This window comes from Pseudomonas sp. B7(2017) (genome assembly GCF_002112745.1).
Classification (GTDB): Bacteria; Pseudomonadota; Gammaproteobacteria; order Pseudomonadales; family Pseudomonadaceae; genus Aquipseudomonas; species Aquipseudomonas ekonensis.
The window spans coordinates 115,344-167,942 of the sequence record NZ_NEIP01000005.1 but is presented as its reverse complement, the minus strand read 5'-3'; the positions used below and the strand labels follow the sequence as shown (position 1 = coordinate 167,942).

The following is a 52,599-nucleotide window of genomic DNA, read 5'->3' as shown; positions in this document are numbered from 1 at the left end:
TGATGCTCGACCGGCTGATCGGCGCGGGGCTGCCGGTGAACCTGCGCAACGGCAAGGGCGACACGCTGCTGATGCTGGCCAGCTATTACGGGCACCTGGACGCGGTGCAGGTGCTGCTCAAGCACAAGGCCGACCCGGAGCAACGCAACGGCAACGGTCAGAGCCCGATCGCCGGCGCGGCGTTCAAGGGTGACCTGGCGGTGGTCAAGGCCTTGGTCGACGGCGGCGCCGACATCGACGGCGCCTCGTTCGACGGCCGTACGGCGCTGATGATGGCGGCCATGTTCAACCGGGTGGAAATCGTCGAGTACCTGATCGGCAAGGGCGCCGACCCGAAAGCCAAGGACGCCAACGGCGTCACCGCCCTCGACGCGGCCCGCACCATGGGCGCGGCCGACACCACGGCGCTGCTGGAAAAGCTTCTGGGCTGAAACCGGCCTCAGGTCGGAACCGGGCCTGTGGCGCAGGCGAGAATGCGCTATCCTGCGCGCCCTCGAAAAACCTTCGCCACAGGATCCGCCCCCCATGAAAGCCGCACTCGCCGAACTCATCAGCAAAATCAGCTCCGGCTGCATGGCCGAGGACGAAATCCTGAAGGTCGCCGATGAAGCGGCGCAGGCCTACGCCGATGCTGACGCCTTCCTGGCCGCCAACACCGACATCAACTACGACGACACCTTCCCGATCCCCCTGGGCGAGTGGGTGGTGGTCGGCAGCCTGCCGGACACCGTGCTGTTCCAGGCCGACACCTATGCGGACCTGTTCGCGCAGATCGTCGCGTCGTTCGGCCCCGGCGTGGAATTCAACCTCAAGCCCAAGCAACTGGCCAAGACCGAAGCCCTGACCGCGCTCAACCGCATCCAGATCCAGATGAGCAGCCTGAACAAGGAAAACGGCGGCTACACGCTGATGAACTTCAGCCAGCTGCTCGATGACGAACTGCAAGTGGTGCTGGTGTACGGCAACGACGTGCCGCGGGTGCTGGAACTGTGCGCCGAAACCGGCATCGCCGCCGCGCCGGCGCTGGAGGCCCTGAAGGTCGCGGTGCACGTCTGAGGCAATAAAAAGGAACCCCGGCCGGCGCCGTCTATCCTAAGGGTGCATGCCACCACTTCGGAGCGACGCCATGGGTTCCACGTTCAACGGCCTGGTCGGGCTGATCATCCTTGCCCTGGACATCTGGGCGATCATCAATGTGCTGAAAAGCGGCGCCGAGACCGGGATGAAGATCCTCTGGGTGCTGCTGATCATCCTCCTGCCGGTGCTGGGCCTGATCATCTGGGCGATCGCGGGCCCCAGGGGCAATGTGCGGCTTTGACCCGAACCTGCGGGAGCGTTTGACTGATCCGGCCCTCAAGTGCCTGGGCGGACGCCATCGCCAGCAGGCTGGCTCCCACAATGGACTGCAGTGACCGCAGATTCGGCATTCGACCGCGATCCCGGTGGGAGCCAGCCTGCTGGCGATGGCGTCAGCCGGGGCGCCGCCCGGCCGGATCGATGCCGTCTCTCGCGCAAGGATCGCGCCCGGCCGATGAACCGGGGTTCGACCTGTCATCTTGCGCAACGTAGAATGCGCGCCTTTCCCGGGCAGTCGTCACTGCGACCGTCGCCCCAGCATTCACCGGAGCACGTCCCATGAGCACCACCAAGACCAGCGAGTACCTGGAAACCCTCTACGAAGGCTACGGCCAGCGTTTTCGCATGGAAAAAATGCTGCACGAAGTGCGCACCGAACATCAGCACCTGGTGATCTTCCAGAACCCGCGCATGGGCCGGGTGATGGCGCTGGACGGCGTGATCCAGACCACCGAGGCGGATGAGTTCATCTACCACGAGATGCTCACCCACGTGCCGATCCTCGCCCACGGCACCGCCAAGCGCGTGCTGATCATCGGCGGCGGCGACGGCGGCATGCTGCGCGAAGTGACCAAGCACGCCAGCGTCGAGCACATCACCATGGTCGAGATCGACGGCACCGTGGTTGACATGTGCAAGGAATTTTTGCCGAACCACTCCAAGGGCGCCTACGATGACCCGCGCCTGAACCTGGTGATCGACGACGGCATGCGTTTCGTCGCCACCACCACCGAGAAGTTCGACGTGATCATTTCCGACTCCACCGACCCGATCGGCCCGGGCGAGGTGCTGTTCTCGGAAAATTTCTACCAGGCCTGCCACCGTTGCCTGAACGAGGGCGGCATCCTCGTGACCCAGAACGGCACGCCGTTCATGCAGATCGACGAAGTGAAGACCACCGCCGGCCGCCTGCGCAGCCTGTTCCCGGACTGGCACTTCTATCAGGCGGCCGTGCCGACCTACATCGGCGGCTCGATGACCTTCGCCTGGGGTTCGACCGACCCGGCCTACCGCAAGCTGAGCCGCGAGACCCTGCAGCAGCGCTTCATCGGCAGCGGCATCGTCACCCGCTACTACAACCCGGAAATCCACATCGGCGCCTTCGCCCTGCCGCAATACGTGCTGCAGGCGGTGAACAAGCCGGCCAACGACTGAGCCTGTGCGCAAGCGGCGGGCCGCACCGCCGCTTGCGCATGCCAGACCGCCCTCCGAACCTGTAGGAGCCAGCCTGCTGGCGATGGCGCCCGCCAAGGCGCCGCCTACCGGCCCCCGCATGAAAGGTTTTTCATCTGCGTCGGCGACAATCCTCGGGAACGATCAAATCGGCTAAAAGTCGAGATAGGTGTAGGCCCATTTGCGGGCTTGACCGAGGAGGCTCCGATGTCAAAGTGGAAAGTCACTTTCGTGGATGATCATGGCGAAACCGTCGACGAAGTCTTCGAGTGCGAGGAGTGCCCGAGCCACGAGCACGCCGCCCGTCTCATCAAGGAACGATTCCTTCCCGTGGCCGCCGAGCTGGATCTGAACGATCTGGAGGGGCGCACCGCCGATGCCGGCGTCAAGAGCCTCAAGGCTCAGCACAGCATCGAAATCCGCAGCATCACCCTAGTCTGAATCTTTCTGACAGCTGACCGCCAGGCCTTGGCAGCGGGTCTGTCATGGGGCTAATCTGCAGGCGAGATCAGCGAACGGATCGCTAAGGTCTGGTCTTGTCAGCTCCATGCTTGTTTCCCGTGGGCAACCCGGTTGCCGCAACGCTTGAGTGCAGGGAATACGGAAAGTCTATCCATCTGTCAGAGGGGGACGTTTCATGAGCACAGCCTATCAAGAAGACATCAGCAGCAACGTGCTGCGCCGCATGAAAGAAGGCGGTTTCGATTTCTCCAGGATCCATCCCATCGAGTTCTACGCCATTTTCCCGAACGAGGAGCGGGCGCGCAGGGCGGCAGGTCATTTTCGCGGTGAATCCTTCAATGCCCAGGTCAGCGTGCGCGACGACGGCGCGTGGTACCTGGAACTGAGCAAGGTCATGCACGCGACCTACGGTGGCATCGGCGATTTCGAGCAGCGTTTCTCCGCCGTGGTGGAGCCGTTGGGCGGCGTCATCGAAGGCTGGGGTGTGAAGCACGAGCTGCGCAACCGGCGGCGCCTGCACTGATCTTTCGCAAGAGCGTCGGGCAACGGCTGACCTTCGGGTCGGCCGTTGTCGTTTCCGGAGCCCGGAAACGCCGTGGCAAAACCCTGAAACAAGAATCCGAGGCAAAAAAAAGCCACCGTCGAAGGTGGCTCAAAGGGAAGACCGGAAGGAGAGGGAACCGGTCAGGGTTACGGCTGGGCGGGCTGCGGTCGCGGCCATCGATCGGTTGGGCTGCACACTTGGCGGGGGAACTCGTGCAGCGGATGCGCGGATTATCCGCAGCCGCTCCCGGGCAGTGAAATCAACTCTGACTATGCTGGTGATAGGCGACGGCGTTGCGTCGCCATGGAGCGGGGGCGATCGGGTAGGGGCGTTTGTCGCACAGCAATGGTGCGGTGTTCGCGGCGCGATTATCCAACCGATTGAAATCAAAGCGTTTCTGCCGATGGCACGGGCCTTGCGAAGGTTCGGATGTCCGGAGCGACAAGGAGTACGGCATGAACCGCACCAGTTTTGACGAGATGTACGATGCCGGCGGCCAGGTCCGCCCGCATTACCGGGAATTCGCCCGCTGGCTGGCCGAGACGCCCGACGAACTGCTGGCCCAGCGGCGACGCGAGGCCGATCTGCTGTTCCACCGTGCCGGCATCACCTTCACCCTCTACGGGGACGAGCAGGGCACCGAGCGCCTGATCCCCTTCGACACCATTCCGCGCAGCATCCCCGCCAGCGAATGGCGGACCGTCGAGCGCGGCTGCATCCAGCGGGTCAAGGCGCTGAACCTGTTCCTCGCCGACCTCTACCACGGCCAGCGCATCATCAAGGCCGGGATCATTCCCGCCGAGCAGGTGCTGGCCAACGAGCAGTACCAGTTGGCGATGCAGGGGCTGGACCTGCACCGCGACATCTATTCGCACATCTCCGGCGTCGACCTGGTGCGCGACGGCGACGGCACCTACTACGTGCTGGAGGACAACCTGCGCACCCCCAGCGGCGTGAGCTACATGCTCGAAGACCGCAAGATGATGATGCGCCTGTTCCCCGAACTGTTCGCCGCCCAGCGCATCGCCCCCATCGACCATTACCCGAACCTGTTGCTCGACACGCTCAAGAGCTCCAGCCCCCTGGACGACCCGAGCGTAGTGGTACTGACGCCGGGGCGGTTCAACAGCGCGTTTTTCGAGCATGCGTTCCTCGCCCGGGAAATGGGCGTCGAGCTGGTGGAGGGCGCGGATCTTTTCGTGCGCGACGACAAGGTCTACATGCGCACCACCGACGGCCCGAAGGCCGTGGACGTGATCTACCGCCGTCTCGACGACGCCTTCCTCGACCCGCTGGCGTTCCGCCCGGACTCGATGCTGGGCGTGCCGGGGCTGCTGTCGTCGTACCGCTCCGGCAACGTGGTGCTCGCCAATGCGATCGGCACCGGCGTGGCCGACGACAAGTCGGTGTATCCGTACGTCACCGAAATGATCCGCTTCTACCTCGACGAGGAGCCGATCCTCAAGAACGTGCCGACGTGGCAATGCCGCAATCCGTCGGAACTGTCCCACGTGCTGGCCCATCTGCCGGATCTGGTGGTCAAGGAGACCCAGGGCTCCGGCGGCTACGGCATGCTGGTGGGGCCGGCGGCGACGGGCGCGGAGATCGACGCGTTCCGCGAGCGGATCAAGGCCAGGCCGCATGCATACATCGCGCAGCCGACGCTGTCGCTGTCGACTTGTCCGACCTTTGTCGAGAACGGCATCGCGCCGCGCCACATCGACCTGCGCCCGTTCGTGCTGTCCGGCCGGGAAACCCGGGTGGTGCCCGGTGGCCTGACCCGTGTCGCCCTGCGTGAAGGCTCCCTGGTGGTGAATTCCTCCCAGGGCGGCGGCACCAAGGACACCTGGGTGGTCGAGGATTGAAGGAAACCTGCCATGTTAAGTAGAACTGCCTCGGATCTGTACTGGATGTCGCGTTACCTGGAGCGTGCGGAAAACCTCGCGCGGATGCTCGACGTCAGCTATTCGCTGTCGCTGATGCCGCAGGACGGCCGCGGCGACGGCCTGCACGAACTCGCCATGCCGCTGATGATCACCGGCACCTTGGACGACTACCTGGAGCGCCACGGCGAGCTGCACGCCGAGCGGCTGCTGCACTTCTTCGCCCTCGATGCGGCCAACCCGGCCAGCATCTACAGCTGCCTCGGCGCGGCCCGGGCCAGCGCCCATGCGGTGCGCGGGCGGATCACCGCCGACATGTGGGAAAACATCAACGCCACGTGGCTTGAGATCCGCGGGATCGCCGACCAGGGCCTGAGCCGCTACGGCATGAGCCGGTTCTGCGAATGGATCAAGGAGCGCTCGCACCTGTTCCGCGGCGCCTCCTACGGCACCATCATGCGCAACGACGCGTTCCGCTTCATCCGCCTGGGCACGTTCATCGAACGGGCGGACAACACCCTGCGCCTGCTCGACGCCCGCTACGAGATGGCCGGCGACCAGGCCGAAGCGGTCAGCGACGGCACCGCGCACGCCTATTACCAGTGGAGCGCGCTGCTGCGGGCCTTGTCGTCGTTCGAGGCCTACACCGAAATCTACCGCGATGCGCCCGGCGCCCGGCATGTCGCCGAGCTTTTGCTGTTGCGCGCCGACGTGCCGCGTTCGCTGCGGGCCTGCACCGAGGAGATCGACCAGATCCTCGCCCAGTTGCCGGGGGCCAACGGCCGGCCGGCGCAACGGCTGGCGGCGGAAATGGACGCCCGCCTGCGCTACACCGGCATCCACGAAATCCTCGAGGAGGGCCTGCACGCCTGGCTCACCGAATTCATCCCGCTGGTGCGCCAGTTGGGCAACGCCATTCACAGTTCCTACCTGGAGGCCGCATGAGACTTTCCGTCAGCCACGAGACCACCTATCACTACGACGATCAGGTGCGGGCGAGCATTCAGTACCTGCGCCTGACCCCGCACGACAGCGAGCGCCAGCAAGTGCTGAACTGGCAACTGAACATGCCGCGCCCGGTGCGCGCGCAGCTCGATCCGTTCGGCAACATCCTGCATGTGCTGACCCTCGACGAACCCCACGAAGCGATCGTCATCGGCGCCCGGGGGGTAGTGGACATCGACGAACGGCGCGAGGCGGAACACGAGAGCCAGTCGGCGTTGCCGTTCCTGCGCTTCACCCGCCTGACCGAGGCCGACGAAGCGTTGCGCGCATTCGCCGGCCAAGCCTGCAAGCAGCGCCGCGACCGCACCGCGCTGATCGACCTGATGCACGGCCTGAACCAGCACATGGCCTACCTGCCGGGCTCGACCGAAGTCGACACCTGCGCCGCCGAGGCGTTCGCGGCACGGACCGGCGTCTGTCAGGACCACACCCACGCGTTTCTCGCCTGCGCGCGCAGCCTGGGGGTGCCGGCGCGTTATGTGTCGGGTTACCTGTACAGCGAGGACTGCGAGCACCTGGCCAGCCACGCCTGGGCCGAGGCCTGGCTGGATGACGCCTGGTACAGCTTCGACGTGACCAACCGGCTGGCCCGTCCGGAGCGTCACCTGAAGCTGGCGGTGGGCCTGGACTACCTCGACGCCTGCCCGGTGCGCGGCATGCGCCGGGGCGGCGGGTACGAGCAGATGCACGCCAAGGTGGTGGTGGCGCCGACGCCGGTGATCTCCGTCCAGCAACAGTGATGAGGCCCCCTGTAGGAGCGAGCCTGCTCGCGAAGGCGGATCGGCCACCTTTGCAGTGGCTGACGGATCGCTTCGCGAGCAGGCTCGCTCCTACAGGGATGGTGTGGTCTCAGGGCTTAACTTTGCGTCCGGCCATGTGCTTGAGGTAGCCCACCAGGTTCTGCAGCTCCGCGTCCGGCAGCACCTGGGCGGAGAAACCCGGCATCTTCGCCTGCGGCCATTGGCGCAGGCTCTGCGGGTCGCGAATGTAGCGCTTGAGGAAGTCCGCACCGAAGTACTCGGTCGGGTTGTACGGAATGTTCAGGTCCGGCCCGAACTGCGCATCCCCGGCACCGTTAAGGCGGTGGCAGGCCAGGCAGTTCTTCTGGAACAGCGCGAAGCCCTTGTTCACCGGGTCATCGGCCTTCAGCGCGGGATCCGGCAGCAGGGCGGGGAAGCGCTCGGCCACCGGCGCCATGCGCTTGATGCTGGCGACTTCGAACGGCCACTGCTCGGGGCTGATGTGGCCGGCCTCGGGGTCGGTCCAAACCAGATAGAACGGCCCGGCGCTGGGCTTGCCTTCCGACAGTGGCGGCCACGGCTGCGCCGGATCCTCGATGGCCAGCCAGGCCCGTGCGCCTTGGGTCTGGAGCAACGGCGCGGCGGCCAGTTCCGCGGCGAAGCCGTCCAGCGCCACCGCTTGCAGGTGGTCGCCCGGCTGGATGCCCGTCAACAGAGCAGCCACCGGCACGGCGCGGTAGGTCATGTCGCGCTTGTAGGAAACATCGTTCTTGATCGTGAGGGTCTGCACCTGAGGATGCTTGAGCAGTTCCTCGGTCTGCCAGGTGCGGCCGTTCGCGCCCAGCTCCAGGTTCAGCTGTGCGGCGTAGAGGGGCGTGCTCAGCAGCAGGGCCCCGAACAGTGTGAGCGCTTTCAAATGATCGCCGTCCATGTCGTGGAAGTGCGCAAAGAGTGGCACAGCCACGCTGGCCCGGATAGCGGGCCAGTCACAGGATAAGTGGCGATGAGCGAAACCTGCCGCTTGAGTCAGCCGAGCACCTTGGTCAGGTTGGGCAGAATCAACAACAGCGTCGTGGCAAAAAGAATGAGCCCCGCTTGACGAACTTTCGGTTGTTTGAACATGGCTTGACCGCCTTTTTTGTTATTTCCTGAGGCTTGCCTGATCTCCATGACGGCAAGCGTTGCACTTCCTGTAACGAACGGGTGCCTCGGCAAAACCCGACGACAACGACGTACTTGTTCACATTAGGGCCCGCGTCACGCTTGGCTTAGATCCATTTCGTATGGATTTGCTGCCAGTCGCGATAAAAACGGCATGAGGCCCATTGCCAGCTTCTTTGCCGCCCTTTTGCTAGACAGCTCGGTGGCCTGAACCGGTTAACCTGGCCGGGGATGACCGTCCGTCTGAGCGTGCGCGTCAACGCCATTGAGCGCTGCGGTCATTGAATCCGGGGCGGCGCGAGCCAACAGTGAGCGCACGAAATTCACTCACCGCACAGGTTCGAGACGTCATGACCCAAGCTTTGATTTTCGACGCGTTACGCACGCCCCGCGGCAAGGGCAAGGCCGATGGATCGCTGCACAGCGTCAAGCCGGTGAACCTGGTGGCCGGGCTGCTCACCGCACTGCAGCAGCGCACGGCGCTGGACACCAGCCAGGTCGATGACGTGGTGCTCGGTTGCGTCACGCCCATCGGCGATCAAGGCTCGGACATCGCCAAGACCGCCGTGCAGGTGGCCGACTGGGACATCAGTGTGGCGGGCGTGCAGATCAACCGCTTCTGCGCCTCGGGCCTGGAGGCGGTGAACCTCGGGGCCATGAAGGTGCGCTCGGGGTTCGAAGAGTTGGTGGTGGTCGGCGGCGTCGAATCCATGTCGCGGGTGCCGATGGGCAGCGACGGCGGTGCCTGGGCACTGGATCCGCAGACCAACCTGCACAGCCATTTCACGCCGCAGGGCGTGGGCGCCGACCTGATCGCCACCCTTGAGGGGTTCAGCCGCCAGGACGTCGACGCCTACGCTTTGCATTCGCAGCAAAAGGCCGCGCGGGCGCGGGCCGACGGATCGTTCAGCAAATCCCTGGTGCCGGTGCAGGACCAGAACGGCATCGTCCTGCTGGATCACGATGAATTCATCCGCGCCGAGTCCACCCTCGAAGGCCTGGGCAAGCTCAAGCCGAGCTTCGAAATGATCGGCCAGATGGGCTTCGACGCGACGGCGCTGCGGGTCTACAGCCATGTCGAGCGGATCAACCATGTGCACACGCCGGGCAACAGCTCCGGCATCGTCGATGGCGCGGCGCTGATGCTGATCGGCTCCGAAGCCCGCGGCAAGGCGCTGGGCCTCACGCCCCGGGCGCGGATCGTCGCCACGGCGGTCACCAGCACCGACCCGACCATCATGCTCACCGGCCCCGCGCCGGCCACCCGCAAGGCACTGGCCAAGGCCGGGCTGCGGGTCGAGGACATCGACCTGTTCGAAGTCAACGAAGCCTTCGCTTCCGTGGTGCTGAAGTTCATCAAGGACATGGCCGTCGACCCGGACAAGGTCAACGTCAACGGCGGCTCCATCGCCATGGGCCATCCGTTGGGCGCCACCGGCTGCGCGATCCTCGGCACCCTGCTCGATGAACTGGAAGCCCGGCGCCTGCGCTATGGCCTGGCGACGCTGTGCGTCGGCGGCGGCATGGGCATCGCCACCATCATCGAACGCCTCTGAGCCCGGACTTCAAGGAATCCACCCCCATGAACCAAGCCATCCGTTACGAACTGGGCCAGGACAACATCGTCACCCTGACCATCGACATGCCGGGCCAGAGCGCCAACACCATGAACGCGGTGTACCGCGAGGCCATGGCCGATTGCGTCGCCCGCCTGGCGGCGGAAAAGGACACGATCGCCGGCGTCATCGTCACCTCCGCCAAGAAGACCTTCTTCGCCGGCGGCGACCTCAACGAGCTGATCAAAGTCGGCAAGCCCGAAGCCCGGGCCTTCTACGACATGGTGCTGACCCTCAAGGGCCAGTTGCGCACCCTGGAGACCCTCGGCAAACCGGTGGTCGCCGCCATCAACGGCGCGGCGCTGGGGGGCGGCTGGGAAATCTGCCTGGCCTGCCATCACCGGGTGGCGCTGGACGACGCGTCGGTGCAGCTCGGTCTGCCCGAAGTGACCTTGGGCCTGTTGCCGGGCGGCGGCGGGGTGGTGCGCATGGTGCGCATGCTCGGCCTGGAAAAGGCGCTGCCATATCTGCTTGAAGGCAAGAAAGTCCGCCCGCAGCAAGCCTTGCAGGCCGGCCTGGTCGACGAACTGGCGGCCGACCGCGACGAACTGCTGGCCAAGTCCCGGGCCTGGATCCTGGCCAACCCGAACGCGGTGCAGCGTTGGGACGTGAAGGGCTACCAGATCCCCGGCGGCACGCCGTCGAACCCGAAGGTCGCGCAGATGCTGGCCATCGCCCCGTCGATCCTGCGCGCGAAAACCCAAGGCACCTTGCCTGCCCCGGAGAAGATCCTCTGCGCGGCGGTGGAAGGCGCGCAGGTGGATTTCGACACGGCGCACCTGATCGAGACCCGCTACTTCACCGAACTGACCACCGGCCAGGTCGCGAAGAACCTGATCGGCACGTTCTGGTTCCAGCTCAACGAAATCAATGCCGGCGGCTCGCGGCCGCAGGGGCATGCGCCTTACGTGACACGCCGGGTGGGCGTGCTCGGGGCCGGGATGATGGGGGCGGGGATCGCCTACGTCAGCGCGGCGGCTGGCATCGAGGTGGTGCTCAAGGACGTGAACCTGGCCGCCGCCGAGAAGGGCAAGGCCCATTCGGCGGCGTTGCTGGACAAGAAAGTCGCCCGCGGCCACATGAGCGCCGAGCAGCGCGATACGGTGCTGGCGCGGATCCGTCCCACCGAAAGCGATGCCGACCTGGATGGCTGCGACCTGATCATCGAGGCGGTGTTCGAGGACCGCGAACTCAAGGCCAAGGTATCGGCGGCCGCGCAACAGGTGGTCGGCGCCGACGCGGTGATCGCGTCCAACACCTCGACCCTGCCGATCACCGGCCTGGCGACGGCGGTGCCGGATCCGGGCAAGTTCATCGGGCTGCATTTCTTCAGCCCTGTGGACAAGATGCCGCTGGTGGAGATCATCAGGGGCGCGCAAACCCGCGACGAGACCCTGGCCCGTGGTTTCGACTTCGTCCTGCAGATCAAGAAGACCCCGATTGTCGTCAACGACAGCCGTGGCTTCTTCACCTCGCGGGTGTTCGGCACGTTCACCAACGAAGGCATCGCCATGCTCGGCGAAGGCGTCAGCGCGCCGATGATCGAGACCGAAGCGCGCAAGGCCGGGATGCCGGTGGGGCCGCTGGCGATCTCCGACGAAGTTTCCCTCAGCCTGATGAGCCATATCCGTCTGCAAACGGCCAAAGACCTGCAAGCGGAAGGGAAACCGCTGATTGAGCACCCGGCGTTCGCCGTGATTGACTTGCTGCTCAACGAATTCAAGCGGCCGGGCAAGGCCGCGGGAGGCGGTTTCTATGACTATCCGGCCGGCGGCCAGAAACACCTCTGGCCCGAGCTAAAGACCCGTTTCGAAAGGCCAGACGGGCAGATTCCGCCGAAGGACGTACGTGATCGCCTGCTGTTCGTGCAGGCCCTGGAAACCGTCCGTTGCGTGGAGGAGGGCGTGTTGATGTCCACGGCCGACGCCAACGTCGGCTCGGTCTTCGGCATCGGTTTCGCGGCGTGGACGGGCGGTGCCTTGCAGTTCATCAACCAGTACGGCGTGCAGGACTTCGTCGCCCGCGCGCAATACCTGGCCGAACAGTACGGCGAGCGTTTCGCGCCACCGGCCCTGCTGCTCGAAAAGGCGGCGAAGGGGGAACTGTTCTGACGGTGTCCTGACGGGGATCGGGCGCATTTCGGGGCTTGCCTTGCCGGGTGGTTTCAAGGCAGGCTCTGGGGTGTGCATTATTCCCATCACGTGTCAGGAATTTTTTATGTCGCTACGCATCTGCATTCTGGAAACCGACATCCTGCGTCCGGAACTGGTCGATCAGTATCAGGGTTACGGGCAGATGTTCCAGCGCCTGTTCTCGCAGCAGCCGATCGCCGCCGAGTTCACCGTCTACAACGTGATGCAGGGCGATTATCCGAGCGATGACCTGACCTTCGATGCTTACCTGGTCACCGGCAGCAAAGCCGATTCGTTCGGCACCGACCCGTGGATCCAGACCCTCAAGCAATACCTGCTGACCCGCTACGAGCGCGGCGACAAGCTGCTGGGCGTGTGCTTCGGCCATCAGTTGCTGGCGCTGCTGCTGGGCGGCAAGAGCGAGCGCGCCACCCAAGGCTGGGGCGTCGGCATCCACAATTACAAGATGGCCGCCAAGGCCCCGTGGATGAACCCGGTGCGTGAAGAGCTGACGCTTTTGATCAGCCACCAGGACCAGGTCACTGCACTGCCGGAGAACGCCACGGTGATCGCCTCCAGCGATTTCTGCCCGTTCGCGGCGTACCACATCAACGATCAGGTGCTGTGCTTCCAGGGCCATCCGGAATTCATTCACGACTATTCGCGTGCGCTGCTGGACCTGCGCCAGGAAGCCCTGGGCGAACAGGTCTACAGCAAAGGCGTGGCCAGCCTTGAGCATCAGCACCATGGCACCACGGTGGCGGAGTGGATGATGCGTTTCGTGGCACACAAACCGGCAACCGCCTGACCCGCGCCTGTAGCGAGGGAGTTTGCGTCCACCGGGCCGCGAAGCGGCCCCAGCCCTGGGTTCCCTACAGCCACCCCGACTTCTTGAAGCTCGCCCACAGCCCCACGCAGCCCACGGTGATGAACCCCAGCACGCCGAAATAGCCGTAGTGCCAACTCAGCTCAGGCATGTTCTGGAAGTTCATCCCGTAGATCCCGGCCACCGCCGTGGGGAACGCCAGGATCGCCGCCCACGCGGCGAACTTGCGCTGCACCACGCTCTGGCGTGACGCCTCCAGCAACACACCGATCTCGATGGTCTGGCTGGCGATGTCCGCCAGGGTCGTCAGATCCTCCATCTGCCGCGTCACGTGGATCTGCACATCCCGGAAGTAGGGGCGCATGTTCTTGTCGATGAACGGGAAGCTCAGCTTCTGCAGTTCCTCGCCGATCTCCACCATGGGCGCCGCATAACGCCGCAGGCGCAGGACGTCCCGGCGCAGGCCGTGAAGCTTCTGGATGTCATGTTCGTTCAAGGCGCTGCACAGCACGTTGCGCTCCAGCTCGTCGATTTCGGCATGGATCGCTTCGCCCACCGGCTGATAGTTCTCGATCACGAAATCCAGGATTGCATACAGTACGAAATCTTCCCCGTGCTCAAGCAGCAGCGGACGCGCCTCACAACGTTGGCGGACGTGGGCGTAGGACGCCGAGTGGCCGTTGCGGGCGGTGATGATGTAGCCCTTGCCGGCGAAGATATGGGTTTCGATAAATTGCAGGATGCCGTGCTGGCGCACCGGCGAGTAGGTGACGATGAACAGCGCGTCGCCGAAGGTTTCCAGCTTCGGTCGGCTGTGCTTTTCCAGGGCGTCTTCGATGGCCAGTTCGTGCAGGTTGAACTGGCGTTGCAGGTTGGCCAGCTCCTGGGCGTTCGGCTCTTCCAGGCCGATCCAAACGAAGTGCCCGGTTTTCGCGGCCCAGGCCGCGCCTTCGTCGAGGGTGATGTTGGTGACTTTCTTACCGGCACTGTAAACCGCAGCAGCGACAACTCGACCCATGGTGGTGATTCACTTCTTCTTGGCAGATGACAGGGGTTTCAGGCTTCAGCTTAGCCGTGTGGCTGCTTCAGAGTGCGTGCAATCTGCATCGTTCACCGGCAAAAGAAAACCCGCACGGGGCGGGTTTCATCTTCAGGCGGCCTGCAGCTGCCGATCCATGGCATCGATGCATTCGCGCATCTGCTCCTGGCACTGGGCCATGAGCCGAGGCATGTCGTCCATCGTCAGTCCTGCTGTAGGAATCGCCGGCAACGAACGGATGAGCACGTTGCCGCTGCGCCAGCGGTTCAGGCGCATATGGTTGATGTAGTTGCTGACGCACACCGGAACGATCGGCACGCCGGCGGCGATCGCCATCTGGAACGCGCCTTTCTTGAACGGCAGCAGTTCCTTGCCCAGGTTGCGGGTGCCTTCCGGAAACACCCAGATCGAGGTGTCCTCATGCTGCAGGGTATGGGTGGTGGTCAGCATCGACTTGCGCGCCTTGTGTGCGTTCCCACGGTCGATCAACACGTTGCCGGCCAGCCAGAACAGCTGGCCGAACAGCGGCACCCACTTCAGGCTCTTCTTGCCGATGCACACGGTGCGGTAAGGCACCACGTTGCCGAACACGAACAGGTCGTAGTTGGACTGATGGTTGGCGATGATCACGCAACTGGCAGGCTTGTTCATCAACCCGCTGACCTCGGCCTTGATTTTCAGCCGCAGGATGCACATGGCCGGCAGCGCATAGAGGCGGGCACACAGACGGCTGTTGTCCGGATTGAACGGACGGCACAGGCCGAGGATCACACCCAGCACACCGGCAAGAATAAAGTGCAGCCCCATCAACAACATACGTAACGCAAACAGCATTTTCACGCCCACCGGGACAAAAAGGTGGCGCAGTGTACGGATGTGCACTGTTTTCGGCAATTGCCGCTCAAGTGTCCGGAGATGGGCGATGTTTAAGCGCATGTTTCCGACTCGGTGGTCAGATGCGACCTAGAGCGTTGTCGGAGGATTCAAATGCCCGCGTAAGAAAAAGCCCGACACGACGGCCGGGCTCTCGGTTTGCTGCGCGATGGCGGGGGCAGGGGGTTATCCCAGATGCTCCTGATCCTGAATGATCGCGTTGTCCAGGGTTTCCAGCAGGGCCTTGCGCACCTTGAGCTTGGTGTTCTTGTGCGCGGTCATGTTGATCTTCTTCAACTGACGTGCAGCGGCGAGGGCGGCGCCCTGCAGTTCTTCGGCCGACACCACCTTATCCAGGAAGCCGGCGTCCACGGCGGATTGCGGATCGAACATCTCACCGTTGATCACCGAACGGTGGAAAGCCGAGCGGCGCAGGCGGTCACGGGCCAGCTCGATGCCGGCGTGGTGCATGGTCATGCCGATCTGCACTTCGTTCAAACCGATGCTGAACGGGCCGTCGACGCCGATGCGGTAGTCGGCGGACAACAGAATGAACGCCCCTTTGGCGACCGCATGGCCCGGGCAGGCCACGATCACCGGGAACGGGTGCGACAGCAGGCGACGGGCCAGGGTCGAACCGGCGGTCACCAGCGACACCGCCTCTTTAGGGCCGGCCGTCATTACCTTGAGGTCATAGCCGCCCGACAGGATGCCCGGCTGACCGGTGATGATCACCACGGCGCGATCGGTCACGGCCCGGTCCAGCGCTGCGTTGAACGCGGCGATCACGTCCGGGGAAATGGCATTGACCTTGCCGTTGCTCAGGGTCAGGGTCGCGATGCCGTCTTCGAGGTGATAGGCAACCAGGTCGCTCATGACGCTATTCCTTATAAGAAAGTTGAGGCAGACGTTACCCAGCGATGCAGGTCAGGTAAAGCACTGTGACTGACCCGCCGGTCACCGCATTCCGTTTGCCGATCCCTATGGAAGGCATTCCCGGTGCCGAAGATGGCCTGGCGCCGACCGGAGAATGGCCGGTTTGCCATGGGCCGGAACCCGCAGAAAAGGGTAAATGCCTTAACCGCATGAAAATTCTGAAAAAAACCTTTGCCATCGGAAAAGCTTTCGACTACATTAGCGCGCCTCGACAGACGCAACGCGAATGACGAGATACGGTGAAGTGTCCGAGTGGCTTAAGGAGCACGCCTGGAAAGTGTGTATACAGGAAACTGTATCGAGAGTTCGAATCTCTCCTTCACCGCCAAATTCTGAGAACGCAAACCCCTGATTTTCCTAGAGAAAGTCGGGGGTTTGTGGTTTTTGGCGTCCGAAAAATGGCCATATGGGACTGAGATGGGACTGGCGCGCTATTTTGGTGCAAAAAATGACGACTACCGCATGGGTGAATGACGTCGCCAGCGATTCGATGAGCTAGGATTCTGCGAACCAAACTCGATGGAAGCCTGCTATGCCAAATAACTCAGATTCCAACATTGCCACTGCAGATGCACTTACGCTGCTGCTGCACAACCAGCATGCGCTTGGGGCGGCGGTAGAAGAGGTCACCAAGTGGCTTTCAGAGAATGGCGTAGAGACTGTTGCGGAAAGCGCGGTTGGAGCTATGGAAACTCTGGATAAGAACGCGAAAGCGATCGAAGATGCGATTCTGCGACTTCGACAATCCTAGGTGGGATGCCATGCATTACGAACAAGCGTTGAATTACATGGAGCGCATCGTCAGTGTGTTTGCAGAGCGCGTCCCCGCTCCCCAAAAAGTTGAATTTAGAGATTCGTTTGTCTATCGACATGTTGAGAAAACGATCTATCAGGCGTTGGTGCAGAAGCTGGCGCGCATGGTGAGTAGCCTCCACGCGGCAAAGTTGTTGCTTGAAGCGGGGTTTATTCAAGAACAGGCCTCTCTACAACGTATCCTCGATGAAATTACCGAAGATATTTCGTTCTTGGCATACTCAGTAATCAACGGAGATTCGACTCCTATACTTGAGCAATACTTGGAGAATTTCTTTCAAGAGGAATTTCACTCCCACGCAGAGTCTGTCTCTTCGATAAACAAGGGAATGGTGCCAAGGAAAAAAATTCGTGCGTATTTGGATCGGTGCGTGAGCGGTCCAAAAGGTTGTAGCAAGCACTTGGATAGTGCCAGAACGCTTAGCAAGGCATATTCGGGTTACGTCCATGCAGCTTCACCCCAGATCATGGATATGTATGGGGGAGCACCACCCGGTTTTTTTATGCGAGGCATGCACGGGACTACGAGGCAAGCTGAGCATCGTGCGGATTTTTGGAATTATATGTATAGAGGCCTCATGGCCTGCTGTATGGCGGCGTTGGCATTCAGGGATAACGAGTTATTTACTTCGATTCGCGATTATGAGGCTAGCTTTCTGAAAGCAACGAGCACCGGCTTCCAGTCCAATGATTGGTCAGCACTGGAGTAGACAGCTACACATAATTACGTCCTATGTTCAGTCGGCCCCCACACCTTGCCTAGGTGCGGGGGCCTTTTCTTGGCATCCTGGAAACGAGACTCCCCCAGGCTGGTCTACCGCTGCGCCTCAGCGGATTCAGTGTAGAACTGTGACCGGTGACAACTTCAGGGCAAGTTGCAGCATCCCTACCACGTCCGGTCCGTCCTCGTTGATCCAGGTTCCATAGTGCTGACGGATCATATTGCCGTTGGTATGACCCATCTGCTCGGCGATCCAGTCGATCGATGCCACGCCAGTAGTGAGTAATTGACTGGCGTAGGTGTGCCGGCACTGCCCAGGCCCGCGGTAGCGTACCCCGGCCGCAAGCAGATGTGCCTTGAAAAAGCGGTCTCGCACGACAAAGTCGTTGGCATGCGGCAGACCGCTTTTCGTGTTGAGGAAGACGAAGTGCAGGGAGTGTCGGCGGATTGTCTTGTTGTCGCGCTCGACGACCTCGACGGTTTCCGCCTTGCGCCGGCGGGTCAGCGCATCAATCTTGCGTAGCGCCTCCCACGCCGGGGCCAGCAGACGCACCCGGCGCGTCGATCGGCGGGTCTTTGTGACCCGGTAGGCGCCGCGCACCTTGGAGCGGCGAAAGGTCACGGTGCCTTGTGCCAGGTCGACGTCTTCCCAGGCCAGGGCGATGGTTTCCGAGACCCGTGGCCCGGCCCACAGCATGAACTGCACCATCAGCAGCTCCAGTGTGCGGTCGGTTGGCGTGGTGAGGATCTGTTTGATTTCGGCACGGGTAAAAGGATCGGGCGCCTCCGGATCAGGTAGGCGGACCATCAGCCCTTCGGTCGGGTCATGGGCGACCTTCATCCGCGTGCGGTACAGGCGAAACACCTGGCGCACGTTGCTGATGATGTCGCGAATGGTCTTGTTCTTCAGGGTTTTCGACAGCGTGCCCTGAATCCATTCCTGCAGATCCAGGTGATCGATCTGGTTGATCTGGTGCTTGCCCCAGCGCGGGCGCACATGCACTTCGGCCTTGTTCGCATACCCGCGATAGCTGGACGCCGCCACGCTGTTGGCCTTGATCTTCAACCACAGGTCCAGGTAATGGCCGAAGGTGTTTTCCACCAGCCTTGAGGAGTGGGGAAAGTGCCGGGCGTAATCGAAGGTGCCGGTCTGGATCTCGTAATCGATGATGTCGAGCAGGCGCCTGGCCTGGGCGACGGTTGCCGGCGTGTTGCCCCCGGGGACGGATTCCCGGCATTTCTCCCCGTTGTATTGAAAGTAGATTCTCACGGAATTGCCGCGAGCTTCGACGCCACTCATGTAAACCCCTAACGCTGTACTCGTGTATCGACAGTCTGACGATCGGAAACAAAAAGGCCCGTTTCCGGGCCAAGTATCTGGATGCGCGTTTTCTAGTGGACGCAGCTATCGCTTCGGCGGCTGCTTGCGCCGGTGGGCATTGAGCAACTGCCGCGTGCGGCTGCACTGCGCGTGGCTGCCTTGTACGCGCCATTTACCGCACTGGTCGCACAGGCTGCTGGCGTCGAGGTCCCAGGGAAAGCGCGGTATGCCGTGGGCGCTGGATCGGTCAGACATGGGGCTCGCTCCCGGCGACCGCCGCTTCCCGCCGGCGGGGAGGGTGGGCGAGCAGGTCGGCCACGACGGCGGCGTCCCGATCGCTGAGCTGGCCCAAGGTGCCGGCGATCTGGCTCAGGTTTTCGAGGCGCGTGCGCGACTCCGGGGTTTTCTGAATCAGGTAACCGATCATGGCCGCGCCGATGATCGCGGTGGCCACCAGGTGCCGTGCCGGTGTGTTAGCCTTCGCGGCGCTGCTGCTGTGGTGCTGTGCTTGCATGGTATTGCCCTCGGTGGTGGTTGGGTGTCGGGGAGCTGCAACTCCTCGGCACTGTTTTTTCAGGTCAGTCCTTGCGCGCCAGGTGTATCACCAGGTCGTCAAAAACAGGCTCATGCTCCACGCATGATTGCCATTCCAAGACCCTCAAAATCTGTTGCCGGCTGCAGTCGTTGACCAGGATGTCGCGCTGGCCACCGGCGGCCCGCACCTCAAGAATCTGCAGCAGACCTTCTTCGCCGTAGGCGCCGGCCTGGATCACCGGTTGGGTGTGCCCCAACGCCTGCAACTGGTCGAAGACTGCCTGCAGCTTGTTCGTGTTGCCGTCGCCGGCATTGCCCATAAACACTTGGATTTGCATCGGTGTTGCCTCCTTCTCAGGCTTTGAAGATCCAGCACTTGACCGTCGTCGGACGGCCTGGAGCCAGTGGGGTTTTGGCGTTTAACGCTGCCCGAACGGCGCTATGGACGGCCTTGTTGGCCTCCACAAACTTGTGCGAGCGGGACTCTTTCAGCAGGTCGCGCAGGGTCGCCACGTCGGCCAGCTTCTGTTTGTGTTCGGCGGCGCGCTCGCTGAATTCGTTGAGGTTGATCGCAATCACATTCGGATCGCTGCTGTGGTCGACCACGGGGTCTTCGCTGAGCGATTGGAGGTAGTCGTATACCTCCCAAAACTCGGCGACCGCCGGGTGGTCGGAGCTGATCGAGGCCTGGCGCTCAATGGCCATGCGCACTATCTGGCGCTGGGTGGCGGCGACCTGGGGATCTTCCAGTTTCACAACAAAGCGCAAAGCATCGAGCAGCGAGAGCAGTTGCGCGTGGTTCTTGCTGATCCGCTCCACCCGGATGTACCCGCGCAGGTCATACCCGCAACTGCTGCAGCTGCCTTGCTCGCTGGGGTACTCCGTGCCGCAAGCGAAACAGTGGGTATGCAGGCGGCGCAGCCTGGCTTCGTGCTCGGGCATGCGCTGGGTGAAGAGCTCAAGCACGGCGGACTCCTTGCTGACCGCTCGAATCAGAAAGTGGCTCAAGGTTTTGCCGTCCAGGGCGTTGAGCCTGTCTGCCGCCACGCGGCTTTGCGGGGTGACGGTGGGACGGATGAAGTGCAGTTTGACGATCCGGGTCATGATCGCTTCGTGGGCGACCACGGGGGCGTTCTGGCTGATGGCGATCGTTCCGCGAAACGGAGGCTCGTAGGTCTCGTTGCCGGCAGTCTTCACCCCCTTGGTGGCCAGGGTGCCGCCGCCGTAGTAGTCCTTGAGTTCGTCCCACTCGAACGTCTTGGCATGCGATCGATCATCGCCGTGGCGGTCGGCCTCCAGGAACACGACGGGCATGCCGGACACCTGGCCCATCAAGCGTGAGCGACCGGCCTTTGTCGACTTCATGGGGTCGAAGCCTTCGTAACCCTCGCGGCCGAGCAGCTTCCACAGCAGATTGAGCAAGGTGGTCTTGCCGGCGCCGGCCTCGCCTGTGGCTTCCAAGAAGGGAAACGACTGGCAACGATTGCGGATCTGTTCGCAGAACAGCGAGCCGAAGAAGAACACCAGGGCGACCAGACCTTGGGCGCCGAAGCATGTCCAGAGCAATTTCAGCCAGGCTTCGTCGAAGTCCTTGCCATCTCGCTGCAGCGTGATGGACACACCTTTTTGCAGCGTCTTCAGACGCAGTTTTCCGAACTCGAAATAGTCCTCGCTGTTGACCTTGTAGGTAACGCCTTCCTTGATCGCGATATCGCCATAGACGTAGCAGCCGTATTCCTTGCTGTAGCCCACGTAGTCGATCGTCGAAACGGTTTTGATGCCGAACAATTGATCCTTCATAAGCTTGTCCAGCTGCTGCCCGCTGCCGGTGTACATGGCGCCGGCGGCCATGCCGAGCAGACGTTTCTTGAATTCGCTGGCGGCCGACAACTGACCGCTGGTGAAGGTGTTCTTCACGCTTTCGGCGTCATGCGGGAAGTCCACACGCAGGTAGTACCAGGACTCGTCGGTGACTTCGTTGCGCTGGAAATACAGGGCTTGCGGGTAGCAGTTAGCTATCTCGACGACGCTGCCTGACTGCTGCAGGGCCTTTTCGCGTTGCTGCGACTGGTTCAGCAACTGGTCGTCGTGGTTCTCGCTGTCCTCGATGTCCTGCATTGCCCGGTTAAATTTCTCCATGTCCAACTTGAACCAGTACAAGCGGCTACCGAAGCCCAGGTGGAATTCGCCGCGCTTGTTCCAGTCGTACATGAGCAGGGCTTTTTCTGCGGCGCTCTCGGCGAGCAGCAGGGCGCCCAGATGGCGGGCCTGTTTCAGATCTGCCGCCACCTGGTTGGCGCGATCGCTTTCGTCTTCGATGAAACCCCAGCGCTGGTGCAGATCGTTCCAGTCGGTCTTGCGGCCGTCACGAAGAGGGATCTGTGCCGCCTCACAGACGAACCCCAAGGCTCGCGCCTGCTTTGCCCAGCGTTTGGTGTAGGTGTGCGCGCCTGGTTCGTTATCCAGCGCCCACACCAGCTTCGGCAGCTTGCCTTCACGGTCACGGGCGAGCGCCCGTAGCGATTCCTCCGGAAATGCATTCGAAGACATGGCTGATACGGCTGCGATGTCGTTGTGCACCAGGGCGATCGCGTCGAATATGCCTTCCACAATCCAGAGTTCTTTGGCTTCCAGCAGATCCACGCAGGGCGGGCACCACCAGACGCCGCGGTAACTGTCCTTGGACTTGAAGCGCGCTTTCATCTTGCCGAAGCGGTGCGGGCGGTCGATCAGGCGTTCCCACCAGCCGCCTTTCTCCAATGCAAAGCGAACGGTGGCGCTGCCGGCGTTGTGTTCGACGGAGTAGAAACTTTCCTGGGTGAACCAGCCCTGGATCAGCTCAATGCGGAAGCCCCGGGCGAACTCCAGATAGGCGCGAGCCGTCGCGTTGGGGTGCTGATCGGTCGCCGGCGCACGCTTGCTCCAGTCTTCAAACAGATCCTCGTACAGCTCTTTCACATGCATCGTGTGAGCGCACTTCTCGGGTCTGCCGCAGATCACCAACCACGGAGCATCAAAACGGGTGTACAGCGTCTTCTGCCGGCACTTCGGGCAAGTGCCCCCGCGCATGTAGTGGGCGCCTGACCGTTGCTTAAGCCCATATTCTTTTTTCAGGCGCTCGATCACGTCGTCGCGCAATTGCTCTTTCATGGTTACTTCACTTTCTTGAGGCAGAGGGAGAGGGCGCCGATCAGATGTTTCTGAGCGGCCATCACGGGGGAATTGGCGAGAATCGAACCGTGACGCAGGCCTTCGGGGATAAAGCGGTATTGGTCTGCGTACCAAAGGTCATTGAGGCTGAGACGGTACTGTTCACGCAGGTTGGCCAGGAGCGCTTGAGCCTGATTCGGCGGCAGCTTTGCGTGGATATTCAGGGTGTTTTCCATCGTCAAACCTCAATTTCGGGCGCAGCTCACCCAAACCCACGGCGGTGGGGTAGGGGGACTTAGGGGTTGGTTGTTACGAAGCGGTAATGCGGAAGCGCCCGTTATCGGGAGCAACGAGGATGCGCTCGTAGATCAGGCTGACCGGGATTGCCCAGGTGTTGCCGGTGGAGGTGTCGAAAATTACGGTGTGTGTGGAGGTGCTGTTTACGACGTCCAATCGCTGCCGATCGCTCACCGCTGACAGTTCGCTATTGGCCAAATGCACCAGTCGTTCGGCATGCTGCGTCGTGGCGTTGTAATCAGTCACAAGGTGCTGGACGGCCCGCTTGAACAATTGCTGATCGTCGCCCAGGTGTTCGCACTGGTGCCGCTCAAGAAACGCGAGCGCTGCGGCTTTCAGCATGTCCTGATATTCCTGTACTGCCGGCAAGTTGTTCATTGGCTTTTCCCCGGTTTGGCGCGATACAGGTCGATAGCGGCAAGCACCTCAGCGTGACGCGCTGCCATGTGGAGGTTGTGGGCGGCTAGGATGTGTTCGGCTTCTTCAACGCTGATTGAGCCGTCCTCAAGCGCTTGGGCGATAGCCTGGTCAACACAGCCGCGCTTTGCCGATGCCTGAACCGATCGGGCATACAACTCGACGTTGTCCAGTTTCTCCGGAGCGGCGACGGCCACAAACAGACCGCCGTATAACTGCGCCACGTAACTCGGGAAATAGCTGGTGCCGCTGGCTTGCTCCAGCGTATGAATCTGAGCGTCTGTCAGTGGACTGCAGCCCGCATTTTCATAGGCGTGGTTGTCGAATTTTTTGACCTTCATTCCCAAACGAGCGGCAGCACCTTCGCGCCCATCCGGATGACTTCGAATAATCTCGCGCATGGCTTCCTTGCGCGTCTCTAGAACGGAGCTTTTCATCTTCTACTGTTCCCTGTTGAGTGATGCCATTACTGTTCGATAACACCGTCTTTGATGCCGAGTAACACTGCAGCTCGGTGTGCCTCCCCACGGCGACATTGGCTCTGGCCGCTCAGTACCGCGTATACGGTGCTGGGACTCAAGTGATGTAGAAGTGCAAAATCTTTCGCGGATTGCCCGCGCTTTTCCAAAGCTTTCCGCGCTTTCTGGCGGGCTTGCTCGCTGATACTCATCTTCGGCATAGTGCAAATCCATGCAATTTCATGTGGTGTGAAATGCAGAATGGTGCATCACAATGCATTTGTAAATATTTTGGATGAATAATTTTGCATCTTTCTGAAGAAATTGGTTCCCGCCTGCAGGAAGAACGGAAGCGCTGCGGTATGACCCAAGCTGAGATTGCGGACGCAATTGGCGTGGTAAAGCGTACTCAAGCGAACTATGAGGCAGGAACGAGCGATGCACCTGCGCCCTACCTGAGTAAGGTCGCTTTGCAGTTCGGCTTTGACGTTCCCTACATCCTTACTGGCGTTCGTACGAACCTGGCTGAAAGCACGTTGAACGAAATCGAGGACTGCTTGATTAAGCAGTTCCGCAGCATCACTACGGACGATCAAAAAGCGATCCGTCGTTTCCTTGAAGCCATGGCTGACGATGCGGCTCGCCATCGGTTGTAACTTGAAGCAAAGCTCATGACTCATTAGTCGTGCTCCCGTTCCAATGCGGTTGGCCGCTCCGATAACGTCGAATCAGCAATGCACGTTATGGAGTAGTAAGCATGTTGGATCGCAAGAAGAACGATCAGACCGCGTTCGAAAATATCGAGTCGGAAGCCATTGGACTCACCAAAATCGAATGTCGCCTGATCGATCTCTATCGTCGGCTCACCGAAGTGGAACAACAGCAAGTTCGCCGGTTAGCCGAGATAATGGCAATCAACCCAAAGGAGTCTGTAGGGGGCTGAAAGTCATTCGTTGAATGATCCCGATCGCCGGCCATGTGTCGGCGATTTGTCGCTATGCCACCGCCTGCGTTCCCAACTGCTCGAATAGCTCCCGCTGTTTCGCCCTGGGCATTTCGCGCAGGCGATCGATGAGTAACCGTTCGAACGTCTGCGATGACGGACTGAGCGTGTGCGAAAACGTCAGGTTCGCCACCCAGGTATGCCCGCACTTTGCGTCCAGGCATTGGCAGTAAAGCTTCACGAACTCCGTTGTTACCTCTTCCCGCGAGGCAATCCGGCCCTTGTGGCCGCACTTGCATACAACTCTCATGGTGTCCCTCCCCAGGGGCAACTGATCGCCACCATAGTGCCATACTTTGTAGTGGTACTCGCTGCAAGGTGTCTTTCATGCAGTCGATTCCACTGTTTTTGGCGCAGGTATCCAGCTAAATCGCCTGTCATCTCGCAGTCGATCATTCAGCTGGTTGAACAGCTGGCAGATCGGCCTGATCTCGTTGCTGGTGTACACCCGATCGATCTTCTCGATGTCGCCGAAGCCGCCGGTGTTCTCCGGAATGATGCCGGCCAGCGCGGGGTTCATTCGCCAGGCCGCAATGACGTCGTTCCGGGTGATGTTCTTCACCTTCTCCAGTTCGTCTTTCGCCTGGAAGTCACCCACCGGGATGATCTGGATTGCGTTCTCCTTGCCGTTGGGGATGTTGACGAACATCGAACGGAAGTTGCCCACACCCTTGCTCGCGCTGATCTGGGCGCGCAGCTCGTCTTCGTCCTCTTCGGTCAGGTCGGGGTCGTTGGTGTAGAAGATGTAGCCGGCGTGCGCGCCGTTGCTGTAGTACCGCCGGCGGAAGAGGGTGGCGGCCTCGTTCAGCAGCAGCGCCTGCAGGCCGCCCAGGTAGTCGGGAATCCCATAGATGTTCTGTTCCACGTCGTAGTCCAGGACGTGGGAGACCTCGTGCGCCTCGAACTCCATTTCCTTGTTGTCGGGCAGCAGCATCACGAAGCCGCCGTCGACCTTCACCCGCATGTTGATCGCGGGCAGGTGCTGCAGCTCCAGCACCTGCCCGAACGCGTTGGTGTCGTTGTAGAGGTACGCTTCGCCGAACACCATGTAGTCCAGGCCGGCTCGCCCCATCGTCTCCGTGCTGCAGCCGGCCGAGGGAATGAACTCACGCAGCAGCAGGTTGCGCTTGAACTTCGGGATGGCGCCGTGGTGCGCGTTGGCGCGCAGCAGCTTGGCCAGGCCGACCCGCGACACCGGCGGCTTGTAGATCTTGCCGTCGTCGCTGGGAAACACGCCTACGTACTCGCCGATGTTGCCGGACAACACCTGCTCCGGTTCCCCGAACGTAAACGTGCGCATCGGCTGCTGCTTCGGTTTGGCTTCGTGTTGCATTCTGCGTTTGCGGTTGGCCATGGCTGTTCTGGTTACTCGTTACGTAGCGGCTGCGGCGCCGCTTGTTGGTGTTCAAAGGCTCGTTGGAAAGGGCGTGCATCACCGCCCAGGCGATGTCGGCGTGGCCGGTGGCATCGGTGCGCGAGGCGCTGTAGGTGATCTGGCCGCTGTTGGTGGCGCCGCGCTTGATGGTCAGGAAGGCCTGGGCGATGTCGTTCCAGCCTGCGTCCCATTCGATGCGGCTCCCCTGGATCGTGTCCTGGGCTTTCAGCACCAGGGCGTTTTTCGCCTCCAGGCTGTAGTGAATAGGCGTCGCCTTGGCATAGAAGTCGCGCACCAGGTCGAAAACGCCGTAACCCACGCCGGTGACATCGATGCCGATGTGCTGGACGTTGAAGCGCTCGGTCAGCTTCTTGACCTGGGCGGCCTGGTAGGTGAACGAGTGGCCCCGCCAGCTGTGCTTCTCCAGGATCCGGAACTTCGCCCCGGGTTCGAGCGGCGGCGCGACGACCACGCAGGTGGCGTCGTCGCGGGTGCGGCTCGGGTCGTAGCCCAGCCAGACCGGACTGTTGCCGAACGGCCGATCCAGTTCCGGGTTGAAGTCGTCCCACAACGACAGGTCCGAGTAGCAGCGCTCCAGGTCCTTGAGGCTGAACGCGCTTTGGGTGCTGTCGATGAACTTGCAGTAGAAGAGCTGCTGAAACTTGTCCTCGTCGTACTCCAGCTGCAGCTGCTCCAGGTCGAACAGGTCGCAGCCGCCGGCGATGGCATCGTCCAGGGTGATCGTCTTGCGCCACTGGCCGTCCGGGCACAGCGCGCCCTGCGTGTAGGCCGCTTCGCTCGGCCACTCCCCGCCGGCCTTCTTGCCGCGCTTGCTGTTGCGGAACTCCTCCCCCGACCAGAACGGGTACGCCTGGTGCGACACGGCGCTGGGCGTCGAGAAATAGGTCTTGCGCCATTTCTTGTGGGTGCCCATGGCGCTGGCCACAGTGCTGAGCTTCTCGAAGTCGCGGATCCAGAAGTATTCGTCCACGTAGACGTGGCCGTGGTAGCCCTGGGCGGTGCTGCTGTTGGTGCTGAGGAAACGCAGCTCGGCGCCGTTGCTCAGGGTGATCGGGTTGCCGGTCAGTTCGATGCCGAACCACTGCTGGGCGAATTGGACGATGTAGCTGCGGAAGATCTCCGACTGCGCACGGCTGGCGGACAGGAACACCTGGTTGTCGCCGCTCAGCACGGCGTCCATGAACGCCTCGCCGGCGAAGTAGTAGGTCAGGCCGACCTGGCGGCTCTTGAGGATGTTCCGGATGCGGCGGGTCAGCGGGTTCTGCTTCGCCGCGAACAGCTCTTTCTGGTAGGCGTACATCTTGGAGATGAACTTATCCAGGAAGTCCACTTCGGTCAGGCCGCTGACGTCGTTCTTGGCCTTCTTTTCGCGCTTCTTGCCGCCACCCTCGCCGCGCTCGCGGCGCTGCCCTGACGGGCGCTCCCGGGCCTGGTCCGGGCCGTCCGCAGACGGCGCCGGCGCCGGCTTGTTCGATTGCTTGATGAGGCGCTCCCGGAGCGTGGTCAGGCGCTCCAGCTCGTCGAGTTCGCCCTTTGCCAGCGTCTCGGCCTTCTCCAGGATCAAGGTGATCCGTCGGCTGACCGCGCTCAGCGGTTCCTCATCCGTCAGCATCTCGTCCCAGCACCCTTGGCGGATCCAGTAGTAGACGATTCGGATGTTGGGCAGCTTCAGGTGCGCCTGGATCTCCTTCACCGAACAGCGGCGCAGGTAGAGGCGTTTGGCGGCTTCTTTGACTTCGGTCGGGTAGTTCATGGGCCGCAGTCTATGCGGCGAAAACTCGGTAAACGCGGGGTTAAATTCCGCGAACCTCCTACATCACGGAAATAGGAGGAAGTCGGAATTCAACCGTTTGTTCGGGCCCCGACGGCTCCCTATCGTGGCGGTTCATTCAACGATTGAGCGCAGTCACCGACCATGCCCCGTTCCCTTGTCTCCTACTGGAAACGCGTAGCCACCAGCGGCCCGACCGTCGATGGACGCGAGATCCTGCCCCAGGAACTGCGCGACATCGCCGAGACCTACACGCCGACCCTGTACACCGCCGTTATCTGGTGTGAGCACGACCGCTGGTTCGGCTCGTTCGGCACCGTGTTCGCCGTGCGCCTGGTCGAGGAGGGCGAGGACCTGGAGCCTGGCCAAGTCGCCCTTGAAGCGCAGCTGAAGCCCAACGACAAGCTGCTGCGCCTGAACGACGCCGGCGAAAAGCTGTTCACCAGCATTGAAATCGCTCCGAATTTCCGGGGCCGTGGCAAGGCGTACATGACCGGCATCGCGGTCACCGACGAACCCGCCAGCGTCGGCACCCAGGAACTCTACTTTTCCAGCCGCACCAGCCGCGATTCCTACTTCGCGGCCTCCCATGAGCTTGGCTCATTCGGCCAAACCGAGCCGCAGGGCGAGATCGGGCGCCTTGCCGCGATGTTCACCCGCCTGTTCAAGCGTTTTGCGCTCGAAGACACCCCCCCCGAAACCACTCAGCAACCCCCAACCGAGAGCAAAACCCCAATGGATGAAGCTACCGCAACGGCCTTGAAAGCCCTGCTGGCCCAGCTGCTGGTCGTCGCCGCCGGCATCCAGGCCGTAATCGAGCCTGCCGCCGAAGAGGCGCCGGAACCTGACCAGTCGCTGGTCGATGATGTGAGCGCGGCCGTGGACGAAATCGTCACCACCGCCGAAGAGGAACGCGAGTTCAAGCGCAGCGCCAACGGCAACAAGGCTGTGATGGCCGCGCTGGGCAACCTGCAAAAGCAGTTCACCGCCCTGCAGAACACCACCGCCGGCCGCAACCTGCCGCGCACCACCGGCCCAGCCGGCAAAGCCAAACCTCGGGTGCTTTGACATGAGCCGTTCCCTGAGCGCCTACGGCGCCAAGATGTACGCCCAAATGCAGTTGGCCATCGCCGAGACCTACGGTGTCGAAGTGGCCAGCGAGATGTTCAGCGTCGAACCGTCGGTGGCCCAGGAGCTGAACGACGCCATCACCGCCAAGGCGGACTTCCTGGAGCGGATCAACGTCTTTCCGGTGGACGAGATCAAGGGCGAGAAGATCTTTATTGGCGTCTCCGGCCCGGTCACCGGCCGCACCAACACCAAGACCACCGACCGCGAGGCGAAGGACGCTTCGGCGCTGGAGAACAGCACCTACGAGCTGTCGCCCACCGAATCCGACGTGGGCCTGCCTTACGCGAAGATCGACGCCTGGGCCAAGTTTCCGGACTTCCATCAACGCTATTCGGCGGCAGTGCAGAAGCAGATCGCGCTGGATCGCATCATGGTCGGCTTCCACGGCGTGAAGGCGGCGGTACAGACCGACATCGTCGCCTATCCGATGCTGCAGGACGTGAACAAGGGCTGGCTGCAGCAACTGCGCGAGCAGGCACCGCAGCAGGTGCTCAAGGAAGGCAAGACCGCCGGCAAGGTCACCTTGGGGCAGGGCGGCGATTACGCCAACCTGGACGCCCTGGTGCACGACACCAAACAGATGGTGGACGAGCGCCTGCGCGACGGCGGCGACCTGGTCGCGATCATCGGTTCTGACCTCTTGGCCGCCGACAAGGCGAAGCTGTACGCCAAGCAGGGCGACGTGCCGACCGAAAAGGAACGCATCGAGGACGCCCAGGTGATCGCCACCTACGGCGGCCTGCCGAGCTTCAGCGTGCCGTTCTTCCCGGTCAACGCGGTGCTGGTCACCAGTTGGGACAACCTGTCGATCTACTTCCAGAGCTCCAGCTGGCGCAAGCAGACCGTGGACAACCCGAAGCGCTCCCGCGTCGAGGACTACAACAGCCGCAACGAAGGCTACGTGATCGAGCAGCTGGAAAAGATCGCGCTGACCGAGAACGTGGAGCTGGTGAAGTGAGCCTGGCCCTGGCGCACAAGCGCCGCACCTTGGCTATGGGAAGCGCTGCAGCGATCGCCGTTGCAGCGGCTCCCCAGGCGTATTCGCCGGCGGAAGCCCTGAGCAGCCCGGCCAACGCCAAGAAGCACCTGCTGCTGATGGAAGCGGCGCTGAACCAGGACCTGGAGCGGCTGAGCAACCTCAAGAACCTGGCCAGCAAACAGGCGCTCAAGCGCGACGAGCTGCTGCCTAAGTACCAGGACTTTATCCAGCGCTACATGGATTCGGGGCTGGTGATGGAAAACCGCGTCCTGGTGCAGGTGATGGTCTGGCTGTTCGACACGGTGCAGTTCGAAGACGGCCTGGAGCTGGCGGACTTTGCCATTGGGCAGGGCCAGCAGATGCCGGAGCGATTCAAGCGCCGCGACGTGCAGACCTTCGTCGCGGACGCGGTGATCGACTGGGCCTATGCCGAACACAACGGCGGCCGCAGCCCGGAACCCTACCTGTCGAACCTGCTGCCGCGTGTGGACGGCGAATGGGATCTGACGGAGCAGATCCCGAGCAAGTACCACAAGCTGGTCGGCATCCGCGCCATGGAGGCCGAGCAGTGGGAAACCGCGCTCCATCACCTGGAACGCTCCACCGCGCTCTACGCCAAGGCCGGCAACGAGACGCGCATCGCGAAGTGCCGCAAGGCCCTGACCAAGCAAGCACCCGCCGTCACCGGCGCCCAATAACCGACTACCCCCCCAGCGGGGAACTGTGGACGTGAGTCTGCCATTTATGGCCAGCCCCATGAGAAACAGTCTCCCCGCCCTATTCGAGCGGTCAGCAATGAGCTTTTCCGGGAAACCCACCACCTTTGTGGAACAGATCATCGAGAACGACGGCTTTTGGCCGGACCTCTCCGTGTCCGAGTTCCAGAAGGGCTACCGCCTGCCGGCGGAGTTCCTGGGCGACCTGCTGACCGACGCCCTGGCCATCGCCATGGTCGAGGTCAACGCCGACCTGGCCGCCGTGAAGGCCGCCCTGCAGGACAGTGGCGTGCCGGACCTGGACTCCGTGGCAGGCATCGCCACCCCTGCAGCCTGGGCCCATGCGCATAAGGCCAGGCTCTACAAGCGCGCGGTGTACTGCCGCGCCAAGGCCAGCGCCCTGCAGCAGTTCGCCACCGTGACGCGCCGGGAAAGCGCCGAGAACACCGGCAAGGAAGCCCCCGAGCGCGAGGACACTTTCCTGGCCTACAGCCAATCGGCCGTGCGCGTCCTGCAGGGACGCGGCCGCATCACGGCGGCGCTGCTATGACCAAGCTGCAGGCACTCACCGCGTACCTGCTGCAGCGCCGCCTGGTCGAGCCTGAGCAGCTGGACAGCTTCACCGAGCAGGTAAAGCTGCAGCTCATTTGGAAACCCGACGTGGACGGCATGCACCTGGGCGACATGCGCTACCGCGCCGCGATCATCCTGGAGCGCTTCGCCGACCACCCGGCGCGCCTGATGGCTCTGGTCGGCAGTTGGCTGGAGAACCACGACGCCGACCGCGACCTGCACGAACTGCCGGCGCCGGAGTTCGCCGTGGAGCCGGACGACAACGACCTGTTCGACGTGGAAATCACGCTGGAATTCGTCGAACCGCAGTACCTGGCCGAAGACCCGGCCGGCGAGATCGAGGCCTTCGGCAAGGCCTGGGCGTTCGTCCCGTTTGACCTGTGGGTCGCCGAGCGCGGCGAGGTGGCCACCAATGGCGGGACGTAGCACCTTCGAACTCGACGTCCGGGGCCACCTGGGCGTGCGCGAGCAACTGGCGTTGCTCAGCCTGCCGCCTCAACTGCGCCGCCGGCTGCTGAACCAGGTCACCAAGCGCGTGCGGACGATGAGCCGCCAGCGCGTGCGTGAGCAGCGGAACCTGGACGGCTCGCCGTTCGCCCCGCGCAAGGGCGACGGCAAGGGCAAAAAGAAGATGGAAGCCGGCCTGGCCAAGCTGATGGTCGTCACGCGGCTGACCGCTGACGAAGCGGAACTGGGCTGGAAAAACGCCCTGACCCGCTGGGTCGCCGCCCAGCAGCACAACGGCGTCAGCGAGCGGCGAACCGCCGCGCAGATGCGCCGCTGGAACAAGACGCCGCCGGGGCTCGCCGCCACCGACAAGCAGGCGAAGCGCCTGCGCCGGCTGGGCTTCCGCGTGCGCCAGGCGGGCAAGAAGGCCTTGGCCAGGCCGTCCGTGGCGTGGATCCAGGAGCATGTGAACTACGCCCAGGCGGGCCTGCTGATCCGGATCCTGGACGACCAGCGCAACGAGTCCAGCTGCGCGCAGAGCTGGGAAATCACCTTGCCCAAACGCCAGTTCATCGGCGCCGCCACCGAACGAGACACCAGCCTCCTGGTTAACCAGGTGCTGCAACAGATCCTAACTTCACCCCGCTAACGAGGCACTGCATGGCACTCGGAACAGTCACCGTCGACAATCTCAATCTGGGCCAGGGTGCCGTGACTGAGGTCGAGCGTTATTTCCTTTTCATCGGCCCGGCCGGCAAGAACGTCGGCCAGTTCATCGCGCTGAACACCGACAGCGACCTGGACGCCACCCTGGGCGCGCCGGCCAGCGACCTGAAGACCCAAATCACCGCGGCTCGGCTCAACGGCGGCCAGCGCTGGGCCTGCGTCGCCGCGCCCATCGGCTCGGAAGGCGACTGGGCCAGCGCGCTGGAGAAGGCCCAGCAACAGGGCTACTCCGTAGAAGGCGCGGTAATCACCAAGCCGGTGACCACCGCCGCCGAGCTGACGGCCATGAACGACGCGGCCGTCGCCATCAACAACAAATACGGCCGGCGCCTCTTCATCCTGGCGGCCACTCCCGGCGTCACCGCCCAGCAGACCTGGTCGCAGTACGTCACCGAGCAAAAGGCGCTGGTGGGCAACCTGGCGGCACCGCGTGTCTCGCCGGTGGCGCAACTGCACGGCAATGACCTGGGCGTGGTGGCCGGGCGCCTGGCCAACGCCTCCGTGAGCATCGCCGACAGCCCCATGCGCGTGGCCACCGGGCCGGTGCTGGGCCTTGGCCCTGTGCCTATCGACGCCGACAAGGTGCCGCTGCCTTCGGCCGTGCGCAGCGAGCTGGACCGCGCACGGATCTCAGTGTCGCAGACCTATCCGGATTACCCGGGCGTGTACTGGGGCGACGGCAACATGCTGGACGCCCCGGGCAGCGACTTCCAGGTGATCGAGTACCTGCGCATCACCGACAAGGCCGCCCGCCAGATCCGCCCGCTGCTGATCCGGCGCGTCGCCGACCGGCGCCTGAACAACACCCCCAACAGCATGGCGGTCAACACCAGCCAACTGATGGCGCCGCTGCGCGCCATGGCCAAGTCCGTCAAGTTCAACGGCGAGGTGTTCCCCGGCGACATCGAGCCGCCGAAGGACGGCGACCTGGTGCTGGAGTGGCTGAGCAAGACCAAGGTCGTGGCCTATTTCAAGCTCCGTCCCCTGAACTGCCCCAAGGATCTGCAGGCGAACATCGCCCTGGACCTTTCCACCGACAAAACGGAGTAACGCCCCATGGCAAAGATTGGCGGCAAGAATTTCGACGTGAACCTGGGCGACATCGCGCTGCACGTCGAGAGCTGCACCCTGGACATCACCGACAACTCCGCCGTGGCCCAAACCCGGGGCGTTCCGGACGGCTACGTGGACGGCGACGTCGCCGCCGCCGGCGAATTCGAGCTGGATACCTCCAACTTCAACCTGCTGGTGGATGCGGCGCGTTCGGCGGGCAGCTTCCGCGAGCTGAAACCCTTTGACGCCGTGTTCTTCGCCAAGGCCGGCGAGGACGAGGAAATGCGCGTCGAGGCGTTCGGGTGCCGGATCAAGGTGTCCAGCCTGCTGGCCATCGACCCGAAGGGCGGCGAGAAGAGCAAGCACAAGGTGCCGTTTGACGTCACCAGCCCGGACTTCATCCGCATCAACGGCGTGCCTTACCTGGCTGCAGCAGAGACCGAGGGGCTGCGCTGATGGTGGACTGGTTCGACCGCGCCCAGGTCCTGGAGCAGCGCCAGCGCGACCAGGCGATCAAGGCCCAGCTGGCCCGCAAGCGGCCGAGCGGGCCGAGCCTGACCCACTGCGAGGACTGCGACCAGCCGATCCCGGAAAAGCGCCAGGCGCTCGGCGGCATAACCCGCTGCGTGCCGTGCCAGACCCTTATCGAACAAGGACAGCGCCGATGACCCCACGCGCCACCCCGAAAGGCAACCAGGAAAGCCGCTTCGCCGTACTCGAACACCGGGTCACCGACCTGGAAAACCGCCATGAAACCGTCCCGACGCGGGTCACCCGATTGGAAGGCGAGTTCGAACACATGGCCGGCCAGCTCTCGGACCTGAACGACGGCCAGCGCGAGCTGACCGCCACCGTTGCCGACATCGGCACCAAGGTGACCCGGATGCTCGCCGTGCTGACCGTCCTGGGCGTTGTCGCGCAGATGGTCGGGCCGGCCTTGCTCAGGATCTGGTTCCCATGAGCCTGCGCGGACGTATCACCGCCGGCTTGATCGCGCTGGCCAGCACCCCGCTGGTGATCTTCCTAGGCACCTGGGAGGGCAACGGCCAGAACACCGTCTACGCCGACAAGCTGGCCGGCGGCCTGCCGACCGTGTGCAAGGGCATCACCCGGTACACCAGCCCGTACCCGGTCGTGGTCGGCGACTACTGGTCGCCCGCCAAGTGTGCCGAGGTGGAGCAGCTGGTGATCCGCAAGACGCAGCTGCAGCTGGCCGAGTGCATCACCAACCCGAACGTCAGCCAAACCACGTTCGACGCACTGACCAGCCATGGGCACAACTTCGGCGCGCCCAGCACCTGTTCCAGCCGTGCGGTGGCGCTGATCAACGCCGGACGCATCGCCGAGGGCTGCAGGGCCCTGGCCTGGGCGCCGGACGGCAGGACGCCGGTGTGGGCCTTCGTGACCGACGCCAAGGGCAAAAAGCAATTCGTCCCAGGCCTGCACAACCGCCGGCTGGCTGAGTCCCGGTTGTGCGCGGAGGGGCTGTGATGCTGCGCGTAGGCCTGTCTATCGCCGTGCTGTGCCTGATCACCTGGATCGGCTTCGACACGCTCACAGAACAACGCGACACGGCGCGGCAAGAGCGCGACAGCGCGCAACGGGAGGTGCGAGGCCTGCAGGAAGCGGCGCGCATCAGCGGCGAAATGCTCGCCGAGCGGGACGCCATCGACCAACGAAACACCACGGAACTGACCCATGCACGCACTGAAATCGAGCGCCTGCGCCGCGCTGTTGACGACGGCTCTCTACGGCTGCGGATCCGCGCCACCTGCTCCGTCCCAGGACCTGTGCCCGCCACCGCCGGCGCCGCCGGCGTGGCTGCTGCAGGAGGCGCCGAACTCGCTGCAGACGCTCGACCGGATTATTTCGCCCTCCGAGAAGAACTCGCCCTCAGCCGGCAAATGATCCTCGGACTGCAGCAATACGCCCTCGGCGTGTGCCGGCGGACGCCGGCGAACCCGGGCACCACTTTTCCCAACCCCAACGAGAGAACCACCCCATGAACGAGCAAAACGCAGCAATCACCCTGGAAGTCGGCGAACAGGAATTCACCTTCAACCTGACCCCGGCGGACGTGACCAAGTATTTCAACGCTTTGACCCAGACCAACAAGGTCGCCCCGGGCCACAACCTGCTGATGACCACCGTCCTGCAGGAGCAGAAGGCCACGCTGAAACCGCTGCTGGGCAACCCGGTGATGGTGATGCAGATCGCCGGCGCGCTGCTGGACGAATACGCCCCCAACGTTGAGGTGATCGTAAAAAAGCGCTCGAGCACGCTGAGCGCCTGAGTGAAAACGGCCTGGGCCAGCTGATGGCCCTGACGAACCGCTGGCTACCTGGTGCCGATCCCACGCCCGAGGCGATGGGGACGGCCAAGTGGCTTGAGGACGAACACTGGAGACGCATGGAATTTGCCGTGGCTAACGGCATCGCCCTTGCGCTGAACGGGTGACGACATTGGCAGACCGTAGCGCCAGCCTGGCTTTCATCCTGAGCCTGACCGACAAGGTCACCGCGCCCCTGGGCAAGGTGAAGGCGGGCTTTTCCGACCTTGCGGAACAGAGCGAAAAGCACATCAAGACCATCGGCCTGGGCGTCGGCGGGCTGACGGCTGGCGTGGTCGCCATCAGTGAATCCATGAAGCCGGCGCTGGAGGTGAACCGCGCCCTGGGCGACGTGCGGTCGCTCGGCGTGGCGGAGGATGCGCTGTCGGCGCTCAACGCCAAGTCGCTGGAGTTCGCCGTGGAGTACGGGGAGAACGCCAAGGATTTTGTGGCCTCGGCCTACCTGATCGAGGGCGCCATCAAGGGGTTGGCCGGCAATCAGCTGGCCATCTTCACCAACACCAGCAACCTGTTGGCCAAGGCCACCAAGACCGACGCCGAAACCATGGGCGAATACGTCGGCACGCTCTACAACCTGCAGAAGTCCCAGGCCGACGCCATGGGCAAAGGCGCGTGGGTGGAGCGGCTTGGCGGCCAGACGGCGCTGGCGGTGAAGCTGTTCCGCACCAGCGGCGCGGCCATGAAGGACGCCTTCAAGGAGGCCGGGGCCATCGCCACGACCTCCGGCGTTGACCTGGCCGAACAGATGGCGGTGATCGGCACCCTGAGCAGCACCATGGAGGGCGGCGACGCCGGCGGGCGCTACAAGGCGTTCTTCGAGAACATCGGCGCCGCTTCGGAAAAGCTCGGCATGAAGTTCACCGACCAGCAGGGCAAGATCCTGCCGATCATGACCATCCTGGACAAGCTGCAGGGCAAGTTCGGCGACCTGACCAGCGCGTCGGCCGGGGCCAAGCTCATGGAAGCCTTCGGCGGCGAAGGCGCCCAGGTGATCGGGGCGCTGGCCAAGGACAGCGACCGCCTGCGCAACGGCATCGAGCAGCTGGGCAAGGTGCGCGGGCTGGAGAACGCCGAGCAGATGGCGCGCGAGATGGTCGATCCGTGGCAGCAGTGGGCGTCCCTGGTGGAGGTCATGCGAACGGTGTTCGGCCAGGTGCTGATCCCGGTGCTGACGCCGTTCATGGACAAGATGGTGGACATCGGCAAGACCCTGGTCCGCTGGTCGAAGATGTTCCCCAACATCACCCGCGTGATCGGCATCACCTCGCTGGCCATCATGGGCATCATCGGCGCCTTGTCGATGCTTACCCTGGCGGTAGGCGTCGCCAAGATGACCTGGCTGGGCCTGCTGACGGTGTGGAAAGTCCTCCGCCTGATGGGGCTGCGCACCGTCGCGGTGTTCATCCTGCAGAAGATTGTGATGCTGGCTTATGTGGCCGTGATCTACACGCTGAACGCCGCTCTGGCGCTCATTCGCGGTGCCATGCTGCTGTGGCAGGGCGCTATCTGGCTCGTCAACGCGGCGCTGTTGGCCAACCCGGTGACTTGGATCGTGGTCGGCATCCTCGTCCTGGTCGCCGTCGTCGTTGCGGCGATCTACTACTGGGACACCTGGACCGCGGCGCTGATGAACACGGCCGCGTTCCAGTTCGTGTCCGAGAAGTTCCAGAAGCTCGCCGACTGGTTCAACTCCATGGGCGGCTGGTCAGGCATGGCCAAGGCCGCGTGGGACAGCATCGTCGGCATCTTCACCAAGGCCGTCAACGGCGTGATCGAGCTGCTGAACAGCATCCCCGGGGTGAACATCGAAGCGCGCTTCGGCGGGATGCCGGAGATCCCCGGCGCCGATGCCGCGACCGGTGCGTCCGACACCGCCAACGCCGCGCAGAAGGCGCAGCAGACCATCAATGCCGCTATCCCCAGCCTGTCGCCGGCGCGCCCTTCGGCGGTGCCGCCTGGCGGGCTGCTGACCAGCATCCAGAACAACAGCAGCAACCAGAGCAAGGGCACGCACGTGGAGAACGTGAACATTCACACCGGCAAGGCGATGACGCCGCTGGAGATGGAAAACATGGTCGCCATGGCGGTGGGCGGATGAGCGAATACGTGGACCTTCTGATCGTCGACAACGACCTGGCGCTGGATCCGTCGCACCAGCCGCTGCTGATCGACGACCGCGCCTGCATCGCCCAGGACATCGCCCACATGATCCGCGACAGCGGCCTGTTGGTCGTCCTGGTCGCCGAGCGCGACCGGCTGAAACAGCGCGACTGCGTGCAGCGGATGGAACTGCTGGTGGAAGACGACGTGCGCCTGGTGCCGGGGACGGCACGCATCACCGAGCAGTCGCCGGGCGTTTACCTGGTCACCGCCAAAACCCTGAAATTCGGATCGATGGAGGTAAGCCTGTGAGCGTCGATTTTAAAAAGGTGATCGCCGATGCCGGCATCCCGACCACCGAGGCGGGATTGAAAGCCGCCTGGGAAAAGGAGGTCGAGGCCCAGGGCGCCAAGGTCGCCAACACCAGCAGCTATTCGCCGTTCTGGCGGGTCATGACCGCGCTGGTCACCAAGCCGGTGCTGTGGCTGCTGGACTTCCTGTGCCTGACCGTGCTGCCGAACTTCTTCGTGAAGACGGCGGTGGACGCCTGGCTGGACATGCTGGCCTGGGCGGTCAATGTCGAGCGCAAGGGCGCCACCAAGGCCAAGGGCAAACTGCTGTTCACCCGGGCCACGCCGGACGGCGTCCTGGAGCTGGAGAAAGGCATTGTGGTGCAGTCGGCCGCGATCAACGGCAACGTCTATCAGCTGGTGACCACGGCGGCGGCGACTTTCCAGCAGGGCCAGCTGCAGCTGGACGTTCCGGTGGAGGCGGTCGAGGCCGGGAGCGGCTTCAACCTGGCGCCGGGCTACTACGCGATCCTGCCGGTGCCGATCCCCGGCATCGTCCAGGTGGTGAACCGCGACGGCTGGCTGGCGTCCCCGGGGGCGGATCCGGAGCCGAACGACCAGTTGCGCCTGCGCGTGCGCAACCAGTTCTCGGCGGTCAACCAGTGGCACACGGACGCGGTGTACCGCGCCATGATCTCCACCTTCCCGGGCGTGCGGCCGGACGGCGTGTACTTCGAACACGGCGCGCCCCGTGGGCCTGGTAGCGCGAACGCCTACGTGCTGTTTGACGCCGGCGTGCCGGCGGACACCTACCTGGCGCAGATCAACGCGCATATCCGCGACCAGGGGAACCACGGCCACGGCGACGACCTGATGACCTTCGTCATGCCGGAGGTGCCCGCCATGGTGAACCTTTTCCTGTGGCCGAAACCCAACCTCGGCGCCGAGCGCGTCAGCGCCCTGGTGAAAGAGGTGGAACTGTTCGTCCGGGCCGCGTTCCGCGAAAGCACGCTCACCGACTACCAGCCGACTCTGACCTACCCCCAGTCGCGGTTCAGCTACAGCCGTCTCAGCGAAGAGCTGCACCAGCAGTTCGCCGACATCACCTCGCTTCGTTTCATGCCCGGCCAGGACATCATCAGCGGCCTGAACATCCCGCGCCTGGCTCAGCTGAAGGTGACGGTGCAATGACCAAGCTGAAACTGCCTTTCTGGCTCGGCGGAACAGAGCTGAGCAAGCTGGTCGCCGCCGCCCAGGCCTGGTGGGAGACGGTCACCGGCTGGCTGCGCTGGCCATACCAGCAGATCGACCCCGACACCTGTCACCTGGCGATCCTGGAGCTGTGGGCCTGGCAGCGCGACGTGACGCGCTTCACCGGCGAGCCCGAAGCGCTGTTCCGCCTGCGCGTGAAATACGCCTTCATCAATTCGGTGGATGCCGGCAGCACCGTCGGCATGAAGCGCATCTTCGAGCGTCTGGGCGTCGGCTACGTCGAGATCGAGGAACGCCAGCCCGGCCGGGACTGGGACGTGGTGCTGCTGAAGTTCAGCAATGCACAGCTGTCGCTCAATCCCGAGCTGCTGCGCGTGCTGATCCAGCAGTACGGCCGCACCTGCCGGCGCTATGACTTCGTGACCATCACCCCCGTGGGCCTGAAATTGGGCCTGATCGACTTCAACGACGACCAGCAGACGCTGGTCGCCAGCCTGTAGGAGCGCACCGTGAGCGCCAGCATCACCTTGGCGGGCGAAAGCCAGATCGCCCTGAAGCAAAGCCAGAGAAAGCCCCTGATCATCACCCGGTTTGTCTTCGCCAACGTGCCCGGGCTGATCCCGGACGTACCGGTGGACCGCGCTGCGGGCAAGCCGCCGGCGGCGCAGATCGTCCACGTCTATGACGTCCCGAAAGAGAATTCCGGCTTCGTGAACCCCAACCAGGTGGTGTACAGCGCCCAGCTGGGATCCGACGTCGGCGACTGGGACTTCAACTGGGTTGGCCTGGAGGACGCCGACGGCGTCCTGTTCGCCGTGTCCTACGTGCCACTGCAGCAGAAGCGCAAGAACATCCCGCCGCTGCAGATCGGCAACAACGTCACCCGCAACTTCCTGGTGGCCTTCGACGGCGCCCAGGCGCTGACCGGCGTGACCATCGACGCCAGCACCTGGCAACACGACTTCACCGTGCGCCTGGCGGGCATCGATGAGCGCGAGCGCCAGAGCAACCGCAGCATGTACGGCCGCGCCTGCTTCTTCGCCGACTCGCTGGCCTTCGAGAAGACAGCCAACGGGTTCCAGCTGCGCCCGGGCACGGCGTACATCGAGGGGATTCGCGTGGCCTTGGTCGAAGCGCTGCCCATCACCGGCGTTATCCCGGTCGGCAGGATCAACCTGGACGTGTGCCTGGAACGCCAACTGAACGACCGGGTGGCGACCTGGAAAGTGGTGTACGGCGAACAGGCCGACTACACCGATTCCGCCGGCGCCCGCCATTACTGCGTGCCGGTGGCCTATTTCCTGTCCTCGGTGGGTTTTTCGGACATGCGTCAGCCCGAGCCGGTCACCGGCCCGCTGATCCAGCACTTCGCGGCGCGGGACGGCGACTACGCGAACCTCCGCGCCCGGGGCACGACGAAAGACGACGTCCAGCTGGGCAACCTGCCCAACGCCAAGAGCGACGACCCGGAAACCAACAGCAGCGAGATCCTGGCCACGACCGCCGCGCTGAACAAGGTGCAGAGGCTGGTCGGCGACTCCATGACCGGCATGGTGGCGGGGTTCGCTCTTTCCTCGGCGCCCACCGGCTGGCTCAAGTGCAACGGCGCGAACGTGTCCCGAACCACCTTCGCTACGCTCTTTGCCCGCCTCGGCACGTCATTCGGCGCCGGCGACGGAAGCACCACGTTTGGCTTACCGGATCTGCGCGGGCTGTTCCCCCGGGCCTGGGACGATGGCCGAGGCATCGATCCGGGACGCGCCCTGGGCAGCTATCAGGAAATGCTGCTGGCTTCCCACGCGCACTCCGCATCGGCCGCCACCGCCGGCGACCACGCGCACTTGGCCTCGACCGACGCACAGGGGGCACACACCCACGCGGCCTGGACCGACGCCCAGGGAAACCACGACCACGGCTTTCGGTACGTCGATAACGGCGCCGGCATCTCGATTGGCGCGTCCACCGCCGGCGGCAGCGCGGTCACGCTTGAGCTGCCGTATGGCCAGAACGCGGACAACCGCCCTTACCGCACGGACTACCAAGGCAACCACGCGCACAACGTCGGCATCGGCTGGGCGGAAGCGCACGTCCACAACGTTGGCGTGAACGTCGGCGGCGCCCACACCCACGGCATCGTCGTCACGCCTTCGGGCGGCAATGAAACCCGGCCGAAGAACATGGCCCTTCTTTTCTGCATCAAGTATTGAGATCGAGCATGACCGACAAACTCGTCTACCAGACCAACCACCTGGGCATCTTCGTGGCGGCCGTGACCGCCGACGAATCGCCGCTGGAGCCCGGCGTCTACCTGATCCCCGGCGGCTGCGTCGAAACCGCGCCGCCGGCGATCCCCGAACACAAGGCCGCATGGTGGAACGGCAAGGCCTGGCAGCTTGTGGACTACTTCGGCGGCGTCGTGGTGTACAGCATCGATACCGGCGAGCCGCGCACCCTGGAGGGCTTCGAGCCGGTGCCGGCCGGCTACACGATGAAGAAGCCCGGGCCGAACCAGGTCTGGAAGGACGGCGAATGGGTCGACGACATCGATGCCGTGCTGGCCGCGCTGCAGGCGAAGAAGCTGCAGCTGATCGAGAGTGAGTGCGCGGCCTACGTCGCCGGCGGCTTCAGTTCCAGCGCCCTGGGCGAGGCCTACCGCTACGGCAGCGCGATCGACGACCAGGTTAGCCTGAACGCCCAGGTGCTGCTGGGCCTGGACGACACCTATCCATGCTACGACGCCCACCAGGTGATGGCCTTCCGGCCGCACACCATCGCGCAACTGCAGAAAGTCAGCCATGACCTGGTGCGCTTCCGCCAGGCCGCGCAGCAGCGCGCCGAGAGCCTGCGCCAGGCGGTGGCCAAGGCCCTGCAGGACAAGGACCTGCAGGCGATGAAGGACATCGCCTGGACGGTGCCGGCATGACCTGGGCACCGGTGACGATGCGCTGGCCGGAGAAGGCCACGCAATGGATGGGCGGACTGGCGGCGGCTCAGGGCCTGGCCGGCGGGGAGCTGGCCGGCACCGCCCGCCGCCTGGCTGGGCTGGAGGGCCTGGCCAGCACCAACCCGGGGCCCGTCGGTGACGCGGCAAAGGACGCGATTGCGGCCGGCCGCGCCGCGCTCAACGAGCAGTTGGGCCAGGCGCCGGCGTGCCTGGTGGTGACGCCGTTCCAGAGCGGCATCGGCCAGGGCAAGGGCTACCAGCGCTTCCTGTCGGCGCCGAACGTGCTGGAACACCTGGCGAAAAAGCTGGAGGACGCCACCGACACGGGGCGCCCGGGCGGGCAGCAATACGCACTGTCGATCCTGTTCCTGGGCACGCGCCTGGAGCAGTTGGCCAGCGGCCTGTCGCGGTTCAACGCCCTTTTGCCGATCCCCGACCTGGTGCGCACGGAGCGCCGCGCCCAGCACCTGGCCAAGCTGGAGAACGACAAGTGGGAGATCCCCGGCGCCGGGCCGTTGCCACGCTGGCAGGCGCTGCCGCTGGAGCGCTGCACGGTGGTGAAGGCCGCCAAGCAGTCCATGGCGGGCCAGCTCGCCGTGCTGGAGGGCTACGCGGCCGACAGCTCGCCGTTGGGCGACCTGGCCGCGCTCGCCGCCCGCAAGAGCGCCCAGCAGCAAGGAAGGGATCGGCAGTTGGCTGAGCTGAAAGAACTGCTGGCCGGGGGATCGCCTGACGTCAGCATGCGGGCGCGCCTGATCGGCCCGGGCATCACCAGCGAGCTGCGCCGCGAGCTGCTGGCCGGAGACGCCCCGGGGCATGAGTGGGTGCAGTGCGCCGGCCTGTTGCTGGTGGGCACGAAAGAGGGATTGAGCTTCGTCCAAGAGCTGGTGGGCCTATGACGCTGTTGCTCGACGGACAGAAGGTCCAGGGGAAGAACCTCAAGGTCACCGCCAACCTGCGTATCGAGAGCGGCGACATGTCGGGGCAGACCAGCAACACCGACAAGGCGCACAAGGGCTTCAAGCCCAAGACCCTGGCCGTGTCGCTGACGATCCCGTTTGTCGATCAAACGCAACTGACCGACCTGATGCGCCTGGCCGAAGCCACGACGGGCGGTGGCCAGCTCCACCTGTACCGCGTCGTCAACGACACCGCCGAGGCCTTCGGCGTGCGCCAGGTGGAGTTCTCCGAGGGCGTCAGCGCCCGCGAGGCGGACAACCTGAAAGCCTGGCTGGTGCAGTTCACGCTGAGCGAGCGCGAGTCGAACCCGGAGAAGGTCGAAGAGCGCCGCGCCGGCAACAAGGTGAACGCCCAGGGCGCGCCTGGCAGCGCGGTCGGCGAAGGCGGCAACGCTTCGGGCGACAAGCCCGAGCTGAGCGGCTTTGAAAAGGTGCTGGGCCGTGTGGATAAGTGGCTGGGCGGGAGTGAGAAAGCATGAAGCTGCACAAGGTGTTGGCCGTCAACGGGTCGCAGGTGGCCTTGGTCAAGGAGGACGTCCGGCTGGACGCCACCAGCCCCGGCCGGGCGAACTTCACCGTTCAGTCCGCCGTTGCGCTGAAAGGCCTGGTGACGCTGGATATCGGCTACAACGACGGTCCGCTGCAGCGCCACTTCGTCGGCTACGTCGAACGCTGCACCGCGGCTAACGCGGTAGAGCAGGTGCTGTTCTGCCGCGAGCTGGCTGCAGTGCTGGCCAACCCGCTGCCGCTGAACCTGCGTCACGTCGATCTGCGCGTCGTGCTGGCCGCCATCAGCGAGCAGACCGGACTGCGCTTCCGCGTGCCGGACCGGCCCTATGCCGGCGTGAAGGCGCCGTACTTCTACAGCCTCGCCGCCGGCTACCAGGCGATGGACAGTCTTGCCCGGGTGTTCAGCATCCCCGACTTCACCTGGCACCAGGCGGGCGACGGCGAGGTGTTCGCCGGCAGTTGGGCCGACAGCTTCTTCGGCGCACGGGCGCCGCTGCAGATCCCCACGGAGCTCTTCGACGGCTACCAGGGCAACCAAAGCGCGATGGTCGCGGCCCTTCCCGGGCTGCGGCCAGGCGCAACGATCAACAACGGCGAGCGCATCACCAGCGTGGCGCTCACCAACGACCAGATGGCCATCCGATGGAAGACGCTTTCCGCCGCTCAGTAGAGCGCCAATTCCCCGAACTCACCGGCGGTTACCACCTGCCGCGCTTCGCCCAGGTCACCGCCGTGGCCGATGCGCCGGCGGATGCCGGCATCTGCGACGACTACCGCCCGCGCTACGCCGTGGACATCGTCGTCCTGGGCCCGGACGACCAGCCGGATCCGGCCATGCCGCCGCTCACCGGTGTTCCCTTGCCGTTGCCGACCGGCGGCGAGGAAATGGGCGTCTACGCCTTCCCGGAGGAGGGCACGCGAGTGGTGGTGTGCTTCGCCTACGGCCTGCCGAACAAGCCCTACATCCAGTCGATACTGCCCCACGGACTGAGCATGCCGAAGGTGCCGAAAGGCGACCAGGTCTGGCAGCACAGCGGCGCCGCCCAGCAGCGCGTCGATGCCGACGGCAACTGGCTGCGCCAGACGGACGGAAAAATCCGGGATCATGCGATAGAGCGCGAGGTGGAGGCCCTGGACAACCGGGAGCAGTTCCAGAGTCACACGCGGGCGGTCGATGACCACTCGACCGAGACGGTGGGCGGCGTGAAGAAGATCGAGGCGCTGGGCGCGCTCAAGCTGCTGTCGGGCGGGTCGGCTAGCCTTGCTGCGGTGGACGATCTGCACCAGGCTACCGGGCGGGATCTGAACTTGGTTGTGGGTCAGAAGCACAACACCACGGTGGGTGGCGACATGCAGGAACGAATTGAAGGTATGCGTCAGAGTTTGGCAGGTGCATGCCAGCGATTACAGGCGCCAAAAAACTGGGTGGGGTCTAGCGGTATTAATATTTTCACCGTTGTCTGTGACCTGCTCGATTTAGTGCAGGAGATGAATGGCCAGCTTGCCTCTCACACCCATGGGTCTACACCAATACCTTCCAATACAGCAGCTTTTGTTCAAGACGCTGCAAAGGCGGCTTTGATGTCTGCGCAATTGAGGACGGTCACTCTATAAAATCGCGTAGATGACTTACTTTCAAAAAAAATAGTATGCTCATTGTCATGCGGTATTAAACAGGCAGGTTGCGAGCGGAGCGGCGTTGCATGGAAGAAAATTTAGTAATGTCTGAGGCTGCTCGAGAAGTGGTTTTTGCATGGTGGAATACAAGTTTAGCGCCGTCGGGGGTTAGCAGATCTACTGCTGAGCAAAGGGCCGTTGCGTGCTCGGTTGTGATGTACTTAATAAAAAGTTGCGGGGCGGACTTTATCGCGCTTGGTGAAATGTCAGAAGTAGATCTAAAGTTTCTCGAGCAGGCATGTGATCTTCAAGATTATACGTTTTCGTCAGAGATAACTAATGCGGGTAGATCGGTTTTTGATATTTGCTATATTTACAATCGGCGGAAGATATTTGTAAGCGATAGTAAAGATGTTTTGTCTGTTAAAGGCGCTTCAATTTTGAAAGTTGCAAAAAAGCTCGAGCTTATAGTGAGTGGCTCTGAATCGCTGTTTTATATTTTTGTTTCACACTGGCCCAGTAGGCTTTGGTGTGCACAGAATGACGCGGACAGGCACGTTTTTGGTATACGACTTCGAGATTCGATTGATCAAGTTTCGTCGGAGACAGACAGGAACCAGTTTATTGTTTTGCTCGGGGATTATAATGATGATCCCTTTGATGCTTCTCTAAGTCAGCAGGTCATGGCGAGCAGAGATATAGATTTGGTGGAGCGCAGACCTCATCTGTTCTATAATCCATTTTGGAAATATTTGTCCAAGCAGAGTAGTGATCATAAAGTTTCAGGGAGTTATTTTTATAAATCAGGAAAAATAACGAGATGGCATACTTTTGATCAGATTATTTTCTCTCACGCATTTGTTAGCTCAAATGAGTGGGCTTTATCAAAAAAATGTGATCATGTTGTTGAGGTTCCAGGGTTTACCGATTTAGTAAAAAGCAAGGACTCACAATTTGATCATCTCCCAGTCTTTGGAATAATTGAGAAGGTTGCTCATAATGGTTGACTTTATTAGTTCATTCAACAAGGGGCAGGATGCTGCAAAAAAAGCTGAGGCAAATAAAGACGAAATTGACTCGGTTTTTGATAATATGAATAAGCAACTCGGGGAGGCAAGCTCTGGGGCTCTAAAGGTTGATATAGTTTTTAAATCCAATCCCTTTATGGATTTTCTTTCTGTAACCTCGAAGTCTAAAGCTGGTGGTAGTTATTGGGCATTAGCTGCCGTTAATCCTTTGGCTGAAAGTTATGAGCCTAAAGAAATTGCAAAGTGGAAAGCTGATCAGAACGGTTATCCATGTTTAGTTATTACGGATGCCGAAGAGATATATTGTGAAGATAAGTCAGCTTTGGAAAAGGCGCTCAGTTCACTCCTCGCTCGCCCAGAAGTTGGTAAAGTGTTCAGGTTAGTGATGAATCAAAAACAAAAGCTGGAGATCGATAATGAACCTGAGTCCTGATTTGTAGATGGCTTTAAATCTCAGATAACTAAAGCCGTCCCGTGTTGAGGCGGCTTTTTCTTATTCCGCCTTATCAGGCATCTAGGTTTTATACATTGCTATGATCCTGATCCTGATCCTGATCCTGATCCTGATCCTGATCCTGATCCTGCCATCCTCGGCAACCGTGTCGATTTTCGACACGGTTGAATCAAAGCGCTCTTCTCTATTTTACTTTGACCTTTGACGCAGCTGGCACCATTGACCGACTTGAGTAGGCATCTCATTCCCGCTGCTAGTCGTCTGTCCTGGATGTGCTGAAGGCACCTTGGAAAAAGTCGTCCAGGGAAGAAAAAACAGCTGGGGAATCACTTATCCCCCTCCCGCCAGCGCGGTTTATCTCGCCGTTTTTTGCGAAGGCAAGCGGGATAGTAGCTCGTCGAAGGTGGGCTCAGGCTTTAGCGGCCCCTCGAAAATCCAGCAACGTATCGTTTTTCCTTCGATGGAGCTGCCTTTAGGTCCGTTTGTCACGTACCGTGGCTGTTTACTCACTTTCATCGCATTTCGCAGTGCTGAGTCGAAGTGCAGGGTGATGTTGTGCTTTTTGAATAGTTCGGCCAATTGCGACAGTTTCAGATAGATCATCCCGCTCATCCACGGGGCGTGGTTGTACCTTTCGCCATTACGATCCAAGATCTCTAGCGCATCCCACAGTTGATTGGCTACATCAGACGCAGCAGGTGAGCTGAGACCTATGGTCTCAAGTGGCGGCACAGACAGCCCCAACTGTCGTGATATCTGCGCGAGCTGTTCGTGCAGCGCAATCCGCATACCGTTATCGCGGTTTCGATGCAGCTCCTTCAGCAGTGCTACACGATGCCTTGACAGAGCGATCTGCTGATTGACGTTCGGTATAGCCAACCGGGTTGCGCTTTCCTTTGTCCAATGTGCCCACAATATGTCATCGCATTCTTCCTGGTAGCGAGTGATCTTGCCCCGTAGCTCCGGTTTCACTTTGTTGGGACTGATGGAGTACAGCCAAGCTGGCAGCTTGCGCAGAGGCAGACAAGTCATCGCGTACTGCTTGCCATCTCCGCCAGTTGTCACCATTTCGGTGATAACTGAACCGAATCGTTCGCTTAGTTTGCGGTGTTGCACCTGCCAAGCGAGGCCTATGTTTTCAACGATCGGCTTCATGGATACATACGGTTCATCGTCCTGGCCTACGAGCACTACCGTGTCTTCGTAAAACGGAACGGCCATCAGTTGGTTCTGCATCATCTATTCCTTTAGCTCGCTCGCCGCGGCGAAATGTACCACTGACCGGCAGCGGCACGAAGCTCATGCCCGCCGGTGGCCGCTCGTCCCTGAGATACCGAAGGCATTGGCGGAAAAACGGCCAACGTCAAAAAAATCTATTGAAAAAGCACTTATCCCCCTCCCGCCGGCGGGCTATGCGTCCGTTTTTTTTGCAAAGGTCAGAGCGGTGCAAGTGTCGGCCCCGTCCAAGCCTGCTGCGGGGGCTGTGGGCGTTGTTGTGATTGCACACTGTGCAAGGTTTTGCAAAAAGGTGCAGAGGCCCTGCACAGCATTATGAAGCGGCGACGAGCTCGTCTGGAGAGTGAAACGCCCGGCGGGCAGGGGGTACGGTCCGGAAAACCTGCTGTACAGGGTATTTTCTTTTTCGGACCTGTTCACACCAACGGCTTATCCGGCACAGCCGAGTCCGCTTGCAAAGCGGCTGTAGGGCCCGGCGTGCTTGGCTCTCCGGTGTTTTACGGCATTGCATCGCGTCACCAAGAGTCCCCTGGCAATCAGTACCATTTGCATGATGCGAAAAGCGTCGGAAAGGGCTGTCGCCTGGGCCATTTTTCAGAGGTGGGCTGGGAAAAAGGTAATTTTGGTAAGCGAGTAGCAGAAATGGGCTACAGCCCTCGTGGTTCCTGGCTTCCAGGCATTACCTCAGGGGGTAATTTTAGGTAAGGGATGAGGTAATTTTTTCTCAACAGCCCTATTTTACTGGGGCTCGCTGATGTGACGTATTACCCATGTGAAAGGTAATTTCCTAACCTTTTGCTTACCAAATTATTACCTCAGCGAAATTCTCTGAACGCCCCGTTTTTCAAGGCCTCCAGAGGTGGCCTCACGCCGTATTACCAAAATTACCTTTTTCCCGTGGGTCAACATGAAACGTCGGGATGGCCTTCGCGACCCTGTTTTTCAGCCTGGCGCGCAAAACCCATGGGACTGGCATGGGACTGAGCTTGCGAGGCTCGCTCCTCTGCAGCCCTTGTAAACCGGGGGGGTGTGCTCCGAAAAACGCAAACGGGTAGTTTCGAATCTCTCCTTCACCGCCAAATTCGATGTAGACAAAACCCCTGGTTTCGAAAGGAACCAGGGGTTTTTGCGTTTAGGCGCCTCAATATGCATCCCGGCGCATTTGTATCGAAACCGTGACGCAATGGGCACGCTCAATCGTCGAGATCGATTGATTAATTGAATTGGGTAGTTAAACTTGCCGACCGGTGGCTCTGCACGTGACAAGGATGTATCGGAGTCGAGTTGAGTAGTCACGCTGAGGTCCGATGCGTTGGAATCTTTATTTGCAGTTGTCGCTACAACGGGATACTTGCTTCTGGTGGATCTGCACACCAGAAAAGTCACTCCGATCGAGAACGAACGCCCTGAATACTATGGTGTGTCATGGTTTCCGGGCGGCAAGGATCTCGTGTTGTCCCACTCGGGGCTGGATAATCTCACGCTGACCGACATTCAGGGGTATGCGAACTCCGAAGTCGGCTATCTTTCCCACGGCGCCCACTCCACCCAGCCGTTCCTGTCACAACCCCACCAGATTCTTTGCGCTTCCGATGGCCGGGTCGTCTGCACCAATACCGGCAGGAACGCCATCTCGGTCATCGACCTGAACAAGCCCGGGCACTTCCAGGAGAAGCGACTGACCAGCGTCCGTTGGGATCGGTTGTCGCTCAAGGAAATCACTGGCGATCACCTCAATTCCGTCTTCGAAAAAGACGGACGTCTCTATGTGATTGCCCACGGGCACCATAACGGTTCGGTGCTGGCGGTGCTGACCTATCCGGAACTGGAAGTGGTGAGCCTTGATCCCGTGGAGCAGCGAACGGGGCTGCACAACATATGGGTGTCGGACGAAGGCCAGAAGATCGCCTGCCACAGTTCCATCGGCTCCTTGGTCGATCTGGATTCCAATGAGGTCATCTGGCAGGCGGGCAGCCCGATCTACGCCCGGGGGCTGGCGGTGTCTTCCGATGTGATGCTCGTGGGCGAAAGCCAGATGACGGGGCGCGAATCGCGCCGCAGTTCCATGAGCGGCCTATGGGTGCTGGAGCGCAGCACGCTCAAACCGCTGGACTACCTCTCCCTGGGGCCCTACGGCGCGGTCAACGAAGTCAGGTTGCTGAACGTCAAAGACTTCGCGCACCACGGTCACGTCTTTTCGTCGGTCTCCGAACTGCTCGAAAAAGACCTGTACACCCGCCATTCGCAAGAGCGCCTGGACAGTTTCCATCGTCACCGCAAGATTCAGGATGCCTGGAAGGATTGGGAACTTGTGTTCGGTGCTCCGAACGCTCTCGAGTCGGGCGAAAGAGAGGCGAAGCCCGGTCAGTTGTGCTTGCTGAAACAACGTGAGGTCGCAGACGCTGCCGAACGTCGGATGTCCTTCAGTTATTCGATGGATCAGTCTTCTTCGGATGCGCATGTGGCGGTGGTCACCTATAAGGGCACCGGTGACGACACCGATATGAACGCTCTGCTGATTCAGCCTTCGAGCGCCACCGAAGCGCGTCTGGTGCTGTGGACCCAAGATGGAACGCAATGGGCGCCGGAGCCGGACATCGCGGTGCCGGGGCTTCCGCTCAGCGGAGACCTGAACGTGGTGGCCAATGCCCGTGGACTTGAGATTTACCTGAACACGAAACTGCTGCTCAGCATCGAGGCGGACAGACTGCCTTACCTGAGCGGTTCCCTGGGCGTGCGCTGGATCGGTTCGACCATCAGTCGTTCCGCTGAGTGAGGCTATCTTGTAGACGGGCTCAGACTCTTCTCGAGATGAGGAAACGGTATGAATAGAACAACAACGGATGCCATCGAAAATCTAGTGCTGCATCCGACCCGTGTGACACCGGCCGATCGTGAGCGACTTTTCTCGCAGCGACCGCTGACCCTTTGGTTCACGGGCTTGAGTGGTGCAGGCAAGTCGACATTGGCCTTTGCCCTGGAAAAACTGTTGGTCGACAGCGGCAGGCCGGCGTTTGTGCTGGATGGCGACAACGTCCGCCATGGATTGTGCAAGGGGTTGGGCTTTTCCACCGAGGATCGGTCGGAAAACATTCGTCGCATCGCAGAAGTGGCGCGTTTGATGAACGAGGCAGGATTGATCGCCATCGTTGCCTGCATTTCTCCCTGCCGGCTGCAGAGGGAACAGGCCCGAGAGATCATCGGCAACGAGCGATTCCTGGAAATCTATCTGAATACCCCGCTGAGCGTCTGCGAAGGCCTCGACCCGAAGGGGCTGTACCGTAAGGCCAGGGCAGGGCTGATCCCTGACTTCACAGGCGTCAGCGCGACCTATGAAGCGCCTGAGGCGCCGGCGTTGATGCTGGATGCCAGCGAGAAGTCCATTTCCGTGTGCCTGAGCGAGATCCTGGACAAGGTCGAAGGCTGGGGCGCTATGTCTTCCCCTCGCTGAGGGCGACAGGCCGTGAGTGATGGGCGACCTTGGGTCGCCCATTTTTTTGCCTGTTTCCATTGTGATGGCGCGCTCGCCTACAATCACCGCTTTCGTACTGACGCAAGGATCGCCTACATGATCATCACGACCACTCAAACGATCGAGGGGCGGCAAGTCGTGACCTATCTCGATATCGTCAGCGCCGAATCGGTGCAGGGCGTCAACGTGATCCGGGACATGTTCGCAGGCATGCGCGATTTTTTTGGCGGACGCTCGCAGACACTGGAGAGGGCCTTGAAAGAAGCGCGGATCCAGGCGACGGATGAAATCAAGGAAAGGGCGCGCGCGTTGCAGGCCGATGCGGTGATCGGACTGGACTTCGAAATCAGCATGCCGGCCGGCAAGGGCGGGATGGTCGTGGTGTTCGCCACCGGAACCGCGGTGAAATTGCGCTGATTCCAGGTGCGGTGATTTTTCTCAGGGGGCGCCCAGGCGCTGTTTAACCGGTGTAGGCCATTCGTCGGCTCCAGGCAATCTGAACCACGAGTCCAGTAATGACCGGCTAGTCTCAAAAGCCTTGGGGTCGTTATTTTTCAGGCAAAAGGCTTGCCGGTATCGACCCCGTTTTTGATAAGGGGCGATGAGATGACTGATCCGTATATCGAAGACGATGGTGCCGAGTTTCCGTTCAACAATTGCGTGCGTTGCGGCCAGACCGAGTATCAGGCTGGCTTTGGCGAAGATCCGGTGCAGACCGGCAAGATCAAGTCGATTGCACCCAAGGGGCCGAAAACGAAGTTTTTGCCCAAGGTGACGACACGTTCCAGGAAGTAAACCGCCGTAGCGAAACCCCGTCGATGAGCGGGGTTTTTTGACTGAGGTTGATTGTTTAAATGTCCTACAGGGTATGGCGATACGCCTGACAGTTTTCACAAACTTTTCACAGCTGCCGACGTAGGGTGAAGCCATCCGTTAGAAAGCAAGTCTCCAGCCCGTCTCCCCAGCGGGCTTTTTTTTGTCCGGCGTAAAACCTTTTCCAGAATGGTTGTCCAATCGGCGCGAAGTCCGCCTTGTCGTCGGATTTTGTCTGGACTTTAACGCCGCGTCGGCATTCAATCTCCGCCCTTTCGTCATCCCTAATTGTTGAGGTTTTCGTCATGCGTTTAACACTGCCTGCTCTGGTTCTGGGGCTTCTGGTCGCTCAAGGTGCAATG

General features: G+C 62.0%; 67 protein-coding genes and 1 tRNA gene (2 of these 68 running past the window's edge). 50 read left to right on the top strand and 18 right to left on the bottom strand.

The annotated features are described in order from the left end of the window. The 9 genes from CAG29_RS12025 to CAG29_RS11985 form a co-directional block, all read left to right on the top strand. A protein-coding gene (locus CAG29_RS12025) for an ankyrin repeat domain-containing protein (protein ID WP_085577646.1) crosses the window boundary here: on the top strand, nucleotides 1-431 show its 3' portion. Its footprint begins 88 nt before the window's first position; only the last 431 of its 519 coding nucleotides appear in the window; the start codon falls outside the window, past its left edge; the stop codon is at nucleotides 429-431. A gap of 94 nt (nucleotides 432-525) precedes the next feature. Next, complete coding sequence (locus CAG29_RS12020; protein ID WP_085577645.1) at nucleotides 526-1,056, top strand: hypothetical protein; 531 nt, start codon at nucleotides 526-528, stop codon at nucleotides 1,054-1,056. A 70-nt stretch (nucleotides 1,057-1,126) separates the two neighbouring features. After that, nucleotides 1,127-1,318, top strand: a complete 192-nt coding sequence (locus tag CAG29_RS12015; RefSeq protein ID WP_011062611.1) for a PLDc N-terminal domain-containing protein — start codon at nucleotides 1,127-1,129, stop codon at nucleotides 1,316-1,318. A 317-nt stretch (nucleotides 1,319-1,635) separates the two neighbouring features. After that, on the top strand, nucleotides 1,636-2,511 hold the full coding sequence (gene speE, locus CAG29_RS12010; RefSeq protein WP_085577644.1) for a polyamine aminopropyltransferase: 876 nt from the start codon (nucleotides 1,636-1,638) through the stop codon (nucleotides 2,509-2,511). Nucleotides 2,512-2,736: 225 nt separating this feature from the next. Further along, nucleotides 2,737-2,970, top strand: coding sequence for a hypothetical protein (locus CAG29_RS12005; protein WP_085577643.1), 234 nt, complete (start codon nucleotides 2,737-2,739; stop codon nucleotides 2,968-2,970). A gap of 196 nt (nucleotides 2,971-3,166) precedes the next feature. Continuing rightward, entirely contained in the window at nucleotides 3,167-3,514 is a 348-nt protein-coding gene (locus CAG29_RS12000; protein ID WP_085577642.1) for a ribonuclease E inhibitor RraB, read from the top strand. A 476-nt stretch (nucleotides 3,515-3,990) separates the two neighbouring features. Next, nucleotides 3,991-5,400 (top strand): circularly permuted type 2 ATP-grasp protein, encoded by a 1,410-nt coding sequence (locus CAG29_RS11995; protein WP_085577641.1) that lies wholly within the window; start codon nucleotides 3,991-3,993, stop codon nucleotides 5,398-5,400. A 12-nt stretch (nucleotides 5,401-5,412) separates the two neighbouring features. Then, nucleotides 5,413-6,363: an alpha-E domain-containing protein gene (locus CAG29_RS11990; RefSeq protein ID WP_085577640.1), complete on the top strand. Its 951-nt coding sequence runs from the start codon at nucleotides 5,413-5,415 to the stop codon at nucleotides 6,361-6,363. Further along, nucleotides 6,360-7,163 carry a transglutaminase family protein gene (locus CAG29_RS11985; RefSeq protein ID WP_085694572.1) on the top strand — a complete coding sequence of 268 codons (804 nt, stop codon included), beginning with the start codon at nucleotides 6,360-6,362 and terminating at the stop codon, nucleotides 7,161-7,163. The genes CAG29_RS11990 and CAG29_RS11985 overlap by 4 nt, the downstream gene beginning before the upstream one ends. A gap of 109 nt (nucleotides 7,164-7,272) precedes the next feature. Here CAG29_RS11985 and CAG29_RS11980 read toward each other — a convergent pair whose 3' ends face one another. Then, the gene (locus CAG29_RS11980) at nucleotides 7,273-8,094 is read right to left on the bottom strand and encodes a cytochrome c (RefSeq protein WP_085694570.1); all 822 of its coding nucleotides are present in this window, start codon (nucleotides 8,092-8,094) and stop codon (nucleotides 7,273-7,275) included. A gap of 95 nt (nucleotides 8,095-8,189) precedes the next feature. Then, on the bottom strand, nucleotides 8,190-8,333 hold the full coding sequence (locus CAG29_RS28500; protein ID WP_170929964.1) for a hypothetical protein: 144 nt from the start codon (nucleotides 8,331-8,333) through the stop codon (nucleotides 8,190-8,192). A gap of 341 nt (nucleotides 8,334-8,674) precedes the next feature. On the opposite strand from CAG29_RS28500, the gene CAG29_RS11975 reads away from it, so the two are divergent. The 3 genes from CAG29_RS11975 to CAG29_RS11965 all read left to right on the top strand — a co-directional run bounded on the left by CAG29_RS11975 (nucleotide 8,675) and on the right by CAG29_RS11965 (nucleotide 12,880). Continuing rightward, the gene (locus CAG29_RS11975) at nucleotides 8,675-9,880 is read left to right on the top strand and encodes an acetyl-CoA C-acetyltransferase (protein ID WP_085577637.1); all 1,206 of its coding nucleotides are present in this window, start codon (nucleotides 8,675-8,677) and stop codon (nucleotides 9,878-9,880) included. 26 nt (nucleotides 9,881-9,906) lie between these two features. Next, entirely contained in the window at nucleotides 9,907-12,051 is a 2,145-nt protein-coding gene (locus CAG29_RS11970) for a 3-hydroxyacyl-CoA dehydrogenase NAD-binding domain-containing protein (RefSeq protein WP_085694567.1), read from the top strand. Nucleotides 12,052-12,157: 106 nt separating this feature from the next. Continuing rightward, nucleotides 12,158-12,880 carry an amidotransferase gene (locus tag CAG29_RS11965; protein WP_085577635.1) on the top strand — a complete coding sequence of 241 codons (723 nt, stop codon included), beginning with the start codon at nucleotides 12,158-12,160 and terminating at the stop codon, nucleotides 12,878-12,880. Nucleotides 12,881-12,944: 64 nt separating this feature from the next. Here CAG29_RS11965 and CAG29_RS11960 read toward each other — a convergent pair whose 3' ends face one another. From CAG29_RS11960 to CAG29_RS11950, 3 genes are all read right to left on the bottom strand, one after another. Continuing rightward, the gene (locus CAG29_RS11960; protein WP_085577634.1) at nucleotides 12,945-13,916 is read right to left on the bottom strand and encodes a magnesium and cobalt transport protein CorA; all 972 of its coding nucleotides are present in this window, start codon (nucleotides 13,914-13,916) and stop codon (nucleotides 12,945-12,947) included. Nucleotides 13,917-14,048: 132 nt separating this feature from the next. Then, nucleotides 14,049-14,771: a 1-acylglycerol-3-phosphate O-acyltransferase gene (locus CAG29_RS11955; protein WP_085577633.1), complete on the bottom strand. Its 723-nt coding sequence runs from the start codon at nucleotides 14,769-14,771 to the stop codon at nucleotides 14,049-14,051. Between the two features lie 225 nt (nucleotides 14,772-14,996). Next, complete coding sequence (locus tag CAG29_RS11950) at nucleotides 14,997-15,686, bottom strand: crotonase/enoyl-CoA hydratase family protein (RefSeq protein WP_085577632.1); 690 nt, start codon at nucleotides 15,684-15,686, stop codon at nucleotides 14,997-14,999. A gap of 65 nt (nucleotides 15,687-15,751) precedes the next feature. On the opposite strand from CAG29_RS11950, the gene CAG29_RS28200 reads away from it, so the two are divergent. From CAG29_RS28200 to CAG29_RS11935, 4 genes are all read left to right on the top strand, one after another. Then, a complete protein-coding gene (locus CAG29_RS28200; RefSeq protein WP_139831322.1) occupies nucleotides 15,752-15,976 on the top strand; it encodes a hypothetical protein in 225 nt (74 codons plus the stop codon). A gap of 8 nt (nucleotides 15,977-15,984) precedes the next feature. Beyond that, nucleotides 15,985-16,074: transfer RNA gene (locus CAG29_RS11945), tRNA-Ser, on the top strand. Between the two features lie 204 nt (nucleotides 16,075-16,278). Continuing rightward, complete coding sequence (locus tag CAG29_RS11940; protein WP_085694565.1) at nucleotides 16,279-16,497, top strand: hypothetical protein; 219 nt, start codon at nucleotides 16,279-16,281, stop codon at nucleotides 16,495-16,497. Nucleotides 16,498-16,507: 10 nt separating this feature from the next. Further along, a complete protein-coding gene (locus tag CAG29_RS11935) occupies nucleotides 16,508-17,269 on the top strand; it encodes a hypothetical protein (protein ID WP_085694562.1) in 762 nt (253 codons plus the stop codon). Nucleotides 17,270-17,395: 126 nt separating this feature from the next. Here CAG29_RS11935 and CAG29_RS11930 read toward each other — a convergent pair whose 3' ends face one another. The 9 genes from CAG29_RS11930 to CAG29_RS11895 form a co-directional block, all read right to left on the bottom strand. Continuing rightward, nucleotides 17,396-18,580, bottom strand: a complete 1,185-nt coding sequence (locus CAG29_RS11930; RefSeq protein WP_085694560.1) for an Arm DNA-binding domain-containing protein — start codon at nucleotides 18,578-18,580, stop codon at nucleotides 17,396-17,398. Nucleotides 18,581-18,685: 105 nt separating this feature from the next. Further along, a complete protein-coding gene (locus CAG29_RS28495) occupies nucleotides 18,686-18,856 on the bottom strand; it encodes a hypothetical protein (RefSeq protein ID WP_170930368.1) in 171 nt (56 codons plus the stop codon). Then, entirely contained in the window at nucleotides 18,849-19,115 is a 267-nt protein-coding gene (locus CAG29_RS11925) for a hypothetical protein (RefSeq protein ID WP_085694558.1), read from the bottom strand. Before CAG29_RS11925 ends, CAG29_RS28495 begins: the two co-directional genes overlap by 8 nt. Nucleotides 19,116-19,179: 64 nt before the next feature. Beyond that, nucleotides 19,180-19,473 (bottom strand): hypothetical protein, encoded by a 294-nt coding sequence (locus tag CAG29_RS11920; RefSeq protein ID WP_085694556.1) that lies wholly within the window; start codon nucleotides 19,471-19,473, stop codon nucleotides 19,180-19,182. Nucleotides 19,474-19,489: 16 nt separating this feature from the next. Beyond that, nucleotides 19,490-22,285, bottom strand: coding sequence for a toprim domain-containing protein (locus CAG29_RS11915; RefSeq protein WP_085694554.1), 2,796 nt, complete (start codon nucleotides 22,283-22,285; stop codon nucleotides 19,490-19,492). Between the two features lie 2 nt (nucleotides 22,286-22,287). After that, entirely contained in the window at nucleotides 22,288-22,521 is a 234-nt protein-coding gene (locus CAG29_RS11910; RefSeq protein ID WP_085694552.1) for a hypothetical protein, read from the bottom strand. Nucleotides 22,522-22,594: 73 nt separating this feature from the next. Next, nucleotides 22,595-22,960, bottom strand: a complete 366-nt coding sequence (locus tag CAG29_RS11905) for a hypothetical protein (protein ID WP_085694550.1) — start codon at nucleotides 22,958-22,960, stop codon at nucleotides 22,595-22,597. Further along, the gene (locus CAG29_RS11900; RefSeq protein WP_085694548.1) at nucleotides 22,957-23,436 is read right to left on the bottom strand and encodes a YmfL family putative regulatory protein; all 480 of its coding nucleotides are present in this window, start codon (nucleotides 23,434-23,436) and stop codon (nucleotides 22,957-22,959) included. Before CAG29_RS11900 ends, CAG29_RS11905 begins: the two co-directional genes overlap by 4 nt. A gap of 29 nt (nucleotides 23,437-23,465) precedes the next feature. Further along, nucleotides 23,466-23,678, bottom strand: coding sequence for a hypothetical protein (locus CAG29_RS11895; protein WP_085694546.1), 213 nt, complete (start codon nucleotides 23,676-23,678; stop codon nucleotides 23,466-23,468). A gap of 84 nt (nucleotides 23,679-23,762) precedes the next feature. Between CAG29_RS11895 and CAG29_RS11890 the strand changes: the two genes are divergently transcribed. Then, on the top strand, nucleotides 23,763-24,113 hold the full coding sequence (locus CAG29_RS11890) for a helix-turn-helix domain-containing protein (protein WP_085694544.1): 351 nt from the start codon (nucleotides 23,763-23,765) through the stop codon (nucleotides 24,111-24,113). 101 nt (nucleotides 24,114-24,214) lie between these two features. Next, complete coding sequence (locus tag CAG29_RS11885) at nucleotides 24,215-24,400, top strand: hypothetical protein (protein WP_085694542.1); 186 nt, start codon at nucleotides 24,215-24,217, stop codon at nucleotides 24,398-24,400. A gap of 52 nt (nucleotides 24,401-24,452) precedes the next feature. Here CAG29_RS11885 and CAG29_RS11880 read toward each other — a convergent pair whose 3' ends face one another. The 3 genes from CAG29_RS11880 to CAG29_RS11870 form a co-directional block, all read right to left on the bottom strand. Continuing rightward, on the bottom strand, nucleotides 24,453-24,710 hold the full coding sequence (locus CAG29_RS11880; RefSeq protein ID WP_085694636.1) for an ogr/Delta-like zinc finger family protein: 258 nt from the start codon (nucleotides 24,708-24,710) through the stop codon (nucleotides 24,453-24,455). 75 nt (nucleotides 24,711-24,785) lie between these two features. After that, nucleotides 24,786-25,655: a phage portal protein gene (locus CAG29_RS11875; RefSeq protein ID WP_085694635.1), complete on the bottom strand. Its 870-nt coding sequence runs from the start codon at nucleotides 25,653-25,655 to the stop codon at nucleotides 24,786-24,788. After that, complete coding sequence (locus CAG29_RS11870; protein ID WP_085694540.1) at nucleotides 25,567-27,609, bottom strand: terminase large subunit domain-containing protein; 2,043 nt, start codon at nucleotides 27,607-27,609, stop codon at nucleotides 25,567-25,569. Before CAG29_RS11870 ends, CAG29_RS11875 begins: the two co-directional genes overlap by 89 nt. Nucleotides 27,610-27,771: 162 nt before the next feature. Here CAG29_RS11870 and CAG29_RS11865 point away from each other — a divergent pair, with 162 nt between their 5' ends. From CAG29_RS11865 to CAG29_RS28760, 27 genes are all read left to right on the top strand, one after another. Next, nucleotides 27,772-28,695: a GPO family capsid scaffolding protein gene (locus CAG29_RS11865; protein ID WP_085694537.1), complete on the top strand. Its 924-nt coding sequence runs from the start codon at nucleotides 27,772-27,774 to the stop codon at nucleotides 28,693-28,695. 1 nt (nucleotide 28,696) lies between these two features. Further along, nucleotides 28,697-29,716, top strand: a complete 1,020-nt coding sequence (locus CAG29_RS11860; protein WP_085694535.1) for a phage major capsid protein, P2 family — start codon at nucleotides 28,697-28,699, stop codon at nucleotides 29,714-29,716. After that, nucleotides 29,713-30,435, top strand: coding sequence for a phage terminase small subunit (gene gpM / locus CAG29_RS11855; protein WP_085694533.1), 723 nt, complete (start codon nucleotides 29,713-29,715; stop codon nucleotides 30,433-30,435). Before CAG29_RS11860 ends, gpM begins: the two co-directional genes overlap by 4 nt. 97 nt (nucleotides 30,436-30,532) lie before the next feature. Beyond that, a complete protein-coding gene (locus tag CAG29_RS11850; protein ID WP_085694531.1) occupies nucleotides 30,533-31,003 on the top strand; it encodes a head completion/stabilization protein in 471 nt (156 codons plus the stop codon). Then, entirely contained in the window at nucleotides 31,000-31,452 is a 453-nt protein-coding gene (locus tag CAG29_RS11845; RefSeq protein WP_085694529.1) for a phage tail protein, read from the top strand. The genes CAG29_RS11850 and CAG29_RS11845 overlap by 4 nt, the downstream gene beginning before the upstream one ends. After that, nucleotides 31,439-32,122, top strand: coding sequence for a phage virion morphogenesis protein (locus CAG29_RS11840; RefSeq protein WP_085694528.1), 684 nt, complete (start codon nucleotides 31,439-31,441; stop codon nucleotides 32,120-32,122). Before CAG29_RS11845 ends, CAG29_RS11840 begins: the two co-directional genes overlap by 14 nt. A gap of 11 nt (nucleotides 32,123-32,133) precedes the next feature. Then, a complete protein-coding gene (locus CAG29_RS11835) occupies nucleotides 32,134-33,249 on the top strand; it encodes a DUF2586 domain-containing protein (RefSeq protein ID WP_085694526.1) in 1,116 nt (371 codons plus the stop codon). Between the two features lie 6 nt (nucleotides 33,250-33,255). Further along, nucleotides 33,256-33,708: a phage protein gene (locus CAG29_RS11830; RefSeq protein WP_085694524.1), complete on the top strand. Its 453-nt coding sequence runs from the start codon at nucleotides 33,256-33,258 to the stop codon at nucleotides 33,706-33,708. Continuing rightward, entirely contained in the window at nucleotides 33,708-33,920 is a 213-nt protein-coding gene (locus tag CAG29_RS11825; protein WP_085694522.1) for a TraR/DksA family transcriptional regulator, read from the top strand. The genes CAG29_RS11830 and CAG29_RS11825 overlap by 1 nt, the downstream gene beginning before the upstream one ends. Next, a complete protein-coding gene (locus tag CAG29_RS11820; protein ID WP_085694520.1) occupies nucleotides 33,917-34,213 on the top strand; it encodes a hypothetical protein in 297 nt (98 codons plus the stop codon). The genes CAG29_RS11825 and CAG29_RS11820 overlap by 4 nt, the downstream gene beginning before the upstream one ends. After that, nucleotides 34,210-34,743: a lysozyme gene (locus CAG29_RS11815; protein ID WP_085694518.1), complete on the top strand. Its 534-nt coding sequence runs from the start codon at nucleotides 34,210-34,212 to the stop codon at nucleotides 34,741-34,743. The genes CAG29_RS11820 and CAG29_RS11815 overlap by 4 nt, the downstream gene beginning before the upstream one ends. Next, complete coding sequence (locus CAG29_RS11810) at nucleotides 34,743-35,258, top strand: lysis system i-spanin subunit Rz (protein ID WP_085694516.1); 516 nt, start codon at nucleotides 34,743-34,745, stop codon at nucleotides 35,256-35,258. Before CAG29_RS11815 ends, CAG29_RS11810 begins: the two co-directional genes overlap by 1 nt. Next, nucleotides 35,255-35,545, top strand: coding sequence for a putative phage tail assembly chaperone (locus CAG29_RS11805; RefSeq protein WP_085694514.1), 291 nt, complete (start codon nucleotides 35,255-35,257; stop codon nucleotides 35,543-35,545). Before CAG29_RS11810 ends, CAG29_RS11805 begins: the two co-directional genes overlap by 4 nt. A 23-nt stretch (nucleotides 35,546-35,568) precedes the next feature. Then, nucleotides 35,569-35,709, top strand: coding sequence for a hypothetical protein (locus CAG29_RS29020; RefSeq protein WP_170930455.1), 141 nt, complete (start codon nucleotides 35,569-35,571; stop codon nucleotides 35,707-35,709). Nucleotides 35,710-35,714: 5 nt separating this feature from the next. After that, nucleotides 35,715-37,700 carry a phage tail tape measure protein gene (locus tag CAG29_RS11800; protein WP_085694512.1) on the top strand — a complete coding sequence of 662 codons (1,986 nt, stop codon included), beginning with the start codon at nucleotides 35,715-35,717 and terminating at the stop codon, nucleotides 37,698-37,700. Beyond that, on the top strand, nucleotides 37,697-38,014 hold the full coding sequence (locus CAG29_RS11795) for a DUF2590 family protein (RefSeq protein WP_085694510.1): 318 nt from the start codon (nucleotides 37,697-37,699) through the stop codon (nucleotides 38,012-38,014). Before CAG29_RS11800 ends, CAG29_RS11795 begins: the two co-directional genes overlap by 4 nt. After that, nucleotides 38,011-39,183 (top strand): baseplate J/gp47 family protein, encoded by a 1,173-nt coding sequence (locus CAG29_RS11790; protein WP_085694508.1) that lies wholly within the window; start codon nucleotides 38,011-38,013, stop codon nucleotides 39,181-39,183. The genes CAG29_RS11795 and CAG29_RS11790 overlap by 4 nt, the downstream gene beginning before the upstream one ends. After that, nucleotides 39,180-39,704, top strand: coding sequence for a phage tail protein (locus CAG29_RS11785; protein WP_085694506.1), 525 nt, complete (start codon nucleotides 39,180-39,182; stop codon nucleotides 39,702-39,704). Before CAG29_RS11790 ends, CAG29_RS11785 begins: the two co-directional genes overlap by 4 nt. Before the next feature lie 9 nt (nucleotides 39,705-39,713). Further along, nucleotides 39,714-41,411, top strand: a complete 1,698-nt coding sequence (locus tag CAG29_RS11780) for a phage tail protein (RefSeq protein WP_085694504.1) — start codon at nucleotides 39,714-39,716, stop codon at nucleotides 41,409-41,411. 8 nt (nucleotides 41,412-41,419) lie between these two features. After that, the gene (locus CAG29_RS11775; protein WP_085694501.1) at nucleotides 41,420-42,127 is read left to right on the top strand and encodes a hypothetical protein; all 708 of its coding nucleotides are present in this window, start codon (nucleotides 41,420-41,422) and stop codon (nucleotides 42,125-42,127) included. Continuing rightward, nucleotides 42,124-43,047 carry a hypothetical protein gene (locus CAG29_RS11770; protein ID WP_085694499.1) on the top strand — a complete coding sequence of 308 codons (924 nt, stop codon included), beginning with the start codon at nucleotides 42,124-42,126 and terminating at the stop codon, nucleotides 43,045-43,047. The genes CAG29_RS11775 and CAG29_RS11770 overlap by 4 nt, the downstream gene beginning before the upstream one ends. Continuing rightward, complete coding sequence (locus tag CAG29_RS11765) at nucleotides 43,044-43,586, top strand: DNA-binding protein (protein ID WP_085694496.1); 543 nt, start codon at nucleotides 43,044-43,046, stop codon at nucleotides 43,584-43,586. The genes CAG29_RS11770 and CAG29_RS11765 overlap by 4 nt, the downstream gene beginning before the upstream one ends. After that, nucleotides 43,583-44,287, top strand: coding sequence for a hypothetical protein (locus tag CAG29_RS11760; protein WP_085694494.1), 705 nt, complete (start codon nucleotides 43,583-43,585; stop codon nucleotides 44,285-44,287). Before CAG29_RS11765 ends, CAG29_RS11760 begins: the two co-directional genes overlap by 4 nt. Then, nucleotides 44,260-45,231, top strand: coding sequence for a hypothetical protein (locus tag CAG29_RS11755; RefSeq protein ID WP_085694492.1), 972 nt, complete (start codon nucleotides 44,260-44,262; stop codon nucleotides 45,229-45,231). The genes CAG29_RS11760 and CAG29_RS11755 overlap by 28 nt, the downstream gene beginning before the upstream one ends. Nucleotides 45,232-45,320: 89 nt before the next feature. Then, a complete protein-coding gene (locus CAG29_RS28195) occupies nucleotides 45,321-46,241 on the top strand; it encodes an endonuclease/exonuclease/phosphatase family protein (RefSeq protein ID WP_139831489.1) in 921 nt (306 codons plus the stop codon). Continuing rightward, nucleotides 46,234-46,695, top strand: a complete 462-nt coding sequence (locus tag CAG29_RS28190) for a hypothetical protein (protein ID WP_139831488.1) — start codon at nucleotides 46,234-46,236, stop codon at nucleotides 46,693-46,695. The genes CAG29_RS28195 and CAG29_RS28190 overlap by 8 nt, the downstream gene beginning before the upstream one ends. Nucleotides 46,696-46,795: 100 nt before the next feature. After that, complete coding sequence (locus CAG29_RS28760) at nucleotides 46,796-46,921, top strand: hypothetical protein (protein WP_256576784.1); 126 nt, start codon at nucleotides 46,796-46,798, stop codon at nucleotides 46,919-46,921. Between the two features lie 149 nt (nucleotides 46,922-47,070). Here CAG29_RS28760 and CAG29_RS11750 read toward each other — a convergent pair whose 3' ends face one another. Further along, complete coding sequence (locus CAG29_RS11750) at nucleotides 47,071-47,952, bottom strand: phage antirepressor N-terminal domain-containing protein (RefSeq protein WP_085694490.1); 882 nt, start codon at nucleotides 47,950-47,952, stop codon at nucleotides 47,071-47,073. A gap of 1,360 nt (nucleotides 47,953-49,312) precedes the next feature. Here CAG29_RS11750 and CAG29_RS11745 point away from each other — a divergent pair. From CAG29_RS11745 to CAG29_RS11725, 5 genes are all read left to right on the top strand, one after another. Further along, nucleotides 49,313-50,728, top strand: a complete 1,416-nt coding sequence (locus tag CAG29_RS11745; RefSeq protein ID WP_139831321.1) for a hypothetical protein — start codon at nucleotides 49,313-49,315, stop codon at nucleotides 50,726-50,728. 48 nt (nucleotides 50,729-50,776) lie between these two features. Next, the gene (gene cysC, locus CAG29_RS11740; RefSeq protein WP_085577630.1) at nucleotides 50,777-51,403 is read left to right on the top strand and encodes an adenylyl-sulfate kinase; all 627 of its coding nucleotides are present in this window, start codon (nucleotides 50,777-50,779) and stop codon (nucleotides 51,401-51,403) included. A gap of 117 nt (nucleotides 51,404-51,520) precedes the next feature. Further along, nucleotides 51,521-51,841 (top strand): YbjQ family protein, encoded by a 321-nt coding sequence (locus CAG29_RS11735; protein WP_085577629.1) that lies wholly within the window; start codon nucleotides 51,521-51,523, stop codon nucleotides 51,839-51,841. A 189-nt stretch (nucleotides 51,842-52,030) separates the two neighbouring features. After that, complete coding sequence (locus CAG29_RS11730) at nucleotides 52,031-52,219, top strand: hypothetical protein (RefSeq protein ID WP_085577628.1); 189 nt, start codon at nucleotides 52,031-52,033, stop codon at nucleotides 52,217-52,219. 323 nt (nucleotides 52,220-52,542) lie between these two features. Continuing rightward, a protein-coding gene (locus CAG29_RS11725; protein ID WP_085577627.1) for a glycine zipper domain-containing protein crosses the window boundary here: on the top strand, nucleotides 52,543-52,599 show its beginning. The gene runs 309 nt beyond the window's last position; 57 of the gene's 366 nt are visible here — the first part of the coding sequence; it begins with the start codon at nucleotides 52,543-52,545; its stop codon lies off the right edge, out of view.

What these genes read in the sequence shown, in the direction of transcription:
- speE (WP_085577644.1), top strand. Translation starts at nt 1,636, where the DNA reads ATGAGCACCACCAAGACCAGCGAGTACCTGGAAACCCTCTACGAAGGC.
- CAG29_RS11975 (WP_085577637.1), top strand. Translation starts at nt 8,675, where the DNA reads ATGACCCAAGCTTTGATTTTCGACGCGTTACGCACGCCCCGCGGCAAG.
- CAG29_RS11915 (WP_085694554.1), bottom strand. Translation starts at nt 22,285, where the DNA reads ATGAAAGAGCAATTGCGCGACGACGTGATCGAGCGCCTGAAAAAAGAA.
- CAG29_RS11760 (WP_085694494.1), top strand. Translation starts at nt 43,583, where the DNA reads ATGAAGCTGCACAAGGTGTTGGCCGTCAACGGGTCGCAGGTGGCCTTG.
- CAG29_RS11905 (WP_085694550.1), bottom strand. Translation starts at nt 22,960, where the DNA reads ATGAACAACTTGCCGGCAGTACAGGAATATCAGGACATGCTGAAAGCC.
- cysC (WP_085577630.1), top strand. Translation starts at nt 50,777, where the DNA reads ATGAATAGAACAACAACGGATGCCATCGAAAATCTAGTGCTGCATCCG.
- CAG29_RS29020 (WP_170930455.1), top strand. Translation starts at nt 35,569, where the DNA reads ATGGCCCTGACGAACCGCTGGCTACCTGGTGCCGATCCCACGCCCGAG.
- CAG29_RS11815 (WP_085694518.1), top strand. Translation starts at nt 34,210, where the DNA reads ATGAGCCTGCGCGGACGTATCACCGCCGGCTTGATCGCGCTGGCCAGC.
- CAG29_RS11730 (WP_085577628.1), top strand. Translation starts at nt 52,031, where the DNA reads ATGACTGATCCGTATATCGAAGACGATGGTGCCGAGTTTCCGTTCAAC.
- CAG29_RS12020 (WP_085577645.1), top strand. Translation starts at nt 526, where the DNA reads ATGAAAGCCGCACTCGCCGAACTCATCAGCAAAATCAGCTCCGGCTGC.
- CAG29_RS11995 (WP_085577641.1), top strand. Translation starts at nt 3,991, where the DNA reads ATGAACCGCACCAGTTTTGACGAGATGTACGATGCCGGCGGCCAGGTC.
- CAG29_RS11970 (WP_085694567.1), top strand. Translation starts at nt 9,907, where the DNA reads ATGAACCAAGCCATCCGTTACGAACTGGGCCAGGACAACATCGTCACC.
- CAG29_RS11910 (WP_085694552.1), bottom strand. Translation starts at nt 22,521, where the DNA reads ATGGAAAACACCCTGAATATCCACGCAAAGCTGCCGCCGAATCAGGCT.
- CAG29_RS11985 (WP_085694572.1), top strand. Translation starts at nt 6,360, where the DNA reads ATGAGACTTTCCGTCAGCCACGAGACCACCTATCACTACGACGATCAG.
- CAG29_RS11750 (WP_085694490.1), bottom strand. Translation starts at nt 47,952, where the DNA reads ATGCAGAACCAACTGATGGCCGTTCCGTTTTACGAAGACACGGTAGTG.
- CAG29_RS11785 (WP_085694506.1), top strand. Translation starts at nt 39,180, where the DNA reads ATGACCAAGCTGAAACTGCCTTTCTGGCTCGGCGGAACAGAGCTGAGC.
- CAG29_RS11900 (WP_085694548.1), bottom strand. Translation starts at nt 23,436, where the DNA reads ATGAAAAGCTCCGTTCTAGAGACGCGCAAGGAAGCCATGCGCGAGATT.
- CAG29_RS28190 (WP_139831488.1), top strand. Translation starts at nt 46,234, where the DNA reads ATGGTTGACTTTATTAGTTCATTCAACAAGGGGCAGGATGCTGCAAAA.
- CAG29_RS12015 (WP_011062611.1), top strand. Translation starts at nt 1,127, where the DNA reads ATGGGTTCCACGTTCAACGGCCTGGTCGGGCTGATCATCCTTGCCCTG.
- CAG29_RS11825 (WP_085694522.1), top strand. Translation starts at nt 33,708, where the DNA reads ATGGTGGACTGGTTCGACCGCGCCCAGGTCCTGGAGCAGCGCCAGCGC.
- CAG29_RS11965 (WP_085577635.1), top strand. Translation starts at nt 12,158, where the DNA reads ATGTCGCTACGCATCTGCATTCTGGAAACCGACATCCTGCGTCCGGAA.
- CAG29_RS11865 (WP_085694537.1), top strand. Translation starts at nt 27,772, where the DNA reads ATGCCCCGTTCCCTTGTCTCCTACTGGAAACGCGTAGCCACCAGCGGC.
- CAG29_RS11925 (WP_085694558.1), bottom strand. Translation starts at nt 19,115, where the DNA reads ATGCAAGCACAGCACCACAGCAGCAGCGCCGCGAAGGCTAACACACCG.
- CAG29_RS11775 (WP_085694501.1), top strand. Translation starts at nt 41,420, where the DNA reads ATGACCGACAAACTCGTCTACCAGACCAACCACCTGGGCATCTTCGTG.
- CAG29_RS11805 (WP_085694514.1), top strand. Translation starts at nt 35,255, where the DNA reads ATGAACGAGCAAAACGCAGCAATCACCCTGGAAGTCGGCGAACAGGAA.
- CAG29_RS11835 (WP_085694526.1), top strand. Translation starts at nt 32,134, where the DNA reads ATGGCACTCGGAACAGTCACCGTCGACAATCTCAATCTGGGCCAGGGT.
- CAG29_RS11755 (WP_085694492.1), top strand. Translation starts at nt 44,260, where the DNA reads ATGGAAGACGCTTTCCGCCGCTCAGTAGAGCGCCAATTCCCCGAACTC.
- CAG29_RS11885 (WP_085694542.1), top strand. Translation starts at nt 24,215, where the DNA reads ATGTTGGATCGCAAGAAGAACGATCAGACCGCGTTCGAAAATATCGAG.
- CAG29_RS28760 (WP_256576784.1), top strand. Translation starts at nt 46,796, where the DNA reads ATGATCCTGATCCTGATCCTGATCCTGATCCTGATCCTGATCCTGATC.
- CAG29_RS11990 (WP_085577640.1), top strand. Translation starts at nt 5,413, where the DNA reads ATGTTAAGTAGAACTGCCTCGGATCTGTACTGGATGTCGCGTTACCTG.
- CAG29_RS11880 (WP_085694636.1), bottom strand. Translation starts at nt 24,710, where the DNA reads ATGAGAGTTGTATGCAAGTGCGGCCACAAGGGCCGGATTGCCTCGCGG.
- CAG29_RS11845 (WP_085694529.1), top strand. Translation starts at nt 31,000, where the DNA reads ATGACCAAGCTGCAGGCACTCACCGCGTACCTGCTGCAGCGCCGCCTG.
- CAG29_RS11810 (WP_085694516.1), top strand. Translation starts at nt 34,743, where the DNA reads ATGCTGCGCGTAGGCCTGTCTATCGCCGTGCTGTGCCTGATCACCTGG.
- CAG29_RS11960 (WP_085577634.1), bottom strand. Translation starts at nt 13,916, where the DNA reads ATGGGTCGAGTTGTCGCTGCTGCGGTTTACAGTGCCGGTAAGAAAGTC.
- CAG29_RS11840 (WP_085694528.1), top strand. Translation starts at nt 31,439, where the DNA reads ATGGCGGGACGTAGCACCTTCGAACTCGACGTCCGGGGCCACCTGGGC.
- CAG29_RS11735 (WP_085577629.1), top strand. Translation starts at nt 51,521, where the DNA reads ATGATCATCACGACCACTCAAACGATCGAGGGGCGGCAAGTCGTGACC.
- CAG29_RS11860 (WP_085694535.1), top strand. Translation starts at nt 28,697, where the DNA reads ATGAGCCGTTCCCTGAGCGCCTACGGCGCCAAGATGTACGCCCAAATG.
- CAG29_RS11940 (WP_085694565.1), top strand. Translation starts at nt 16,279, where the DNA reads ATGCCAAATAACTCAGATTCCAACATTGCCACTGCAGATGCACTTACG.
- CAG29_RS11830 (WP_085694524.1), top strand. Translation starts at nt 33,256, where the DNA reads ATGGCAAAGATTGGCGGCAAGAATTTCGACGTGAACCTGGGCGACATC.
- CAG29_RS11765 (WP_085694496.1), top strand. Translation starts at nt 43,044, where the DNA reads ATGACGCTGTTGCTCGACGGACAGAAGGTCCAGGGGAAGAACCTCAAG.
- CAG29_RS11820 (WP_085694520.1), top strand. Translation starts at nt 33,917, where the DNA reads ATGACCCCACGCGCCACCCCGAAAGGCAACCAGGAAAGCCGCTTCGCC.
- CAG29_RS11870 (WP_085694540.1), bottom strand. Translation starts at nt 27,609, where the DNA reads ATGAACTACCCGACCGAAGTCAAAGAAGCCGCCAAACGCCTCTACCTG.
- CAG29_RS28500 (WP_170929964.1), bottom strand. Translation starts at nt 8,333, where the DNA reads ATGGAGATCAGGCAAGCCTCAGGAAATAACAAAAAAGGCGGTCAAGCC.
- CAG29_RS12000 (WP_085577642.1), top strand. Translation starts at nt 3,167, where the DNA reads ATGAGCACAGCCTATCAAGAAGACATCAGCAGCAACGTGCTGCGCCGC.
- CAG29_RS11955 (WP_085577633.1), bottom strand. Translation starts at nt 14,771, where the DNA reads ATGCTGTTTGCGTTACGTATGTTGTTGATGGGGCTGCACTTTATTCTT.
- CAG29_RS28195 (WP_139831489.1), top strand. Translation starts at nt 45,321, where the DNA reads ATGGAAGAAAATTTAGTAATGTCTGAGGCTGCTCGAGAAGTGGTTTTT.
- CAG29_RS11980 (WP_085694570.1), bottom strand. Translation starts at nt 8,094, where the DNA reads ATGGACGGCGATCATTTGAAAGCGCTCACACTGTTCGGGGCCCTGCTG.
- CAG29_RS11930 (WP_085694560.1), bottom strand. Translation starts at nt 18,580, where the DNA reads ATGAGTGGCGTCGAAGCTCGCGGCAATTCCGTGAGAATCTACTTTCAA.
- CAG29_RS11950 (WP_085577632.1), bottom strand. Translation starts at nt 15,686, where the DNA reads ATGAGCGACCTGGTTGCCTATCACCTCGAAGACGGCATCGCGACCCTG.
- CAG29_RS11795 (WP_085694510.1), top strand. Translation starts at nt 37,697, where the DNA reads ATGAGCGAATACGTGGACCTTCTGATCGTCGACAACGACCTGGCGCTG.
- CAG29_RS11850 (WP_085694531.1), top strand. Translation starts at nt 30,533, where the DNA reads ATGAGCTTTTCCGGGAAACCCACCACCTTTGTGGAACAGATCATCGAG.
- CAG29_RS11920 (WP_085694556.1), bottom strand. Translation starts at nt 19,473, where the DNA reads ATGCAAATCCAAGTGTTTATGGGCAATGCCGGCGACGGCAACACGAAC.
- CAG29_RS12005 (WP_085577643.1), top strand. Translation starts at nt 2,737, where the DNA reads ATGTCAAAGTGGAAAGTCACTTTCGTGGATGATCATGGCGAAACCGTC.
- CAG29_RS11770 (WP_085694499.1), top strand. Translation starts at nt 42,124, where the DNA reads ATGACCTGGGCACCGGTGACGATGCGCTGGCCGGAGAAGGCCACGCAA.
- CAG29_RS11895 (WP_085694546.1), bottom strand. Translation starts at nt 23,678, where the DNA reads ATGCCGAAGATGAGTATCAGCGAGCAAGCCCGCCAGAAAGCGCGGAAA.
- CAG29_RS11935 (WP_085694562.1), top strand. Translation starts at nt 16,508, where the DNA reads ATGCATTACGAACAAGCGTTGAATTACATGGAGCGCATCGTCAGTGTG.
- CAG29_RS28495 (WP_170930368.1), bottom strand. Translation starts at nt 18,856, where the DNA reads ATGTCTGACCGATCCAGCGCCCACGGCATACCGCGCTTTCCCTGGGAC.